The organism is uncultured Sphingomonas sp. (assembly GCF_964244265.1).
In the GTDB taxonomy this organism is placed as follows: Bacteria; Pseudomonadota; Alphaproteobacteria; order Sphingomonadales; family Sphingomonadaceae; genus Sphingomonas.
On the sequence record NZ_CAXTHV010000013.1, the window covers coordinates 1 to 55,489 of the forward strand.

General features: G+C 66.8%; 56 protein-coding genes, 1 tRNA gene and 1 pseudogene (1 of these 58 cut by a window edge). 30 read left to right on the plus strand and 28 right to left on the minus strand.

The window, feature by feature from the left end:
• Positions 1 to 419 (minus strand): annotated as a pseudogene (locus tag ACFE7K_RS07050) (hypothetical protein); the annotation flags it as partial.
• Between the two features lie 234 nt (positions 420 to 653).
• Here ACFE7K_RS07050 and ACFE7K_RS07055 point away from each other — a divergent pair.
• From ACFE7K_RS07055 to ACFE7K_RS07065, 3 genes are all read left to right on the plus strand, one after another.
• The gene (locus ACFE7K_RS07055) at positions 654 to 1,478 is read left to right on the plus strand and encodes an SDR family NAD(P)-dependent oxidoreductase (protein WP_375397474.1); all 825 of its coding nucleotides are present in this window, start codon (positions 654 to 656) and stop codon (positions 1,476 to 1,478) included.
• Between the two features lie 32 nt (positions 1,479 to 1,510).
• On the plus strand, positions 1,511 to 2,380 hold the full coding sequence (locus ACFE7K_RS07060; RefSeq protein ID WP_375397475.1) for an SDR family NAD(P)-dependent oxidoreductase: 870 nt from the start codon (positions 1,511 to 1,513) through the stop codon (positions 2,378 to 2,380).
• A 184-nt stretch (positions 2,381 to 2,564) separates the two neighbouring features.
• Complete coding sequence (locus ACFE7K_RS07065) at positions 2,565 to 4,547, plus strand: flavin-containing monooxygenase (protein ID WP_375397476.1); 1,983 nt, start codon at positions 2,565 to 2,567, stop codon at positions 4,545 to 4,547.
• 4 nt (positions 4,548 to 4,551) lie between these two features.
• Here ACFE7K_RS07065 and ACFE7K_RS07070 read toward each other — a convergent pair whose 3' ends face one another.
• Both ACFE7K_RS07070 and ACFE7K_RS07075 read right to left on the minus strand, forming a co-directional pair.
• Positions 4,552 to 5,043 (minus strand): cupin domain-containing protein, encoded by a 492-nt coding sequence (locus tag ACFE7K_RS07070; RefSeq protein ID WP_375397477.1) that lies wholly within the window; start codon positions 5,041 to 5,043, stop codon positions 4,552 to 4,554.
• A gap of 121 nt (positions 5,044 to 5,164) precedes the next feature.
• Positions 5,165 to 5,605 (minus strand): ester cyclase, encoded by a 441-nt coding sequence (locus tag ACFE7K_RS07075; RefSeq protein WP_375397478.1) that lies wholly within the window; start codon positions 5,603 to 5,605, stop codon positions 5,165 to 5,167.
• Between the two features lie 98 nt (positions 5,606 to 5,703).
• Between ACFE7K_RS07075 and ACFE7K_RS07080 the strand changes: the two genes are divergently transcribed.
• Together ACFE7K_RS07080 and ACFE7K_RS07085 are read left to right on the plus strand one after the other, a co-directional pair.
• On the plus strand, positions 5,704 to 6,804 hold the full coding sequence (locus ACFE7K_RS07080) for an epoxide hydrolase family protein (protein WP_375397479.1): 1,101 nt from the start codon (positions 5,704 to 5,706) through the stop codon (positions 6,802 to 6,804).
• 167 nt (positions 6,805 to 6,971) lie between these two features.
• On the plus strand, positions 6,972 to 8,225 hold the full coding sequence (locus tag ACFE7K_RS07085; RefSeq protein WP_375397550.1) for an acetyl-CoA C-acetyltransferase: 1,254 nt from the start codon (positions 6,972 to 6,974) through the stop codon (positions 8,223 to 8,225).
• Positions 8,226 to 8,279: 54 nt separating this feature from the next.
• Here ACFE7K_RS07085 and ACFE7K_RS07090 read toward each other — a convergent pair whose 3' ends face one another.
• From ACFE7K_RS07090 to ACFE7K_RS07100, 3 genes are read right to left on the minus strand one after another with little or no spacing between them, the layout of a single operon-like run.
• Positions 8,280 to 9,041, minus strand: coding sequence for an SDR family NAD(P)-dependent oxidoreductase (locus ACFE7K_RS07090; protein WP_375397480.1), 762 nt, complete (start codon positions 9,039 to 9,041; stop codon positions 8,280 to 8,282).
• Positions 9,038 to 9,574, minus strand: a complete 537-nt coding sequence (locus tag ACFE7K_RS07095) for an SRPBCC domain-containing protein (protein ID WP_375397481.1) — start codon at positions 9,572 to 9,574, stop codon at positions 9,038 to 9,040. Before ACFE7K_RS07095 ends, ACFE7K_RS07090 begins: the two co-directional genes overlap by 4 nt.
• Positions 9,571 to 10,332, minus strand: coding sequence for an SDR family NAD(P)-dependent oxidoreductase (locus ACFE7K_RS07100; protein WP_375397482.1), 762 nt, complete (start codon positions 10,330 to 10,332; stop codon positions 9,571 to 9,573). The genes ACFE7K_RS07095 and ACFE7K_RS07100 overlap by 4 nt, the downstream gene beginning before the upstream one ends.
• 88 nt (positions 10,333 to 10,420) lie before the next feature.
• Here ACFE7K_RS07100 and ACFE7K_RS07105 point away from each other — a divergent pair, with 88 nt between their 5' ends.
• From ACFE7K_RS07105 to ACFE7K_RS07125, 5 genes are all read left to right on the plus strand, one after another.
• Entirely contained in the window at positions 10,421 to 11,719 is a 1,299-nt protein-coding gene (locus ACFE7K_RS07105) for a DUF418 domain-containing protein (RefSeq protein WP_375397483.1), read from the plus strand.
• Positions 11,720 to 11,871: 152 nt separating this feature from the next.
• Positions 11,872 to 12,417, plus strand: a complete 546-nt coding sequence (locus ACFE7K_RS07110) for a response regulator transcription factor (RefSeq protein ID WP_375397484.1) — start codon at positions 11,872 to 11,874, stop codon at positions 12,415 to 12,417.
• Between the two features lie 62 nt (positions 12,418 to 12,479).
• Positions 12,480 to 12,830, plus strand: coding sequence for a hypothetical protein (locus ACFE7K_RS07115; RefSeq protein ID WP_375397485.1), 351 nt, complete (start codon positions 12,480 to 12,482; stop codon positions 12,828 to 12,830).
• 43 nt (positions 12,831 to 12,873) lie between these two features.
• A complete protein-coding gene (locus ACFE7K_RS07120; RefSeq protein WP_375397486.1) occupies positions 12,874 to 13,326 on the plus strand; it encodes a hypothetical protein in 453 nt (150 codons plus the stop codon).
• Positions 13,215 to 13,880, plus strand: coding sequence for a RadC family protein (locus ACFE7K_RS07125; protein ID WP_375397487.1), 666 nt, complete (start codon positions 13,215 to 13,217; stop codon positions 13,878 to 13,880). Before ACFE7K_RS07120 ends, ACFE7K_RS07125 begins: the two co-directional genes overlap by 112 nt.
• A 66-nt stretch (positions 13,881 to 13,946) precedes the next feature.
• Here the strand turns inward: ACFE7K_RS07125 and ACFE7K_RS07130 are convergent, their stop codons facing one another.
• Positions 13,947 to 14,801: a winged helix DNA-binding protein gene (locus ACFE7K_RS07130; protein ID WP_375397488.1), complete on the minus strand. Its 855-nt coding sequence runs from the start codon at positions 14,799 to 14,801 to the stop codon at positions 13,947 to 13,949.
• Between the two features lie 290 nt (positions 14,802 to 15,091).
• Between ACFE7K_RS07130 and ACFE7K_RS07135 the strand changes: the two genes are divergently transcribed.
• Entirely contained in the window at positions 15,092 to 15,934 is an 843-nt protein-coding gene (locus ACFE7K_RS07135; protein WP_375397489.1) for an NAD(P)-binding domain-containing protein, read from the plus strand.
• 12 nt (positions 15,935 to 15,946) lie between these two features.
• Here ACFE7K_RS07135 and ACFE7K_RS07140 read toward each other — a convergent pair whose 3' ends face one another.
• Complete coding sequence (locus ACFE7K_RS07140) at positions 15,947 to 16,417, minus strand: hypothetical protein (protein ID WP_375397490.1); 471 nt, start codon at positions 16,415 to 16,417, stop codon at positions 15,947 to 15,949.
• An 18-nt stretch (positions 16,418 to 16,435) separates the two neighbouring features.
• On the opposite strand from ACFE7K_RS07140, the gene ACFE7K_RS07145 reads away from it, so the two are divergent.
• Both ACFE7K_RS07145 and ACFE7K_RS07150 read left to right on the plus strand, forming a co-directional pair.
• Positions 16,436 to 16,747 carry a hypothetical protein gene (locus ACFE7K_RS07145; RefSeq protein WP_375397491.1) on the plus strand — a complete coding sequence of 104 codons (312 nt, stop codon included), beginning with the start codon at positions 16,436 to 16,438 and terminating at the stop codon, positions 16,745 to 16,747.
• Positions 16,748 to 17,052: 305 nt separating this feature from the next.
• A complete protein-coding gene (locus tag ACFE7K_RS07150; RefSeq protein ID WP_375397492.1) occupies positions 17,053 to 17,601 on the plus strand; it encodes a hypothetical protein in 549 nt (182 codons plus the stop codon).
• 278 nt (positions 17,602 to 17,879) lie between these two features.
• Here the strand turns inward: ACFE7K_RS07150 and ACFE7K_RS07155 are convergent.
• A tRNA-Ser gene (locus ACFE7K_RS07155) sits at positions 17,880 to 17,970 on the minus strand.
• A gap of 90 nt (positions 17,971 to 18,060) precedes the next feature.
• Here ACFE7K_RS07155 and ACFE7K_RS07160 point away from each other — a divergent pair.
• On the plus strand, positions 18,061 to 18,942 hold the full coding sequence (locus ACFE7K_RS07160) for a peptidylprolyl isomerase (protein ID WP_375397493.1): 882 nt from the start codon (positions 18,061 to 18,063) through the stop codon (positions 18,940 to 18,942).
• A gap of 15 nt (positions 18,943 to 18,957) precedes the next feature.
• Here ACFE7K_RS07160 and ACFE7K_RS07165 read toward each other — a convergent pair whose 3' ends face one another.
• From ACFE7K_RS07165 to ACFE7K_RS07195, 7 genes are all read right to left on the minus strand, one after another.
• Positions 18,958 to 19,593: an ABC-type transport auxiliary lipoprotein family protein gene (locus ACFE7K_RS07165; protein WP_375397494.1), complete on the minus strand. Its 636-nt coding sequence runs from the start codon at positions 19,591 to 19,593 to the stop codon at positions 18,958 to 18,960.
• Positions 19,594 to 19,604: 11 nt separating this feature from the next.
• On the minus strand, positions 19,605 to 20,558 hold the full coding sequence (locus tag ACFE7K_RS07170) for an MlaD family protein (RefSeq protein ID WP_375397495.1): 954 nt from the start codon (positions 20,556 to 20,558) through the stop codon (positions 19,605 to 19,607).
• The gene (locus ACFE7K_RS07175; protein ID WP_375397496.1) at positions 20,558 to 21,379 is read right to left on the minus strand and encodes an ABC transporter ATP-binding protein; all 822 of its coding nucleotides are present in this window, start codon (positions 21,377 to 21,379) and stop codon (positions 20,558 to 20,560) included. Before ACFE7K_RS07175 ends, ACFE7K_RS07170 begins: the two co-directional genes overlap by 1 nt.
• A complete protein-coding gene (locus tag ACFE7K_RS07180) occupies positions 21,379 to 22,488 on the minus strand; it encodes an MlaE family ABC transporter permease (protein WP_375397497.1) in 1,110 nt (369 codons plus the stop codon). The genes ACFE7K_RS07175 and ACFE7K_RS07180 overlap by 1 nt, the downstream gene beginning before the upstream one ends.
• 51 nt (positions 22,489 to 22,539) lie before the next feature.
• Positions 22,540 to 23,811 (minus strand): DUF445 domain-containing protein, encoded by a 1,272-nt coding sequence (locus tag ACFE7K_RS07185; RefSeq protein ID WP_375397498.1) that lies wholly within the window; start codon positions 23,809 to 23,811, stop codon positions 22,540 to 22,542.
• 79 nt (positions 23,812 to 23,890) lie between these two features.
• On the minus strand, positions 23,891 to 27,025 hold the full coding sequence (locus tag ACFE7K_RS07190) for an efflux RND transporter permease subunit (RefSeq protein ID WP_375397499.1): 3,135 nt from the start codon (positions 27,023 to 27,025) through the stop codon (positions 23,891 to 23,893).
• Positions 27,026 to 27,035: 10 nt separating this feature from the next.
• Positions 27,036 to 28,205, minus strand: coding sequence for an efflux RND transporter periplasmic adaptor subunit (locus tag ACFE7K_RS07195; protein WP_375397500.1), 1,170 nt, complete (start codon positions 28,203 to 28,205; stop codon positions 27,036 to 27,038).
• 253 nt (positions 28,206 to 28,458) lie between these two features.
• Between ACFE7K_RS07195 and ACFE7K_RS07200 the strand changes: the two genes are divergently transcribed.
• Positions 28,459 to 28,722: a GlsB/YeaQ/YmgE family stress response membrane protein gene (locus ACFE7K_RS07200; RefSeq protein ID WP_375397501.1), complete on the plus strand. Its 264-nt coding sequence runs from the start codon at positions 28,459 to 28,461 to the stop codon at positions 28,720 to 28,722.
• Between the two features lie 133 nt (positions 28,723 to 28,855).
• A complete protein-coding gene (locus tag ACFE7K_RS07205) occupies positions 28,856 to 29,575 on the plus strand; it encodes an SIMPL domain-containing protein (RefSeq protein ID WP_375397502.1) in 720 nt (239 codons plus the stop codon).
• 61 nt (positions 29,576 to 29,636) lie between these two features.
• On the opposite strand, the gene ACFE7K_RS07210 is transcribed toward ACFE7K_RS07205, so the two are convergent.
• Positions 29,637 to 29,936 (minus strand): DUF1153 domain-containing protein, encoded by a 300-nt coding sequence (locus tag ACFE7K_RS07210; RefSeq protein ID WP_375397503.1) that lies wholly within the window; start codon positions 29,934 to 29,936, stop codon positions 29,637 to 29,639.
• Between the two features lie 98 nt (positions 29,937 to 30,034).
• Positions 30,035 to 30,265 (minus strand): hypothetical protein, encoded by a 231-nt coding sequence (locus ACFE7K_RS07215; RefSeq protein ID WP_375397504.1) that lies wholly within the window; start codon positions 30,263 to 30,265, stop codon positions 30,035 to 30,037.
• Between the two features lie 125 nt (positions 30,266 to 30,390).
• On the opposite strand from ACFE7K_RS07215, the gene mnmA reads away from it, so the two are divergent.
• On the plus strand, positions 30,391 to 31,497 hold the full coding sequence (mnmA, locus tag ACFE7K_RS07220) for a tRNA 2-thiouridine(34) synthase MnmA (protein WP_375397551.1): 1,107 nt from the start codon (positions 30,391 to 30,393) through the stop codon (positions 31,495 to 31,497).
• A gap of 7 nt (positions 31,498 to 31,504) precedes the next feature.
• Here mnmA and ACFE7K_RS07225 read toward each other — a convergent pair whose 3' ends face one another.
• Genes ACFE7K_RS07225 through pdxH form a run of 3 tightly spaced genes read right to left on the minus strand, consistent with a single transcriptional unit; the run spans position 31,505 to position 33,803 of the window.
• Complete coding sequence (locus tag ACFE7K_RS07225) at positions 31,505 to 32,299, minus strand: PhzF family phenazine biosynthesis protein (protein WP_375397505.1); 795 nt, start codon at positions 32,297 to 32,299, stop codon at positions 31,505 to 31,507.
• Positions 32,296 to 33,225, minus strand: coding sequence for a cation diffusion facilitator family transporter (locus tag ACFE7K_RS07230; protein ID WP_375397506.1), 930 nt, complete (start codon positions 33,223 to 33,225; stop codon positions 32,296 to 32,298). The genes ACFE7K_RS07225 and ACFE7K_RS07230 overlap by 4 nt, the downstream gene beginning before the upstream one ends.
• The gene (gene pdxH / locus ACFE7K_RS07235; RefSeq protein WP_375397507.1) at positions 33,222 to 33,803 is read right to left on the minus strand and encodes a pyridoxamine 5'-phosphate oxidase; all 582 of its coding nucleotides are present in this window, start codon (positions 33,801 to 33,803) and stop codon (positions 33,222 to 33,224) included. The genes ACFE7K_RS07230 and pdxH overlap by 4 nt, the downstream gene beginning before the upstream one ends.
• A 132-nt stretch (positions 33,804 to 33,935) precedes the next feature.
• On the opposite strand from pdxH, the gene ACFE7K_RS07240 reads away from it, so the two are divergent.
• From ACFE7K_RS07240 to ACFE7K_RS07255, 4 genes are all read left to right on the plus strand, one after another.
• Positions 33,936 to 34,811 (plus strand): Ku protein, encoded by an 876-nt coding sequence (locus ACFE7K_RS07240; protein WP_375397508.1) that lies wholly within the window; start codon positions 33,936 to 33,938, stop codon positions 34,809 to 34,811.
• A gap of 135 nt (positions 34,812 to 34,946) precedes the next feature.
• Positions 34,947 to 37,406, plus strand: coding sequence for a DNA ligase D (ligD, locus tag ACFE7K_RS07245; protein WP_375397509.1), 2,460 nt, complete (start codon positions 34,947 to 34,949; stop codon positions 37,404 to 37,406).
• Between the two features lie 84 nt (positions 37,407 to 37,490).
• A complete protein-coding gene (locus tag ACFE7K_RS07250; protein WP_375397510.1) occupies positions 37,491 to 39,983 on the plus strand; it encodes a circularly permuted type 2 ATP-grasp protein in 2,493 nt (830 codons plus the stop codon).
• Entirely contained in the window at positions 39,980 to 40,888 is a 909-nt protein-coding gene (locus ACFE7K_RS07255) for a transglutaminase domain-containing protein (RefSeq protein WP_375397511.1), read from the plus strand. Before ACFE7K_RS07250 ends, ACFE7K_RS07255 begins: the two co-directional genes overlap by 4 nt.
• 12 nt (positions 40,889 to 40,900) lie before the next feature.
• On the opposite strand, the gene ACFE7K_RS07260 is transcribed toward ACFE7K_RS07255, so the two are convergent.
• Positions 40,901 to 41,548, minus strand: coding sequence for an SHOCT domain-containing protein (locus ACFE7K_RS07260; RefSeq protein ID WP_375397512.1), 648 nt, complete (start codon positions 41,546 to 41,548; stop codon positions 40,901 to 40,903).
• A gap of 118 nt (positions 41,549 to 41,666) precedes the next feature.
• Between ACFE7K_RS07260 and ACFE7K_RS07265 the strand changes: the two genes are divergently transcribed.
• From ACFE7K_RS07265 to aroC, 5 genes are read left to right on the plus strand one after another with little or no spacing between them, the layout of a single operon-like run.
• A complete protein-coding gene (locus tag ACFE7K_RS07265) occupies positions 41,667 to 42,596 on the plus strand; it encodes a DnaJ C-terminal domain-containing protein (RefSeq protein WP_375397513.1) in 930 nt (309 codons plus the stop codon).
• A 6-nt stretch (positions 42,597 to 42,602) separates the two neighbouring features.
• On the plus strand, positions 42,603 to 43,553 hold the full coding sequence (locus tag ACFE7K_RS07270; RefSeq protein WP_375397514.1) for a YihY/virulence factor BrkB family protein: 951 nt from the start codon (positions 42,603 to 42,605) through the stop codon (positions 43,551 to 43,553).
• Positions 43,554 to 43,561: 8 nt separating this feature from the next.
• The gene (gene fabI, locus ACFE7K_RS07275) at positions 43,562 to 44,353 is read left to right on the plus strand and encodes an enoyl-ACP reductase FabI (RefSeq protein WP_375397552.1); all 792 of its coding nucleotides are present in this window, start codon (positions 43,562 to 43,564) and stop codon (positions 44,351 to 44,353) included.
• A 25-nt stretch (positions 44,354 to 44,378) separates the two neighbouring features.
• A complete protein-coding gene (locus ACFE7K_RS07280; protein ID WP_375397515.1) occupies positions 44,379 to 44,717 on the plus strand; it encodes a hypothetical protein in 339 nt (112 codons plus the stop codon).
• Complete coding sequence (gene aroC, locus ACFE7K_RS07285) at positions 44,714 to 45,790, plus strand: chorismate synthase (RefSeq protein ID WP_375397516.1); 1,077 nt, start codon at positions 44,714 to 44,716, stop codon at positions 45,788 to 45,790. Before ACFE7K_RS07280 ends, aroC begins: the two co-directional genes overlap by 4 nt.
• 29 nt (positions 45,791 to 45,819) lie before the next feature.
• On the opposite strand, the gene ACFE7K_RS07290 is transcribed toward aroC, so the two are convergent.
• Positions 45,820 to 46,176 carry a hypothetical protein gene (locus ACFE7K_RS07290; RefSeq protein WP_375397517.1) on the minus strand — a complete coding sequence of 119 codons (357 nt, stop codon included), beginning with the start codon at positions 46,174 to 46,176 and terminating at the stop codon, positions 45,820 to 45,822.
• Between the two features lie 41 nt (positions 46,177 to 46,217).
• On the minus strand, positions 46,218 to 47,507 hold the full coding sequence (locus tag ACFE7K_RS07295) for an adenylosuccinate synthase (protein ID WP_375397518.1): 1,290 nt from the start codon (positions 47,505 to 47,507) through the stop codon (positions 46,218 to 46,220).
• 249 nt (positions 47,508 to 47,756) lie between these two features.
• Here ACFE7K_RS07295 and ACFE7K_RS07300 point away from each other — a divergent pair, with 249 nt between their 5' ends.
• On the plus strand, positions 47,757 to 48,128 hold the full coding sequence (locus tag ACFE7K_RS07300; protein ID WP_375397519.1) for a hypothetical protein: 372 nt from the start codon (positions 47,757 to 47,759) through the stop codon (positions 48,126 to 48,128).
• Positions 48,129 to 48,199: 71 nt separating this feature from the next.
• On the opposite strand, the gene ACFE7K_RS07305 is transcribed toward ACFE7K_RS07300, so the two are convergent.
• From ACFE7K_RS07305 to ACFE7K_RS07315, 3 genes are all read right to left on the minus strand, one after another.
• Positions 48,200 to 49,306, minus strand: a complete 1,107-nt coding sequence (locus tag ACFE7K_RS07305; protein ID WP_375397520.1) for an ATP phosphoribosyltransferase regulatory subunit — start codon at positions 49,304 to 49,306, stop codon at positions 48,200 to 48,202.
• Positions 49,307 to 49,330: 24 nt separating this feature from the next.
• Entirely contained in the window at positions 49,331 to 50,908 is a 1,578-nt protein-coding gene (serA, locus tag ACFE7K_RS07310) for a phosphoglycerate dehydrogenase (protein WP_375397521.1), read from the minus strand.
• 99 nt (positions 50,909 to 51,007) lie between these two features.
• The gene (locus ACFE7K_RS07315) at positions 51,008 to 52,162 is read right to left on the minus strand and encodes a phosphoserine transaminase (protein ID WP_375397522.1); all 1,155 of its coding nucleotides are present in this window, start codon (positions 52,160 to 52,162) and stop codon (positions 51,008 to 51,010) included.
• Positions 52,163 to 52,323: 161 nt separating this feature from the next.
• Here ACFE7K_RS07315 and ACFE7K_RS07320 point away from each other — a divergent pair, with 161 nt between their 5' ends.
• Together ACFE7K_RS07320 and ACFE7K_RS07325 are read left to right on the plus strand one after the other, a co-directional pair.
• Complete coding sequence (locus ACFE7K_RS07320; protein WP_375397523.1) at positions 52,324 to 52,995, plus strand: extensin family protein; 672 nt, start codon at positions 52,324 to 52,326, stop codon at positions 52,993 to 52,995.
• Between the two features lie 58 nt (positions 52,996 to 53,053).
• A complete protein-coding gene (locus ACFE7K_RS07325) occupies positions 53,054 to 53,938 on the plus strand; it encodes an LOG family protein (protein WP_375397524.1) in 885 nt (294 codons plus the stop codon).
• Between the two features lie 72 nt (positions 53,939 to 54,010).
• Here ACFE7K_RS07325 and ACFE7K_RS07330 read toward each other — a convergent pair whose 3' ends face one another.
• A complete protein-coding gene (locus ACFE7K_RS07330; RefSeq protein WP_375397525.1) occupies positions 54,011 to 54,730 on the minus strand; it encodes a c-type cytochrome in 720 nt (239 codons plus the stop codon).
• A gap of 105 nt (positions 54,731 to 54,835) precedes the next feature.
• Between ACFE7K_RS07330 and ACFE7K_RS07335 the strand changes: the two genes are divergently transcribed.
• Positions 54,836 to 55,489, plus strand: partial view of a prephenate dehydratase gene (locus ACFE7K_RS07335; protein WP_375397526.1) — the 5' portion only. The gene runs 264 nt beyond the window's last position; 654 of the gene's 918 nt are visible here — the first part of the coding sequence; its start codon is at positions 54,836 to 54,838; its stop codon lies off the right edge, out of view.

The following is a 55,489-nucleotide window of genomic DNA, read 5'->3' on the forward strand; positions in this document are numbered from 1 at the left end:
TCGTAGCGGCCGGCGACATAATTGCCGATCAGGATGCTGACGCCGGACAGCGGCTGGTCGCGCTGGAAATTGGCGCTGGCTTCCCAGTCGTCGGTGTAGATGCGGTACGTGAACAGCCGCTCGGAATCGCCGGCCGTCTCTATCAGCCCGGCGTCGCGCGCGTCGGCGAGCGTCGGCCCGAGCGCGGGAATATCGATCTCCGGCGTCTCGGTCGCAAAATCGTAGATGCTGCAGAACTTCCACGGCTGCGCGATATCGACCATGACCTGCTCGGGCGTGACCTGATAGCGGTCGGCAGTGCCGGTGAAGCCGCGCAGCCGGCCAACCGCTTCGCGATGCGGCCCATCGAACCAGGCGGCATAATCGGCCTCGCGCGCGTCGGGTACGTTGTGCAGATGGATCGTGACGTAAAGCGCCATGCGCATCCCTTCCCTGGCTGTCCGGCGGCACATACGACGCCGGCCCGTCCGGTGCGCGTATCGCTGGTCAATCTGCTATGAGCCGCTCGTCGCGGCAATGGCGCCGCGCCGCGCCTTCTTCCATATCGCCCCCATGCTACATCGCCAACGCCCTGGCGATATCCGTCGCGTGTCATTTACCGCCATGCCTCGGCCGGGCAGGTTATTGTCAAACTGACGGAGAGGACGGAAATCATGGACCTGGGCTTGAGGGACGCACATGTCGTCGTGGTCGGCGCATCGCGCGGGCTGGGACGCGGCATCGCCCGGGCCTTTGCGCGCGAGGGGGCCAGGCTCGCGCTGATCGCGCGCAGCCGCAAGGGGCTTGAAAAGACCGCGGCGCAATGCCGTGAGCTGGGCGCGCCGGAGGTTCTGCTGGCCGAGGCCGACATGTCGAGCCGCGAGGCGGTCGACGCGGCATTCGCCGAGATCGGCAAGAGCTGGTCGACGATCAACGTCCTCATCAACAACGCCGCCAACTCGATCGGCACCCACGGACCATCGGAGAAATTCGCCGACGAGACGATGTATGCCGATGCGTACAACGTCATCACGCTGGGTTACGTCCGTACGACGCGCGCGGCCTTACCGTTCATGAAGGCCGCCGACTGGGCGCGGATCGTGAATGTGTCCACCGCGTCGAGCGGAGGCTCTTCGCCCGTACTCCACATCTACAACATGTCGAAGACCGCGGTCGTCTCGCTCAGCAAGGCCCAGGCGCGAGAGTTCGCGCCCTACGGTATTTCGGTCAACATCTTTTCGCCCGCCGGCATCATGGTCGAAGGCGGCAATTGGGGCGAAGTAATGAACGGCTATTTCGAAAAGCACGGCCTTGATCCGACCAATCCGTACGACGCCGTCGAGCTCAGCGTGCGGCAGTTCGGCGGGACCAAGCCGTGGATGGACCGTTATGGCCTGATCGCGGAATATGCCGATGCGATCACGTTCCTGGGATCCAGGACCAACAGCTATATGACCGGCCACGACATGGTCGTCCATGGCGGCGGGAACGGCGATTGACGACCGCGGGCGGACAAACGGAAAGGACGGCAATGGTCGACGACGTCACCCGCACGGCGATGACCCGCGACGACATCCTGCTGACGGGCAAGGTCGCGCTGGTGACCGGCGGCGGCGGCGGGATCGGGCGCGGGATCGCGATCGGCATGGCGGAATTCGGCGCCGACGTCGCGGTCGCCGACATCGATCCGATCGCCGGCGAGACGGTCGCCGACCTGGTGCGCGCCAAGGGCCGGCGCGCGATCGCGATCCCGACCGACGTAATGGACCGCGACGCGATCCGCGCCGCCATCGCCCGCACCGGCGCGGAGCTCGGCGGGCTAGACATCCTCGTCAACAATGCCGGCGGCACGCGGCCGATCGACCTGGTCGACATGTCGGATCGGGCGGTGGACCGACAGATCGCGATCAACCTCCAGAACCTGGTCACCGCGACGCAGGCCGCCGCTCAGGCGATGATCGCAGCGGGCAAGGGCGGCGCCATCATCAACATCGCCAGTATCGAGGGCATGCGCGCCGCGCCGGCTTATTCGGTCTATGCCGCGTGCAAGGCGGGTATGATCAACTTCACCCGCTCGATCGCGCTGGAGCTCGGCCATCACGGCATCCGCGTCAACGGCATCGCGCCCGATCTCGTCACGACCGAATTCATGGTGAAGCACGTGCCCGCGATGCTCGACGCGCCCGCGCTGGAAACGCGCCGCCGCCACGTCCCGCTGCAGCGTGCGGGCAATTTCGACGATTGCGCGGGCGCCGCGGTCTTCCTCGCCTCCGCGATGGCCAGCTATATCACCGGCGTCACGATCAACGTCGATGGCGGAACCTGGGCTTCGAGCGGCTGGGCGCGTCACTCGGATGGCCGGTGGGAGCTGTTTCCAAGCGAACTCAGCGCGACCTTTTGAACGGGCCGCGACGGCCTCCTGCTCGCCGACCGACGCGCCATAGATGCCGGTAAGTTGACTGCTCGGGCAAGCGCACCGGTATCGCTATACGGATGCGTCGGCCGCCCCGAACTTTGTCGCGAGTCGTCAAGACGCCAATAGCTGGACTGCCATGTTCGGATCGTCGTTTCACAGGGAGCCCGTCATGATCGGCGCCAACCAGGCCACTCAACCGATCGTCGAGGACCGGGAGACGCTGACGCAGGTCGTGGGCGATATCGGCCTGGTCCAGCTGCTATGCTCGGTCGTGCACATGACCGGCAGCCTGGCCATCCTGGACGGCGTCGCGACCAGGCCGCCAATGTACAATGGCGACGGCAGCGGCCAGATCGCGCCCGAGCAGGCCGCCGCCCTGCGCGCGCGCGCCGTGAACGCGATCGTGGCATGGCGAGACGCCGGACAGCCCGAACCCTATCGCCCGAACGACGCCGAACTGAGCAGGATGCTGGACTTCCTCGTCGGCACCAAGATGGGCGATTCGTACGTCCCCGTCATCAAGGACGAGATGGGCTATGACGGCGACAGCCGGCGCTATGAATGGCCGAAACCCGTCAGCGAGGCGCAGAAGGCGGCGAACCCGGTGCTGATCATCGGGGCGGGCATGTCCGGCCTGCTGATGGCGTTCCGGCTGAAGCAGGCCGGCATTCCGGTCAGGGTGATCGAGAAGAACAGGGGCGTCGGCGGCACCTGGTACGAGAACCGTTATCCGGGGTGCCGGGTCGACGTCGCCAGCCACTCCTATTCCTTTTCGTTCATGCAGGATTATGAATGGCCGACGCTCTACTCACCGCAGCCCGAGATCGAGCGTTATTTCAACACGTTCGTCGACCGGTTCGACCTGCGCGGGCTGGTGAGCTTCGAGACCGAAGTGGCGCGCGCCGCCTATGACGAAACCGCCCGCGAATGGGCGGTCGTGCTGCGCGGCCCCGACGGCGCAGAGCGGACCGAACGCTCGCGCTCGCTGGTCAGCGCGGTCGGCCAGCTCAACCGCGGCAGAATTCCCGACCTGCCGGGGCTGGGGAGCTTTGCCGGCATCGCTTTCCATACCTCGCGGTGGCGGCAGGACGTCGACCTTGCCGGCAAGCGCGTGATCTTCGTCGGCGCCGCGGCGACGGGAACGCAGGCGATCCCGCAGGTCGCGGCGATCGCGGGACATACCAGCATCTTCATGCGCAGCTCGAACTGGATGGCGGTGCATCCCGAATATACCCGTTCGATCCGCGACAGCGAGCAATGGGCATTCACGCACCTGCCTTATTATGCCGGCTGGACGCGCACGCTCTATTTCAACTGGCCGTTCGACCTGACGCCGGTGCGGTTCAAGATCGACCCCGATTGGGACGGCGGATCGCGATCGACGAGCGCGGCCAACGAGGCGAGCCGGGTGCGGCTGACCGACGGGATCGAGAAGTTCCTCGCCGACACGCCGCATCTGATCCCGAAGGTGGTGCCGGACTACCCACCCTACATGAAGCGGCCGAACGTGATCGACGGCAGCTTCCTGCGCGCGCTCCAGCAGCCCAATGTCGACCTGGTGACCAGCGGTATCCGCGAGGTCGTGGCGGAAGGGATCGTCGATGGCGAGGGCATGCTGCACGAGGCCGACGTGATCGTCTTCGCGACCGGCTTCCACACTCAGAAGTTCCTGCACCCGATGGAGATACTCGGCCGCGGCGGCATGTCGCTCAACGGCTTCTGGGATGACGAGCCGGGCGGGCTGTACGGCATCACCGTGCCGCATTTCCCCAATTTCTACATGATGTACGGCCCGAACACGAACCTCGGCTTCAACGGCACGCTGATCTTCAATTCGGAATGCCAGGCGCGGTACATCATCGGCAATATCGGGCGCGGCATCGCCGACGGCCAGGACGAGATCGAGGTCCGCGAAGACGTCTATCGCGCTTATAACGACAAGGTGCAGCACGAGCTCAAGGACTTCGTCTGGACGCTCGAGCACACCAACAATTGGTTCAAGAACGCCAAGGGGCGCGTGACCACCAACTCGCCCTGGTCCTGCTCGCAATATTGGCGCTGGACCCGCAATCCCGACCCGGCCGACTATCTCGGCCCCCGCGAGCGGCAGCCAAGCGTCCGGCTTGCCGCAGCCGCCAGCGCAGCGGCCTGACCTTTCAAACAGCCTCCGGGGACACCTCCGGCTGCGTCCCGTCGCGATCGGCCTGTCCCGCCAGCAACCGCCGCGCGGCCTCCGACGGCGGCTGGTTGCGCCAGGCGTCCGCATTGGCCTTCGTCGCGGCGATCACCTCCTGCCAGAATGACGGCGTATTGCCGCCGAACTTGAAGTGGAATTCGGTGCGCGTGCGAAATTCCATCACCTCGACCCCCGCCGGGCCGGCGCGGTAGCTGTAGAAATGCCCGGCGGGCACGACGAACGCGTCCCCCGCCTTCAGCACGGCGTTGCCCAGATGCGCCTCGCCCGCGATGACGTAATAGGCGCAATGCGCATCGTGGCTGTGCCGCGGCAACAGGAAGCCTGCCTTGAACGCGGCATAGGTGAGGCTCATGCCGGTCGCCTCGTCGGCCATCACCAGCCGCGATGTGGCGCCCGTCGCCAGACCCGCCGCCATCGCCGCGGTCATCCCGGCAGCGTCGTCATCGGTCATGCCGACCACCGGCATGAGCTCCTCATTGACCTCCCGCGACTCCTGTGCCCGATAGACACGAAAACGCGGCTTGGGCGCGCTCATGCCCTGTCAACTCGATCGCTGCTGACCTTCGTACGTCTCATGGCCGTTCTCCGGGAGTGATGGTCACCGTTGCGCCCATCTGTTCCACCCACTGCTTGATGCTGCCATATTCGCGCCAATGGAGCAGCTTGTCACCCTGAAAGCGCATCATCCAGACCGAGCGGATGTCGAGCGCCCGGCCACTTGCCGGGATGACGATGCCGCCGAAAAGAAGGTCACCAGTGTGCGTCGCAAGAGTGCGGACCTCAACTGCCATCGCGTCGTCCTCGACTATAACGTCGAGCAATTCGACCGCCTCGTCGGGGGTCGCCGCCCAGATGATTCGCGCCATCGCGAACAATGCCTCGATCGAATCGGCCTGTACCGTCGCCGCCTGGTAACGGAAGCCCGGCGCCAGCAACGCGCCGACCCCGGCCAGATCGCGTGCATGCCAGGCGGCGATGAAGCGCTTCAGCCAGGCACGCCGATCGCCGCTCATGAGCGGCGCCCGCTGTCGGCATTGGCGATGGTCATGACCGTCTCTCCCGCCATGCGCGCCGGCGCCCGGCTGGGCGGGGTCTATCGAAAGGAATCAGCATGATCGCGACGCGCTTTACCATCGCCGTGCCCGATGAGAAACTGGCGAAGATCCGCGCCAGGCTGGAACTCGCCGAAATCGGCCCCGCGCCCGCCGACGACGCCGACTGGCGATACGGCACCGACGCCCGCTATCTCGCCGAGTTCCGCGATTACTGGCTGTCGTCCTATGACTGGCGCCGGGCGGAGGCCGAGCTCAATGCCCTTCCGCAGTTCAAGGCGGCGGTCGACGGGATCGAGATCCATTTCTATCATGTGACGGGGGACGGGTCCGATCCCTTTCCGCTGATCCTCACCCATGGCTGGCCGGGTTCGGTGGTCGAGTTTCTCGCCGCCATGCCGCTGCTGGCGGCGCGCGGCTACAGCGTGGTCGTGCCCTCGCTCCCCGGCTATGGTTTTTCCGGGCGACCGCCGGTGCCGGTCGGCCCGCGCCGCACGGCCGCCTTGTGGCGCATGCTGATGGTCGATGTTCTCGGCTATCGCCGGTTCGGCGCGCAGGGCGGCGATTGGGGGTCGATGGTGACGCGGGCGCTGGGGCGCGACCATGGCGACGTCGTCGCGGCAATCCACCTCAACATGCTGCATCATGTCCCCGGGGGCACGCCATCGCCCGCGGTCGCGGACTATCTCGCCCGGGTCGGCGAACTGATGCGGCGCGAGGGCAGCTACGCCGCCGAGCATGCGACCAAGCCGCAGACGATCGGGCTGGCGCTGGCCGACACGCCGATCGGCTTCGCTGCCTGGGTAATCGAGAAGAACCGGAGCTGGACCGATTGCCATGGCGATCTCGAAAGCGTGCTGTCGAAGGACCAGCTGATCACCAACATCATGACCTATCTGGTCAACGACGCGGTGGGCACGGCAATCTGGATGTACCGCGGCGTCGCCGGCGAGGACAATGTCTGGCCGCGCATCGCGGTGCCGACCGGTTTTGCCGAATTTCCCGCCGAATTCCTGCCGCCGCCGCCCCGTGCCGCAGTCGAACAGGACTTCAACCTGGTCCATTGGCGGCGCATGGCCAAGGGCGGTCACTTTGCCGCCTGGGAACAGCCGGCCGCCTTTGCCGAAGAGGTTGCCGGATTCTTCGATCGCTGGCGGTGACGGCTTCTCTACGACCGATGCCGCAGCGGAATGATCGCCTAGGCGATAAATAGCTCACGCCGGCCATGCACGGGGTGCCGGCAGCCACGCCATCCCATATCAACGTCCGTGAAACGCCGCACGCCAAGCGCGCCGATCGCGCGCGCATCATCACGATGGAGATAGAGTTGGCCGAAGCATATATCATCGATGCGGTCCGCACGCCGCGCGGCACCGGCAAGGCGGGCAAGGGCGCGTTGTCCCACATGCACCCGCATCACCTGACCGCCGCCGTCATGCGCGCGCTGGTCGAGCGCAACGGCATCGACACCGCCGACATCGACGACGTGATCTGGTCGGTTTCGGCGCAAAAGGGCAAGCAGGGCGGCGGCCTGGGCCGAATGGCCGCGCTAGATGCCGGCTATGACCCGACGGTCAGCGGCACCACGCTCGACCGCTTCTGCGGTGGCGGGATCACCGCCGTCAGCCTTGCCGCCGGACAGATCATGGCCGGCCTGGAAGATCTGATCGTCGCCGGGGGTACGGAGATGATGTCCTATATCAACGCCTCGATCGCCGAGGACATAGCGATGGGCGTCAAGGGGTTCGGCATGGGATCGGGCAACGAGCGGCTGCACCGCGCCCATCCGCAATCGCACCAGGGCGTGTGCGGCGACGCGATCGCATCGCTGGAAGGCTTTACCCGGGAGGAGATGGACGCGTTCGGCCTGGAGAGCCAGAAGCGCGCCGCCCGCGCGATCGCCGAGGGGCGCTTCGACAAGAGCCTCATTCCCGTGGTCGACGAGACCGGCACGACGGTGCTGGAGCGGGACGAGCATCCTCGTCCCGACACCACGGCCGAAAGCCTGAGCGCGCTGAAGCCCGCCTTTGCGCAGATCGCCGACTATCCGATGAACGACAAGGGCGAGACCTTCCGGTCGGTAATCACCGGCAAGTTCCCCGATCTGACCATCAACCCTGTCCATCACGCCGGCAACAGCTCGGGCGTGGTCGACGGCGCGGCGGGGCTGTTGCTGGCCTCCGGCGAGTATGCCGAGAAGCACGGCCTGAAGCCGCGCGCGCGGATCCTCGCGGCGGTCAATGTCGGCGATGACGCGACGCTGATGCTGAACGCGCCGGTCCCGGCCGCGCGCAAGGCGCTGGCAAAGGCCGGCCTGACGCCGGACGATATCGACCTGTGGGAGGTTAACGAGGCGTTCGCCGCCGTCGCGGAAAAGTTCATCCGCGATCTCGATCTCGACCGCGAAAAGGTCAACGTCAACGGCGGCGCGATCGCATTGGGCCATCCGATCGGGGCGACCGGCGCGATCCTGATCGGCACGATCCTCGATGAGCTTGAGCGCCGCGACCTCAAACGCGGGCTCGTCACGATGTGCGCGGCGGGCGGCATGGCACCAGCGATCATCATCGAGCGCGTTTGAAACAAGTCCGGGCCGGTCTCTCTTCAGGAGCGGCCGGCTGGCCGGCGCATTGCGTCACCCCGCGGTCCAGCCGCCATCGACCGGCAGGACGACCCCCACGCAGAAGCTCGCCGCGTCGGAGGCGAGGAAGAGGATGGCCTCGGCGATCTCCTCGGCCCGGGCGATCCGGCCGATCGGCATCAGCCGGGCATAGCGCGCGAAGATTTCTTCCGCATCCGGAGCGGCACGGACGTTGACCAGGAAATTGGTGTCCGTGACCCCCGGGCAGACGCAGTTCACACGCACCCCGCGAGCGGCGTAATGCAATGCCAGCGCGCGCGTCAGGTTGACCATGCCGGCCTTGGCGGCGGAATAGCCGAAAATGCCGGGTTCGCCGACGATGCCGGCCACCGACGCGACGTTGACGATCGCGCCCCGCCCGCGCTGGGCCATGCCCTCGATCACGCGGCCGATGAGGTGGAACGGGCCGCCTAGATTTACCTCCTGGATGCGGTTCCACAGCATCGGTTCGAACGATCCGAACGCGGCACGTCCGCCGCCATACCCCGCGCAATTGACCAGAATGTCGGGCGGCCCCAGCGCTTCGGCCGCGGCCACCAGCGCATCGGCGACGACGCTTTCGGTGAGATCGCCGACCACCGCCACGCCGGCGCCCGGCGGCAGCAACGCCACCGTCTCGTCCGCCCGCGCGCGATTGACGTCGCCGACGATGATGCGCCCACCGCCCTCGGCAAGGCCGATCGCGGTCGCGCGCCCGATCCCCGAGCCGGCACCGGTGACGATCGCGACACTGCCGGCGAACCGTCCCTCGCTCACGCGCCGATCTCCGTGACCAGCGCCGCGCGCCCGACCGCGACCGCCGCCCGGACCGAATCACGCCACGCCGCGTCGAGCGGCGCGCCGGTCACCTTGCGCACGAGGCCGTCGAGCGCATCTTTTTCCATCACCATCATATGCAATTTCGTGCCGAACGTTCCGAAGGTAGCCGCCGCGCGGTTGGCATTGGCGGTCACGCCATGATAGACATAGGCGGCGCGGCACCCGCCGGGCTCGGGCGTGATCCGCCACTCGGTCTCGCCGAGCAGGTCGCCCTCGGCATAGCGGAAGCGGATGCTGCGCGGGCGGTCGATGCGCAGGACCTCGGCGATCCAGCGGCTCACCCCGCCATCGAACACGACACGGCTGCCGGGCACCAGGGCGCCCGCCGCCTCCGGCTCGAACCGCATCATCACCCACCAATCATTCCATCCGTCAATATCCAGCAAGGCGTCGAACACCTGATCCGGTGACGCAGGAATATAGGTCGCATCCTCGCAATATTGCGGCGTCCAGTCCTGGCTCAGGCTCATGGTCCCCTGGCTCCGTCCATGTAGATACGCTCGCCGCTTGCGTAGCTGTTCTCGGGCGAGCACAGGAAGGCGACGACCGACGCCACCTCCTCGGACCGGCAGACACGGCCGAACGGCATCGTCTTGTCCAGTTCGGCCAGCGCCGCCGCGTCGGCGATCGCCTTGCCCATGTTCATGTCCGTCACCGTCAGGCCCGGGCCCACGACGTTGACGTGGATGCCCTGCCGGCACAATTCCTTGGCCATGATGATCGCCATCGTCTCGGCCGCCGCCTTGGCCATCGCGTAGGGGCCGGTCAGCGGGATCAGCTTCTTGGCCGCGGTGCTCGAGATATAGACCATGTCGCCCCGCGCCTGCTTCAGCAGGTGGGGCATTGCCGCTTTGGTCAACGCGAAGGCGCCGAGACAATGGACGCGGAATTGCTGCTCCACCTCCGCCACCTCGCTTTCGTGCAGCGCGAAACCTGCATTGACGATGCCGGCATTGTTGATGACGATGTCGATCCGACCGAACGCCGCCAGCGCGGCGTCGACCAGCGCCTGCGCGGTATCGGGGGCCTCGATCGCCCCTTGCGCGGTCACCGCCCTTCGGCCCGCCGCCTCGACCGCCGCCCGTGTCGCCTCCGCGGCGGCGCGATCATGCTGGTAATGGACGACCACGTCGCATCCCCTTGCCGCCAGGGCGCTGGCAATCGCGGCGCCGATGCCGCGACTGGCGCCCGTCACGATCGCCACCCGGTCGTTCATCGCTTCAGCCATGCTGCTTCCTCTTTCGGTCATGGCCGATGCCGTTCCTTGACTCCGCGTCCCGGGGAGGGGAACCCGTCGACCAGCACGGAGCCGCCGGATGGCCGATGACCTGATATCGAACGAGCCGGACGGCGCACCGCGAATAGTGACGCTCGACGTGCTGCGCGGCGTCGCGATTCTGGGCATCCTGTTCATGAACATCGACAGCATGGGGGCGTCGTTCAGCTATCCGGACATCCGGCATCTCGGCTGGAGCGCGGCCGACCGGATGGCGTGGTGGGCACGCCAGATACTCGCGGACGGCACGGCACGGTGCCTCCTCGAAATGCTGTTCGGGGCGGGCATGGTGATCCTGACCGACAGGATCGCGCAACGCGCCGGCCGGTGGATGGTGATGCGACGTTATTATCGGCGTAACCTGGTGCTGGCGGCGTTCGGGTTGATCCACATGGTCGTCCTGCTGTGGCCCGGCGACATCCTCCATACTTATGGCCTCGCGGCAATGATCGTTTTCCTGTTCCGGCGCCTGCCACCGCGCTGGCTGATCGCGATCGGCCTGATCGGCGCGACCGGCCAGGTGGTGGGCGTAAGCCAGGGCCTGTACAAATACCATCAGCTCAGCTCCGCCGCGGCGGCGGCGACCGCCAGACGCGACGCGGGGCAACAGCTCGGCCCGGCCGATCGCGAGGCGATTGAGTCGTTTCGGCAGCGCGTCGTCAAGCGCGCCAGGGCCAGGGCGGATACCGCGCGGGCGGTCGCCCTCGAGGACCAGGAACGCTCGTCCACGGTCGCTCGCTGGATGGTCGCGGCGTGGAAGAAGTCGATCGAGCGCCTGGGCATCGACGAGTTGTTCGCGATCTGGGAAGCGGCGGGCACGATGCTGATCGGCGCTGCCCTGTTCAGGCTCGGCATCCTGCAGGGCGAACGACGACCAGGTTTCTACGCGCGGATGGCGGCGATCGGCTATGCGCTGGCCGGCGGATACCGGGCGGCCGGCGCCTATGCGATGACGCGGTTCGACGATCAGCCGCAATGGCATTGGCTGGCCGACGAATTCGCCCGGATCGGGATGACGCTGGGCCATGTCGGCCTCCTCTGCCTGCTGCTCGGCACCAGGGCGGGCGGGCGCATCCTCAGGCCGTTCGCCGCGGCGGGGCGAACCGCCCTGACCATCTATGTCCTGCAGTCGATCATCTGCGTCTGGATGCTGTTTCCGCCCCAGGGGCTCGCCCTGTACGGCAAGCTCAGCTGGATGCCGCTGATGCTGACCGCGGTCGCGATCGACGCGATGCTGCTGGCGCTTGCGGCCTGGTATCTCCGCCGGTTCAGGATCGCTCCCGTGGAATGGGCCTGGCGCTCGATCGTCGACGGGCGGCGGCTCCCGCTCCGGCGGTAAACGCGGCATCTTGGCCGGGCGGGCAGTCTGGGCTTGATCTGGGCGAAGGCCGGTGATTAGCATCCGCCAATGGACGACCCTCATCGCCCTCGCCCGGCTGGCCCCGCGCCGGCCCCCGCCCCGCCGGTGCGATTACGACAGGTCATTGGCTCGTGACGGACGCCGAGGGACCCTCGGTAAAGCTGTCCGCCACTCACCTGGCCTGCCTGCGGCTGGTCGGGCGGGGTTACAGCTCCAAGAAGATCGCGCTTGAACTCGGCTTGGCGCCCAACACGATCGACACCTATTGCCGTCACGCAATCCGCGCATTCGGCGTGGTCGACAGGGTGGCCGCAGCGCGGGCGCTGGAACGCCTCGAACAATCTCAAGAGTTGAGACATCAATCGGACGCTGTTGCGCGATCGCCTTTGTCGGCCATGCTGGACCTGTCGCCGCTGCCAGTCGCAGCGCCGACGGACATCGACAACAGGAGGCTGAAAGAAGAGCGGGCACTGTTCGACACTGGTCATGAAATCCCGACCATTATTACGGTCCGGCGATTGCTTGAACAATGGTTGAAGGTGTTCACGGGTGACCTGACGCCGGGCGAACGTGCCGGGATCGTGTTCAGGATCACCTGTGCGATGACGGTCGCGGTGCTGGTCATCTCGGCGGTCGCGGAGTCGCTCACGCGAACAATCGAAGCATTCGTTCACTAATCCGCCAATCACGACATTCACCCATTTCATCCGCGACCATCCGTGCGCGGAAAGGAGAACTCATGCGCAAGAAGCTTTTGGAAACCGCGACTGCCCTGTCGGAATCGTTCATGCCCGCGGAAAAGGCCCAGACCGCCGCGGCGCAAGGGGCCGCGGACGCGCTGGCGATCGCCTTGCGCGCCGCCACCCTGCCGGGGTTCAAGCAGGCCGATACCGGCGCGGCCAAGGTCGCGCTGGCGCGCGGCGTGCTGCTGTCAGTCCAGGCCGACGAAGCGCTTCGCGAAGCCCATCGGGAATTCGCCAAATTCCTGCCCGGAACCCCGCTGATGGACAGCGGCTGGGGCTGCACGTCACCCGAATGCGGGCCGAGCGGCGTCCTGGCCGACGTCCATCCGCTCCGTTCCGTCGCCTGATTGCGGCTTGACGCGAAGCCTTTGTCGGTGGTCGTTCCGGCGCGTGCTCTTCTTCGCAACATTCGTGGCCTTGCTCGCAAGCAGCGTCGGACTCGCTGGGTGGAAGGGTGGCGCGCCGGAACGCGTCGTTGGCTTCATGTTCTTGACCGCCTGGTTGATCTCGGTTGCCCTGTTCAGAGATCTCAATCGCTACGTAAGCGCGGACTGGATCAGCTTCGGGATCAACTTGGCATTGGCGCTGGGGCTGTTCTGCGTGGCGCTGATCGCCAATCGCAGCTGGCCGATGCTGGTCTCGAGTTTGCAGTGGATGATCATCCTTGCCCAATTGGGTCGGCGCGTCGGTCCGAACTGGATGTGGCAGGTCAACATGGTAATGAACGCGGCATGGCCCTATTTCCAGGTGATGATCCTGCTGACGGGGACGATCTTTCACTGGCGGCGCGAAGCGAGGAGCGGCAAAGAGCCATCCTGGTCGCCTTATTGGAAAGCACTCTAGGCGCCCAGGGGGACGAGATAGCCGCGTCGCTGCTAGAGACGTACGGTTCTATCGGGGGAGTAGTCGGCGCGGGGCATCCCGCAATCCAGGCCGCGGCGGGCGTGCACATCGCCAACCGCTTGCAGGCGATCCGGCTGTGCCTCAGGGAAATGGTCACGCCCGAAAACAGGGCGCGGCCGTCACTTGCCGACATGCGCCAGCTGATCGATTATCTGATCGTGACCGCGTCCTACGCGCCGGTCGAACAGGTCCGCGTCCTGTTCCTCAACACAAAGCTTGACCTGATCCGCGACGAGCTCGTCGCCAGCGGCTGCGTGGATGAGGTGTCGATCTACGTGCGCCCGATCCTGAAGCGCGCATTGGAGCTGGGCGCCACGGCGGTGGTGCTCGTGCATAACCATCCATCGGGCGATCCGATGCCCAGCAAGGCGGATCGGCTGGTGACGCTCGCCCTGGCCAAGGGGCTGGATGCGATCGGCGTCCGTCTGATCGACCACATCGTGGTGGCCAAAGGCAATTGGCTGAGCTTTCGCGCGGAACAACTTCTGGCCTAAACGGCAGATTGCGACCGAACGTAGCCGACAATCTTATCCATTATGGATACGATTGCCTGATTCATGTTACACCAGCGGCAGACCGGCATCGCGTGTCGCGCTGAAATATGCCAGCATCACCTCCCGCCCTTTTTCGGAAAGCGCGACAAAGGTCATTCGTCGGTCGCGGGTGGAAGGAAACTTTACGACCAGTGCGGCTTCTTCCAATTGGGTGATCCACCGCAATGCCGTGGTCGTGGGTACATTCGCGGCAACGCACAGGCTGGAGATGCTGATGGTTTTCTGTTCAAGGTCATTGAGAAACAGATCAAGCAATATGTCCCATGCCGGATCGGCCAACAAATTGGGGACAAAACGATCTCTTAACCGTCGAGCTCGGATGGTGTTCCTGATCAACTCTGCCTGAGATCTACTCTGTTGATTCTGGTTCTGCACGCTGGCCAGCTTCTCAACCTCGGCAAGCCGTGCGGACAATGTCGATATTTTCAGGTGTACTTCTCTCAGGCGGTCGGTCTCTGCACCGCTACTCTCATGCACTCGATCGTGGCGGCCCAGCATTTCCTCCGCGAGGAGCTCCCATTCCGGAGGCGCGGGGTCGCAAGCGATGGCGACATCGGTCCGGCAGAAGCTCGACCATATATGGTCGAGTTGATCGAAGGTGGCGATGATCAGGGACGTACCGGAAAGCTGCAATACGCGCTCCAGTACAGGTTCCAAATCCCGCGAGTCATCAAGGTCGCGGCAGTCGACCACCATCGGCGCGATGGGCAGGTTTGGGTCGTCCGATATGTTGATATCGGCCGTATCCAGCCCCGACCGAGCCAAGGCCTTCAGTATTTCTCCGGATCGCGCGCGTGAAGCGAATACCGTGATCGTGCGCGGACCAAATGCTCGGCGGCCACTAGCCGCGGTATCCGTCATGCAAATTCCCTTTTTCGGATGATGACGGAGAACCGATGGAGTCGGCGACCGAAACTAATTCCGATATGGGCGCGGTTTGCCCGGTCGATGAAGGGCGTGACGCTCCGCATTCGCCTCGTGGGCGGCGTCGTTTTCGGCTCGACATGCCGGCGGGTCTCATGCCTATGGCGGAGGGGGTGGACACATGATCTGAGCCGCGGCGCGCGCGGTCTTGGGGAGAACGGCGCGAGCATGATCGACCCCTGCCCAGTTCCGAACCCTGCGCTTTGCGGGAAGAGGGCCGTCGCCCGATGAGTGTCGGCTTGCCCAGGGTCGGGATCGTTGGCGTCGGCACCATTGCCGAGGCGCTGGTCACCGGCATGTGCGCGGGCGGTGAGCGCCGCGCCGACTTCCTGCTGTCGCCGCGCAATACAGAGGTCGCGCACCGGCTGGCGGGACGCCATCGGTCCATTGCGATAGCCGCCGACAATCAGGGGGTGGTTGACGGCAGCGATATCGTTTTCCTCGCGATCCGGCCACAAGTGGCCCGACAAGTGCTCTCGCCGCTGATCTTTCGGGCCGAGCAACGCATCGTCAGTCTGGTCGCCACGTTCGACGTGGAACGGCTCAAGCCGCTGGTGGCACCCGCCACGACCATCGCTCGGGCGGTCCCGCTGCCCCCGGTAGCGGATCGCCTGGGGGCATTGACCCTGTACCCGCCGCTCCCTGAAATCGCCGCGCTCCTCGACGGACTGGGGCGACTGGTTTTGCTGGACCGGGAGGCGGATATCGATGCCTGCCTGGCGGTCACCGCGCTGATGGGCAGCTATTTCGGCCTGCTCGACAGCGTGTCCGACTGGCTGTCGAGCCGGGGGCTCGGCGACGACCGGGTCCGCCCTTATGTCGGTGCGATCTTCAACGCGCTGGGGGCAACGGCGCAAGCGCGGGCCGCGGATGGTTTCGACCGGCTCGCCATCGAGCATTCCACTCCCGGCGGATTGAACGAACAGGCGTGGCGCGAACTGAAATCAGCCGGTTGGACCGGCCTGGTACGGGAGACGCTCGACCTGATCCACGACCGGGTCCGCGGCCAGGCGACACTCGACGACACGTTGCCCAGCAACCGGAATCAGAATGGCGACCGACGGGGATGAGGCTGGCATACGTCACCGGGATAGCGAACAATCTTCCCTCAAGGCGCTGATCCGGGAGGCAAGCGGCGCCGTCCGGGAATCGGTGAAATCGCGGCGCCGGTCGACATGCCAGATGCTGCGCCCGATCCGTTCGGGCTGGAAATTATAGCACGCGCCGACCTGTAGCTGGTTCAGCATGGCGGGATCGAGCAGTTCGGAGGGAATGCTCCGCCCGCGCGCGATGAACGCGGCGCGGCGCAGCATCAGCGCCGCTTCGCGCGTCCGGGCCTCCAGCGTCCCCTGCCATTCGCGCAGCATCTTCAGGTCACGTCCGGCGAACGCGGCGGGGGAGACGATCCGCGTCGCCTCGATCCGCCAGGACAGCTCGAATTCTCCATCCCGCCTCAGTTCGGCGCTTACCTGGCCATCGGCCGGATCGCTCACGAACATTTCGAACAATGTCGGGGCCTTGTCGTGGACATGCGCCACGGCGATCAGGGCCAAGTCGAACTGGTGAGTACAATGGAGCAGAGGATTGTCGAAACCGGCGACTTGCTCAAGAGCCAGACCGGCCAGTCTTTCGGCGAGAAACCCGCCCGCCTCCGCGCAACTCGACCACGGCGTTCGCCCGGCATCGGTTCGCACATCAACTATCCGATCGTGCTCTACCGACAACTCGATGCCGAATTCGTGAAAATCGTCCTCGACATCGGCGCGAATGCCATCGCGGCTTGGCACGAGCAGGATGTTGCGGCGCAAACCGGCCTTTCCCGGATAAAGCGGCCGCGGTGCAGCATCCGTCATGCCCCGTCCCTTGATCTCACGGGCCATTAGAGCGGAGCGATCGGGGAGAAGTCAACCGACACCGGCTGGCCGGCTCTATTCGACTGGCGGCATCGCTGTCTCGACCTGGCGGGAAAGGGGGCTGCACCTTGGCGCATACCCCAGCAAGAAAGCCTCGGTTTTGTCATCCTTATCCCCGAAGATGATTTGTCCGATGCAGACGGCCTGGTCCCTGCGCAAGGGTGGGCGGGTGGACGCGCCACAAGCTTGCTCCTGGGTGGAGACTTTTGGTATTCACCGGACACTGATTGGCTAGCTTCCTTATCGGACTGACGACCAGGAATTGGAGATATGATATGGCTGAAGCGACCACAAACTTTGCCTACCAGAACTGGGTGATCGCGCCGTCTGGCACGGTCTTCAATACGCCACCGCCCAACAATTTTCGTGATCAACGTTGGATAATGACGCTAACCGGTATCATCGAACCAGATTTCAAGTCAAACACCTCGGGGGGCCAGTGGAACCGTCAGACCTTCTCTTTTGCTCCGAGTGTAACTGGTCCTATCGGACGGGCACTTCACATGACAAGCACATCTGTGCCGCCAGATTTGACATTCGGATTCGTTGTTGAGGACTTTGCGATCCTTGCTTCGCTCAATTCGATCTTTGATAAAAACCAGAGTGTCAACGCGGGTTTTGCAGTGGACAATTGCCGTCCCCATTTCGGGATTATAGAAGAAGCTCCGAATGGAAGGATCGTCCAGAACGTATTGGGCCCTGGCCCGGGGACGACCTCGAATGGCGAGTTCTGGGTCGATCTTGCGGTTTGCGATAGCGACGCGATAATCTATCGCGTGGGCTATAACATAACGTTATATGGCAGGATCGCGTTCGGGGAGTAATTCTGTGCAGCGATAGTCTCGGATCGTTGCTGTAGTTAAGCGGCCTCCATTGCACGTCTCGCCGAGACAGCGTATTTACGGGCCACTGCATGATCGGTTCGGTTATCCGGACTGGTTCGCGGCGTCCAATGCGGCTCTGCACACTATGCCTTGTCTTTGAGCGGAGTAGTGCGGCTATTATAGTTCAGGGCCGGTCGCAGAAAATTTGCCCTGATCGGGGATGAAACTCGAACAAGCAACTTTTTAACGCCAAATTACTCAATTAAAACAATAGACTGTGGCGGAGCGGGAGGGATTCGAACCCTCGATACGCTTTTGGCGTATACTCACTTTCCAGGCGAGCGCCTTCGACCACTCGGCCACCGCTCCGCTTCTCCTGGAGGCTAGGGGCCGTAGAGCCTGCATCCGTACCACGCAAGCGCTTGCCGGCGCGGCACGGTGATGGCATTTTGTGGGGACATGCCGATACTGTTGCCGCTCGCCTTCCTGTTCGACCAGGCCGTGCCCGCCGCCAAGCCGCCGCCCTCGCCGGCGGAAATCGCCGCCGGCGCGCCGGCGGCGGCGTGGCGGGCGATTGCCGACGAGGACATCCTGATCTTCACGCTGTTCAATCGGCGGCAGGTGATCGTCCAGCTCGCCGCCTCCTTCGCGCCGCGCCATGTCGAGCGGATGCGCCTGCTTGCCGGCAGCCGATGGTGGAACGGCGCCAGCGTCTATCGCGTGCAGGACAATTACGTCGCGCAATGGGGCGACGCGAGCGAGAAGAAGCCATTGCCCGCGGGCGTCGCCGATGGGGGCGCGGCGGAATATGAGCGTATCGGCGGCGCGCCCGTTTTGCGCATGACACGGCCCGACAGCTTCGCCGCGATCGCCGGATTTTCGGACGATGGCTGGCCGGTGGCGAGCGACGGCAAGTACAGCTGGCTGACCCATTGTTACGGCATGGTCGGCGTCGCGCGCGACCTGGCGCCGAGCGTCGGGTCGGGGGCCGAACTCTATGCGGTGATCGGCCATGCGCCGCGCGCGCTAGATCGCAACATCGCGCTGGTCGGTCGCGTCATCGAGGGGATCGACGCCTTGTCCTCGCTGCCGCGCGGGACCGGTAAGCTCGGCTTCTACGAGAAGGACCAGGTGCCGGCCGCGATCGTCTCCGCGCGGCTGGCCAGCGCCCTGCTCCCGGCCGAGCGGCCCAGATTCGAATATCTGATGCCCACCTCGCCAACTTTCGCGCGGTATCTGAAGGCGCGAGAGAATCGCGAGCCGCCATTCTTTACGGTGTCGGCGGGGGGCGCCGATTTGTGCAGCGTCGCCGTGCCGGTGCGGCGGCGATCGGCGGGGTGACAAGGCTGGTCGCGGTTACTTGCCGACCCAGTCCGCCACCTGGGCGGCAACCTTGTTGGCGGCGTCGTTGAGCGCGGGCCCCACCGTCGTCGCGTCCACGATGGCCACCGGGACGCGCGCCTCGAACCGGCGCTTCTCGAACTTGCCGGCCTCGCCGCGGGTCAGCGTGGCGTCGAAGGTGACCAGGGCGACGCCGGTGGCGCCGCCGCCGGTCGCGTCGATCCCGAAATTGCGCAATTCCCCCGACAGGCGTGCGCCGGGATCCTGGAACGATTGCGCCGAGGACAGCACGACGCGGCCGGTCCGCGCCGCGATCGTATCGGCCATCACCCGGGCGAACATCCGCTGCGGCGCCTCGACCCACACGGCGTCGGTCACATAGGCGATCGCGACGTCGCCGGCCTGCACCGGCACGCGCGCGGTGGCCAGCGACTGCGGCACGGCGGGCACCAGGATGGTAATCGTCGGCGAGGCGGCCGAGCTCTGAATGGTGCCGGCGGGGACGCTTTGGGCAGAGGTCAGCGTGAGCAGCGCCTTGGGCGGCTTAGCGCCCAGGCTGATACACCCGGCCAGCGGCAGCGCCAGCATCGCGGGGGCCAGGGCCAGCGCTCGGGCCACGGCCAAAGCGGGGATTGTGGTCTTGCCGATCATCGCGCATATCCTCACTTGCCGGGCTTGTAATCGGGCAGCTTGGGGCTGCCGATGATCGATCGGGCACCACCGCGATCGACCTTCTCGGCGACCGAGGACAGCGCCGCCGCCATTTCGCGCAGGTCATGGACCAGCTGACCGACCTCCGGAATGGTCTGTTTGGAGAATGCCTGCAGCCCCGGCCGGGCATCGCCGATCGCGGCGTCCAGCGTCTCCATCGATTTCTGCGCCGAAGCGACGGTGCGGTTGAGGTTGGCGATCGTCGGCTTGATGTCATTGGCCAGCAGGCCGTTGGTGGTCGCCGCCAGCTGGCCGATCTGTTCCGAGGCGATGCCTGCCTTCTGGATCGCGACGCGCGTCTCGGCCAGGGTCGCTGCAATCTCCGGCCCGCGATCCGACAGCGCCTTGGTCAGCTGGTCGGTATTGGCGAGGATGCCGGCGATCGACGCCTGGTTGCGATCGGACAGGAGCGAGGTCAGCTTTTCGGTCAACGTGGTCAGCCGGTCCAGCAATTGCGGCGCGTTGGACAGGAGCGCGCCCAGCCCGCCGGGCTTGGTCGGGATCAAGGGGACGCCCAGCGGGCAGGCCGAATTACTGCAGTCGATCCGCGGCTTGCCGGTCTGCGCGCCGTCGAGCTGCAGCGTGCTGGTGCCCGTAAAGCTGCCCTGGATGGTCGCGGTGGTGCCGAGCAGGATCGGCGTCTTGTCGTCGACCGTGACGCGGACGCGGACGAATTCGGGCTGTTGCGGGTTGAGCGCGATGTCCTTGACCTGGCCGATCGGCACGCCCGAAAAGTTGACCGACGATCCCTTGGCCAGGCCGTCGACGGACTGTTTGAACAGGATGTCATATTCCAGCTTTGATTCGCCGCCAAACCGCGCGATCCACACGATGAAGAGGGCGAGCACCGCAAACAGGATGAGCACGACGCCGCCGACAAGGACGTGATTCGAACGGGTTTCCATCAGTCAGCCCCTGCCTCTGTCGTGGCCGTCACTTGCGCTCGATCGCGTTCCATCGTCGTCTCTGCGGCGCGCCCGCGCGGTCCCTTGAAATATTCCTGGATCCACGGATGGTCCAACGCCAGCAATTCGTCGATCGTGCCCACCGCGATCACCTTTTTATCGGCCAGCACGGCGACCCGATCGCAAATCGCGTACAGCGAATCGAGATCGTGGGTGATCAGGAACACCGTCAGCCCCATCGTCCGCTGGAGCGACTTGGTCAGCTGATCAAAGGCGGCCGCGCCGATCGGGTCAAGACCGGCGGTCGGCTCGTCGAGAAACAGCAATTCGGGGTCGAGCGCCAAGGCGCGCGCGAGTCCGGCGCGCTTGCGCATGCCGCCCGACAGCTCGGCGGGGAATTTGGGGCCCGCGTCCGGCGGCAGGCCGGTCATGACGACCTTGTACGAGGCGATCTCGTCGAGCAGCGCCTGATCGAGTTCGGGATAGAATTCCTTGAGCGGCACCTCGACATTCTCGGCGACGGTCAGCGTCGAGAACAGCGCGCCACCCTGGAACAGCACGCCCCAGCGCTTGCGGATCGCCACCGCCTCGGTCTCGTCGCGGCCGATCGTCGGTTCGCCGAAGACGGTGATGTCGCCGGCCATCGGCGTCTGCAGCCCGATGATCGCGCGCATCAGCACCGACTTGCCCGTGCCCGATCCGCCGACCACGCCCAATATCTCGCCACGCCGTACGTCGAGGTCGAGGTCCTCGTGGACGATCTGCTCGCCAAAGCCGTTCTTCAGCCCGCTGACATGGATGACGAGGTCGGTGTCGGCCATCAGTTCCAGCCGATCCAGGTGAAGAACACCGCGAAAAAGGCATCGAGCACGATCACCAGGAAGATCGCCTGGACCACCGCGGCGGTGGTGCGCGTGCCGACCTGTTCGGCGTCGCCTTCGACCAGCATGCCCTGGAAACAGCCGGCGACCGCGATGATCGCGCCGAACACCGGCGCCTTGACCAGCCCGACATAGACATCGGTGATCGGCACGACTTCCCGGATGCGCTGGATATAGGTGACCGGCGGAATACCCAGATTGGCCCAGCATAACAGGCCGCCGCCGATGATCGCGATCAGCGACGCATAGAAGCCAAGCAACGGCATCATCGCGATCGCCGCGATGACGCGCGGCAGCACCAGCGCCTCCATCGGCGAGACGCCGATCGTGCGCATCGCGTCGATCTCCTCGGTCAGCTTCATCGTGCCGAGCTGCGCGGCGAAGGCCGATCCCGACCGTCCGGCGACCATGATCGCGGTCATCAGCACGCCCAGCTCGCGCAGGGTCAACCGCCCGATCAGGTTGATCGTATAGACCTCGGCACCGAACTGACGCAACTGCACTGCCCCCTGTTGCGCGATGACGATGCCGATCAGGAAGCTCATCAGGCCGATGATGCCCAGCGCCGACACGCCGACCACCTCGAACCGCTGGACGGTGGCGTTGAACCGGAACCGGCTGGGATGGCGCAGCACCGCCAGGAACGCCAGCGCCGTCGCGCCGAGAAAGCCGAGCAGCCCGATCATCGTGTGGGTGACGGCGACCGTCGCCTCGCCGATCTCGCCCAGCACACGGGTGAAGGCGGGGACGTGCTGCGGCCGCGTTCGTACCGGGTGATCGGCCGCCTCGACCTGTTCCATCAGGTGCTTGCCGTTGTCGTCCAGCCCTTCGATCCTGGCGCCGTGGTTCCTGGCGAAGCGATAGACCGTCCATGCGCCGATCGTGTCGAGGCGGTCGACCGCGCTCAGGTCGATCCGCTCGACCTTGCCGTCATAGGCCGACAGGCGTTCGGGCAGGTCGCCAAGATTGGGCAGCGACAAACTGCCGGCGAATCGCAACGTCGCCGCGTCGCCTTCCCGGTTGCCGTCGAAAGTGGCCTGGGCGCTCATCGCGCTCCTCAATGAGCGATCCCGGATGGAACGGCAACTACTTAGAGACCGTCACAACAGCCGGTCGACGGCGTGGATCGCGAGGCCGACGAGCCCGCCGACGACGGTGCCGTTGATGCGGATATATTGCAGATCGCGGCCGACGGCGTTTTCCAGGCGGCCGGTGATCGTCCGCGCATCCCAGCCGCGCACCGTCTCCGACACCAGCCGGACGATCGCGTCGCCATAATCCGCCGCCGCCCCCACCGCCGCGCGCCGGACGAAGCGATTGACCGTCGCGGCCAGCGCCGGATCGGCCTGCAAGGTCGTGCCGAACTGACGTAGAGCATCGCCGAACCCGCCGGCCATCATCGCATCGGGATCGCGGACCACGCGCAGCATCGCCGCCCGCAATTGCTCCCACACGCTTTGCCACCAATCGGCCAGCGCGGGATTGTCCAGCATCTGCGCCTTGAACCGCTCCACGCGCTCCCGCATCGCCGGATCGTGCTGGAGGTCGTGCGCCAGCGTCGCCAGTCCTTCCTCGGCCTTGGCGCGCAGCGGGTGATCGGACTGCTCGGCCATGTCGGCCAGCAGCGCGTCGAGCCCGGCGATGATCTTGTTGGCCAGCGTCTCGTCGAGACCGGTCCAGCGCAGCAGCGCGCCGGCGCGGTCATGGATCATCGTCCGGATCACCGGCTGGTTTGCCGACAGCACCCGCCCGGCCCAGCGCACGATGCCGTCGAGCAACGGGATATGCCGGTTCTCGGCAATCGCCGCAGTCAGCGCCTGACCGAGCAGCGGCGCTATCTCCAGCGCCCGCAGCCGTTGCCCCAGGGTCGCGCGCACCATGCCGCCCAGCCGTTCCTGGTCGAGCGATTCGAGCATGTTGCTGGCCAGTCGGGATGCCCCCTCACGCAGCCGGCCGCCACCGATGCCCGAGGGATTGGCCAGCCAGCGCCCCGCCGCCCGGGCCGGGTCAAGCCGGCTCATGCGCCGCGCGACCACATCGGGTACCAGGAAATTGTCGCGCAGGAAATGCGCCAGCGTGTCGCCGATGCGGTCCTTGTTGCGCGGAACGATCGCGGTATGCGGGATCGGCAGGCCGAGCGGGTGGCGGAACAGCGCGGTGACCGCGAACCAGTCGGCCAGCCCGCCGACCATCGCGGCTTCGGCAAAGGCGCGGACGAACCCCCAGAACGGGGCGACATGCTGCTGCGTTCGCGCGGCGAGGAACAGCATTGCCATCGCCAGCAGCAGCGCGGTCGCGACCAGCCGCATGCGCACCAGCCCGGGCGGCGGCCCGGCGCTCGACGATCGTGACACGCGCGCCAGTGACCTCATGGCCCGAACAATTCCCCACGCTCGGGATTGTTCACGCAGCGGATGGCCGGCGGTCAGTCAGCAGTCAGTCGCGCGATCGTCACCCCGCCGCAGGACCGTCGATCGCGGGGCGATAGCCGATCGGCCGGGGCTGGTCGGGGCGGGTATCGATCACGCGCGATCCGTCGTCGCCGGGGCGATAGGTGAGCAACCGCCGCCCGAGCTTGGGGCCGAGCCATTTCTCGATCCCGACCGCCAGGCTGAAGCTGGCCGGGACGATCAGCAGGGTGAGCACCGTCGACAGGATCAACCCACCCATCACGACGGTGCCCATCGGCGCGCGCCACGATGCGTCGCCGGACAGCGACACGGCGGTCGGCACCATCCCGGCGACCATCGCCACGGTGGTCATGACGATCGGCTGCGCGCGCTTGTGCCCGGCATCCTCGATCGCCACCAGGCTGGGAACGCCCCTGGTCATCTCCTCCAGTGCGAAGTCGATCAGCAGGATCGAGTTCTTGGCGACGATCCCGAACAGCATCAGCAACCCGATCAGCACGGGCATCGAGATCGGCTGGCCCGCGATCTTGATCGCGATCAGGCCGCCCAGCGGGGCAAGCAGCAACGACCCCATGTTGACGAACGGCGGCAGCACGCGGCGGTACAGCAGCACCAGCACGGCGAATACCAGCAGGATACCGGCAATCACCGCGACCATGAAGTTGTTGAACATCTCGGCCTGCCATTTGCTCTGGCCGAGCGTCACCCGGCGGATCCCGTTCGGCAGGTTCTTCATGACCGGCAGCTTGTCGATTTCCGCCATTGCCGTCCCGCTGACGACATTGGGGGCAAGATCGGCGCCCACCGTGATCTGACGCTGCAACTGGACACGCTGGAGCCTGGAGGGGCTGGCGCCGAAACCGATATCGGCGACGGTCGACAGTGTCACCGATCCGCCGGTCGACGTCGGCACCGGCAGATTGCGGATCGTCGCGATGCGCGACCGTTCGGGCTGGTCCAGCGCCACGGTGATCGGCACCTGGCGGTCGCTGAGCGAGAATTTCGCCTTGTTCTGCTCGATGTCACCCAACGTCGCCAGCCGGATCGCGCTGGACAATGCCTGGGTGGTGACGCCGAGGTCGGCGGCGAGATCGAAGCGCGGCTTGATCAGCAGTTCGGGCGACTGCAGGTCGCCCTGGACGCGCGGCGCGACCACGATCTTCAAACTGCCCATCTGCTGGACCAGCTTCTGCGCGGTCTTGGCGAGGAGGTCGGGGTCCTCGCCGCCGAGGACGAGCGTGAGATCGCGTCCGCTCGATCCCCAGCCCTGTTGCGAGCGGAAGGTGACGCGCGCGTCGGGGATCGCGGCCAGTGCCGGAGCAAGCTTGCGCTCGAACGCGACGCTCTTCAGGTCCTTGTCCTTCCTGAAGATCGCGGTGACCCGGCCGCTGCCGACGCCGGCGCGCGAATAGACCGTCTCGACCTGCGGCTGCTGCTTGAGGAAGGCCGCCACGCGCGTCACCACCGCCTGCGTCTCGGCCAGCGTCGTGCCGGGCACCATCTCGATCCCGGCGGTGGACGAATCCTGGTCGCGATTTGGCTGGAACGTGACCGGCAGGGTCGACGCGACCAGCGCGGTCAGCCCCAGCGCCACCGCGCCGCCGACGATCGACGACCAACGATGACGCAGCGTCCAGCGCAGCGCCCCCATATAGACGTTCATCAGGCGGCCTTCGCCGTGCTTGCTCGTGCCGTGCGACTTCAGGAAATAGGCGGCGATCATCGGCGTCACCAGCCGGGCGACGGCCAGGCTGACCAGCACCGAGGCGACCACGGTCAGGCCGAAATTCTTGAAGAACTGCCCCGACACGCCCGGCGCCAGCCCGACCGGCAGGAACACCGCGACGATCGCCATGGTCGTCGCCAGGACGGCCAGCCCGATCTCGTCGGCGGCGTCGATCGCGGCCTGATAGGCGGTCTTGCCCATCCGCATATGGCGGACGATATTCTCGATCTCGACGATCGCGTCATCGACCAGCACGCCCGCGACCAGGCTGAGCGCCAGCAGGGTCATCTGGTTGAGGGTGAAGCCCAGGAGGTCCATTATCCAGAAGGTCGGGATCGCCGACAACGGGATCGCCAGCGCCGAAATCACCGTCGCGCGCCAGTCGCGCAGGAACAGGAAGACGACCAGGACGGCAAGCGCGGCGCCTTCGTACATCGCCTCCATCGCGCTCTGATACTGTTTTTCGGCATATTCGGTTTCGTTGAAGATCAGCTTGAACCTGACCTTCGGATTGCGCTTTTCGAGCTCGGCGAGCTTCTTTTCGGCGCCGTGGAAGACGCTGACGTCGGATGCGCTCTTGGCGCGCTGGAAATCGAACGTGACGACCTGTCGCCCGTCGAGCTGCGATGCCGATCTCTGTTCGGCAAACTGATCGACGACCGTCGCGATATCCGAAAGCTTGATCGTCCGGCCGCCGCCGATCGCGATCTGCGTCTGGCTGAGCGCATAGGCGTCCTTGGCGTTGCCCAGCACGCGCACGGTCTGTTCGCCGCCGGCAATCTCGGCCCGGCCGCCGGCGGCGTTCAGATTGACCTGGCGCAGCTGCTGGTTGACCTGGCTGGCGGTGATGCCGAGCGACTGCAGCTTGGCCGAATCGAGCTTGACGCGAATCTCGCGGCTGACCCCGCCATTGCGGTTGACGGTCGCCATGCCGGGCACCGACTGCAATTCCTTGGAAACGGTGTTGTCGATGTACCAGCTGAGCTGTTCGACGGTCATGTCGCTGGCGATGGCCGCATAGCTTGCCAGGTCGTTGCCGGTCGTGGTGGCGCGCTCGACCTGCGGCTCGAGAATGCCGTCGGGCAGGCTGCCGCGGACCTGCTGGATCGCGCTGCGCACGTCCTCGACGGCGCGATCGATCGGCGTGCCGATGTCGAGCTGGACGACCGTCGTCGACTGGCCCTCGGTCACCGTCGAGTTGATCTCGTCGATCCCCGACAGGCTGCGCATCGCCGCCTCGATCTTTTGCGTGACCTGGTTTTCCAGTTCGGTCGGCGCGGCGCCGGGCTGGGAAATACTGACGATCACGACGGGAAAGTCGATGTCGGGATCGTTGTTGACCTTCATCGACTGGAACGACACCAGCCCAGCCAGGGTCAGCATCATGAACAGGACGATGCTGAACACCGGGTTGCGGATCGACCAGGCGGAGATGTTGCGGAAGTTCATGGCGCGACCTTCACAGCTTGCCGGGGATCGGCTTGATCTTCTGCCCCGGGTTCAGGAACGCCCCTGCCGACACCACGACCCGCTCGGTCCCCTCCAGCCCCTCGACGATGGCGACGCCACGGTCCGAGACCTCGCCGGTCCTGACCGATCGCCGCTGAACCTTGTCGTCGGGACCGACGATGTACACGAAATTGCCGGCGACGTCGGTCTGGATCGCCGAATTGGGCAATTGCGGCGCCCGGCTGGAGCCGCCATAGACCGATGCCGAGGCAAAACCGCCCGGGCGCAACGCCGGATCGTATTTGAGGGCGATGCGCACGATGCCGCGGCGCGTCACCGGATCGATCACCGGCGATACCTGCCAGATTTCGCCGGTAAAGCTGCGATCGCTGCCGACCGGGGTCACGTCGGCGCGGGTGCCGACGCGAATGTTCGCCAGGTCGCCCTCGCCCAGTTCGGCGCGCATCTCCAGTTCGCCGCCCCGGGCCATGCGGAACAGCACGCCCGAGCCCGAGCTGACGATCTGGCCGGGCTCGACATTGCGGGTCAGCACCAGCCCCGCCTCCGGCGCGCGGATGTCGAGCCGCCCGTTGCGCGCCTGCGCCTCGGCAAGCTGCGCCTGCGCGACCTTGACGCGGGCATTGGCGGCCCCCAGCGTGGCGCCCTTGCGCTCCAGGTCGGCCTTGGAGATGAAGCCGCGACCGACCAGCGTCTTGGACCGGTCATATTCCGATTGCGCGATCTGCGCGTCCGATCGCGCGACGTTTATCTGCGCGGCAAGGCTGGCCGCCGTCTGCGTCTGGACCGACCGGTCGACCGTCGCCAGCACCTGGCCGGCGGCCACCCACGTCCCCGGCTCGACCAGGACGCGCGTCACCCGGCCGCCCTCGCCGGCAACGCCGATCGGCATCTCGCGCCGCGCCGCCAGGCTGCCGGTGGCCGACAGCGTCCGCGCGACGACATCGCTGCCGGGCGAGGCGACCGTGACCGAGGGCAACTGAGCGGCGGCATCCGGGGCGACCGCGGCGGCCTGCTGCCCCCCGCGCATCATCATCCCGGCAGCGATCAGCACGAGGACCAGCAGCACGAGACCACCGATGATCCACCAGCGGCGGCGCGACGGAGCATCCTCGCCGGCAAGAGCAAATTGGCCGCTGACGTCACGCGTCTCGTAGTTCATGTCCGTCACGATCCCCGATGCCCTTACAGCGAAGGTCCAGCCCCCGGCGCCTTGCTGTATTATAGAAATAAGTCACCGGCCTCAAGGGCCCTGACGATATGGCGCGCGCTTTGCCATTTCGGCGAGGATATCGCAACAATCCTCCGCCAGGACAAAAGATCGTTGCGCCAACCAAATGGTTGCAAAGGAACCGGCGCGGCGCGAGTGTCCGACCGGCGCCCGGACGCGATTCCGGTTAGTGAGGGAAAGTCGGATGCACGAACGCTCGATACTCGGCTGGCTGCTCATCGGCCTCGTCGCCGGTATCCTGGGCAAGGTCGTGATGCCCGGCCGGGACCCCGGCGGGTTCATCGTCACCATCCTGATCGGCATCGCCGGCGCGTTGCTGGCCGGCTTCGTCGCGCAATCGCTGGGGTGGACGTTGACCGGCGGCTGGGCCAATTACGGCGCGGCGACGGCGGGCGCGGTCGTCCTCTTGATCCTCTATCGGCTGGTGGTGGCGCGCCGGGTACGGTGATCCGGCCTGTTCATGTCGGCCGGCCTGGTCATGTCGGCCGGCCTGTTCATGTCGGCCAGCCTGTTCATGTCGGGTTGCGTTCGGTCTGCTAGCGCTGCCGGACAGACCTATGATCCTCGGGAGACCTTGAACGATGCGTCCTGTCGCCGCTGCCCTGCTCGCCTTGTCGACCGTTGCCGCCGGCCCTGCCCTCGCGCAGGGCACGGCCCCGACCGTCGCCGACGGAGCTGTCCTGGAGGTCAGCGCCACCGGCAAGACCACCCGCGTCCCCGATATCGCGACGATCAGCGCCGGGGTCGTCACCCAGTCACAGACCGCAGCCCAGGCGTTGTCGGACAATGCCCGGAACATGGCAAGGGTGCTCGCCGCGCTGAAGGCGGCGGGGGTCCAGCCGCGCGATATCGCGACCGCCAACGTCTCGCTCCAGCCGCAATATCGCTATGAGAGCGGCCAGGCACCGGTGATTACCGGCTATCAGGCCGGCAACAGCATCTCGATCCGGTTCCGCGATATCGCCAAGGCCGGCAGGATTCTCGACATACTGGTCGCGCAAGGAGCTAACCAGATCAACGGCCCTAATCTTTCGATCGACCAGCCCGATGCCGCGCTGGACGAGGCCCGCGCCGATGCGGTCAAGCGGGCTCGCGGGCGCGCCGATCTGTATGCGCGCGCCGCCGGGCTGTCCGTCGCGCGCATCCTGTCGATCAGCGAGGGCGGCGAAAGCAATGTTCCGCCGCCGATGATGTACCGCGTGGCGGCCGCGCCGATGGCCGGGGCCGCCGCCGATACGTCGATCGCCGCCGGCGAGACCGACGTCACGGCGACGGTAGTGGTGCGTTTCCTGCTGAAATGACGATCCGTCCGGCGTGTTGGGTTGATTTCGGAAAAAACGTCGCCGCCCGAAAATCCGGCGCTCAATATTTCTGCTGGCGCTCGTAGAGTGACTTATAGTGCTGGATGCGGGTCACCCGCAGCCCGGGCATGCCCGACCGATCGATCGCGCGCTGCCAGCCGGCAAACTCCTCGACCGTGAGATTGTAGCGCGCGCAGACCTCGTCGACGCTCAGCAGCCCGCCATTGACCGCAGCGACAACCTCGGCCTTGCGCCGCACCACCCAGCGCGTGGTGTCCGCGGGGGGCAGCGTGTCGAGAGTCAGGGGTTCTCCGAGCGGACCGATCACCCTTGCCGGACGGATCTTCTGGTGTTCGATCATTCGCTACCTCGACTGGGGCCAGGCCCCGTACCCTAACTACAACGACCGTTAGCGGCCGGACTTGAACATCGGTTGAAGCGGCTCGGTAAATGCGGTCTTCATTCTTGGCGCCATCGTCTGAGCCGCGCCGCCACGCGCTGGTCGAACGCACCGTGCAGCGGTGCAAAGCGATGCTCGGCATGCGGACGGCGCGGCTGGGCGCGCTGGTGCCGCAAGGCGGTCGGGCTGATCGACTGACGCGCGACCACGCTCGCCAGCAGCACCGCCAGGTCGGCGGGCAGCATCGCGATCGTCGGATCGTGCTCGAATCGATACTTGCCGAGGTCCACGCGCAGTCGTCCACTCCATCAGGAGCAGGTGGCCTAGCAAAAGCTTCTAAAGGGCAGGTAAAGCCTCCCCGTCCCGCCGTGCGGCTGGCCAAGCCGGCGGGTCGCGCCTATCTGGCGTGGCGATGATGGCCGATGGCGACTTTCAGCTGGGACCGGACCTGGCGGGCAGACGGATCGTCGTCGCAATGTCCGGCGGAGTCGATTCGTCGGTCGTCGCGGCGCTCGCCGCGGGGACCGGCGCGGAGACGATCGGCATTACCCTCCAGCTCTACGACCATGGCGAGGCGGTCGGACGCGCCGGCAGCTGCTGCGCGGGGCGCGACATACGCGACGCGCGCGCCGTGTGCGATCGGCTGGGCATCGCGCATTACGTATTCGATCACGAAAGCGCGTTTCGTGCCGCCGTCATCGATCAGTTCGCCGACGATTATGCGGCCGGGCGCACGCCGATCCCCTGCATCCGCTGCAACATGGGGCCCAAGTTCACCGACCTGCTGGCGGCGGCGCGCGATCTCGGCGCGGATTGTCTCGCGACCGGGCACTATGTCCGCCGGGTCGAGCGGACAGGCGCCGCCGAGCTGCACCGCGCCGCCGATCCGGCGCGCGACCAGAGTTATTTCCTGTTCGCGACGACGCAGCGCCAGCTCGACTATTTACGCTTTCCCCTGGGCGGCCTGCCTAAGCGGCGCGTCCGCGAACTCGCGGCGGAGCTGGGCTTGGGCGTCGCGGCCAAGCCCGACAGCCAGGACATCTGCTTCGTGCCCGACGGCGACTATGCGTCGCTGGTGAAGAAGCTGCGGCCCGAAGCCGATACCGGCGGCGAGATCGTCGACGAGCATGGCCGCGCGCTCGGGCGGCACCGCGGCCTCATCCACTTCACCGTCGGGCAGCGGCGCGGGCTCGAGATCGGCGGGACACCCGAGCCGCTCTACGTCGTCCGGCTGGAGACGGAGAGCCGCCGGGTCGTGGTCGGGCCGCGCGCGGCGGCGGCCATCGCGGCGGCGCGGCTGAGCGGGATCAATTGGCTCGGCGGCAGCTTCGCCGGGTCGCTGACCGCGAAGGTGCGTTCGCTCGCCAGGCCGGTGCCGGCGCGGCTGATCGGCGACCGCGTGGTGTTCGACGCGCCCGAATACGGCGTCGCGCCGGGGCAGGCGGCGGTACTGTATGACGGCGACCGCGTGCTCGGCGGCGGATGGATCGAGGAGACCGAGCGCGTGGCGGTCGCCGCCTGACCGGCGCCTAGGGCAGGAAGAAAATCCCCTCCATCACCGTCACGCATCCGCCGCCCAGCATCACCTGGTCGCCTTCCAGCCGGCAGGTCAGGTGTCCGCCGCGCGCGCTCGCCTGATATGCGGTGAAGCGGTCGCGGCCGAGGCGCTTGGCCCAATAGGGCACGATCACCGCATGCGCCGACCCCGTCACCGGGTCCTCGTCGATCCCGGCACCGGGGGCGAACATGCGGCTCACCACATCGGTGGCGTCACCCGGCGCGGTGACGATGGTCTGGCGGTCGCCGCCTTCCGCCAGCGCGCGGAGGTCGGGGATGATCGCGCGCACCGTCGCCTCGTCCGCGACGACCACGACCCGGTAGCCGCCCGCCCGGTACAGCGTCTCGACCGCGGCCACGCCCAGGGCGGCGACGATCTCCGGCAACGGCCGGGGGCTGGGGGCCCAGGCGGGCAGGGCGAGCTCGTAGCCGTCTCCGGCGCGCGTGACCGTCAAGATGCCCGCCTTGCGCGTGCGGAAGCCGACGGCATCGCGCTTGGGGTCGCTCGACAGCACGAAATGCCCGCTCGCCAGCGTCGCATGGCCGCACAGCGCCACCTCGCTGACCGGGGTGAACCAGCGCAGCGCGAAATCCGCCGCGCCGGTGTCGTCGGGCAGGATGAAGGCGGTCTCGCTCAGATTGTTCTCGGCGGCGATCGCCTGGAGCACAGGGTCGTCGAGCCATGCCGGGAGCGGCATCACCGCCGCCGGATTGCCGGTGAACGGCGCCGTGGCAAAGGCATCGATCTGGGCGATGGGGATTCTCATGGAACGTCCTTCAGCAACGCCAGCTGGTCGGCCTCGACCAGCGGGTTGTCGGTATCGATCCGGCCGATCGGGTCGAGATGGATCAGTACCTCCGTGCCCGGGAACTCGGCCTCGATCATATCCTCCAGCCGTTCGATCACGTCATGCGCGGCGGCGATCGTCATGTCGCCGGCGACCCAGATGTGGAACTGCGCGAAATCGCGCGCCCCGCTGGAGCGGGTGCGCAGGTCATGGAGATTGATGAACCCCGGACAGGCGCTGGCGACCTCGACCAGCCGGAGCCGCCTCGCCTCGGGCCATTCCTTGTCCATCAGCTGGTCGATCGCCGATCGCCCGGACCGCCAGGCGCCGCGCAGCAGCCACAGCGCGATGCCGATGCCGAACACCGCGTCGGCCCCGCCCCAGTTGAAATGGCGCTGGATCATCAACGCCACGATCACCGCCAGGTTGAGAAACAGGTCCGATTGGTAATGAACGTAATCGGTTCGGATCGCGAGGCTGTTGGTAACGGCGATCACCCGGCGCTGATAGACCAGCAGGCAGGCCGTGATCGCCATCGCGACGGCCGACGCGCCGATGCCCAGCTCGGCGGCCTGGGCGGCGCGCGATACGCTCAGCCGGCTGGTCGCCTCGATCAGGATCGCGATCGACGATCCGGCGATGACGATCCCCTGGAACAAGGCGACGATCGCCTCCGCCTTGCCGTGACCGAAGCGATGGTCGTGATCCGCGGGCAAGGCGGCCACCCGCACCCCGAACAACGTGACCAGGCTGGCGACCAGGTCGAGCGCGGTGTCGGCCAGGCTGCCCAGCATCGCCATCGATTCCGTGGTCCAGGCGGCATAGCCCTTCAGCACCATCAGCCCGCAGGCGACGGAGACGCTGGCGATCGCGGCGCGCGCGGTCAGCTTGCCGTGCTCGCTCACGGGTAGAGCAGGCCTTCGCACCACCGGTCATCATCGGCGCGAACGAACACGCGGCGTTCGTGGAGGCGGTGCGCGCCGTCCTGCCAGAACTCGATATGGCCCGGCATCAGGCGATAGCCGCCCCAATGCGGCGGGCGCGGCACGTCATCGCCGGCAAAGCGCGCGTCCATGGCGGCGAACCGCGCTTCGAACGTCGCGCGATCGGGCAGCGGGCGCGACTGGTCGGATGCCCAGGCGCCCAGCCGTGAATCGCGGCTGCGGCTGGCGAAATACGCGTCGGATTCGGCATCGCCGGCCAGCGTCAGCGGCCCCTCGATACGGATCTGGCGGCGGAGCGACTTCCAGTGGAACAGCAACGCTGCGTAGGGGTTGGCCGCGATCTCGCCGGCCTTGCGGCTGTCGCGGTTGGTGTAGAACACGAAGCCGTCCGGCCCGTGCCCCTTGAGCAGCACCATTCGCACCGACGGGCGGCCGGCGGCATCCGCCGTCGCCAGCGCCATGGCGTTCGGGTCGTTCGGCTCCGCTGCCCGGGCCTCGGCGAACCACGTATCGAACAGGGCGAAGGGATCGGCGAGCATCGGTCCGCGCTTAGAACAAAACGCATCGTGCGCCAACGTGCGCCTCTTGTACCCGATCGAGACGCGGACCGGTGCGGAACGACTCCACCGCATGACGGTTGAATCGCCTTCGCAACGGTTTGGGGACAAAGCATGGCCGCGCGCGCCTATTGGCAGGGACAGATCAGGCTGGCTTTGGTGTCGATCCCGGTGGAAATCTATTCGGCCACCAAGTCGGGAACCCAGATCGCGTTCCACCAGATCCACGAACCCTCGGGCAAGCGGATCAAGTACGAAAAGACCGTCCCCGGCATCGGCGCGATCGATGCCGATGAGATCGTCAAGGGCTATGAGCTCGACAAGGGCGACTATGTCCTGCTCGACCAGGAAGAGATCGACGCGGTCAAGCTCGAATCGAAGAAGACCCTGGAACTGACCCGGTTCGTCGACGCCAGCGAGATCGACGTGCTCTATTACGAGCGGCCCTATTTCGTCGTGCCCGCGGACGATCTGGCCGAGGAAGCGTTCATCGTGCTGCGCGAGGCGCTCAGGCGGTCGAAGAAGGTCGGGCTGGGCCAGCTGGCGATGCGCGGCCGCGAATATGTCGTCAGCCTGAAGCCGTGCGGCCGCGGCATGGTGCTGGAAACGCTGCGCTATGCCGACGAGGTCAACAAGGCGCAGGGCTATTTCCGCGATATCCCCGACGACGAGCCCGATGCCGACCTGCTCGACCTGGCGACGACGCTGATCGACAAGAAGACCGCCGCCTTCGATCCCGGCCACTATCACGATCGCTATGTCGATGCGCTGAAGAACCTGATCGATCGCAAGGCCAGGCAGAAGTCCAACCGCAAGATCATCGAGGACAAGGAGGACGGCGGCGGCCGGTCGGGATCGAACGTCGTCGACCTGATGGCGGCGCTGAAGAAGAGCCTGGAAAAGCCCGACGCGGCGGCCAAGAGTGCCGCGCCGGCAAAGGCGCCGGCCAAGGCGGTGGCAAAGAAACCGGCGGCGAAGAAACGTGCTTGATCGTCGCACCGGCTCAAGCCGGGGGGGCGGGCCGGCACCGCTCGAAACTCGCTCTTTCGCGAGTTTCCAAACGGATTCCGAACGATCGCCTGACCATGAAGCGGCTCTCGCCCGCGCCTGGGCGACGAGATGACGATGGCTGACCTCGATCCACTCGCGCGGTACAATGCCAAGCGCGACTTCACCAGGACCGCGGAGCCCGCCGGCACCCTGGTGCCCGGCCATGGCAATCGCTTCATGGTGCAAAAGCATGACGCCACCCGGCTGCACTGGGATTTGCGGCTGGAAGTCGATGGCGTGATGAAGAGCTGGGCGGTGACGCGCGGCCCCAGCGCCAATCCCGACGACAAGAGGCTGGCGGTCCGGACCGAGGACCATCCCTTGTCCTATGCCGATTTCGAGGGCACGATTCCCGCCGGCGAATATGGTGGCGGCACGGTGATGCTGTGGGACGACGGCACCTGGGCGCCGGTCGCGGGCAAGTCCGCCAGGGACATCGACAAGGGCCACCTTCACTTCGTCGTCGACGGCGAACGGATGAAGGGCGAATGGCTGCTGATCCGGCTCAAGCCGCGGGGCAGGGAAAAGGCGGAGAACTGGCTGTTGCGCAAGGTCGACGATGCCCATGCCGGCGGATCGGACGATCTGGTCGGCGGCGCGCTGACCAGCGTCAGGACCGGACGGACGATGCAGCAGATCGCCGACGGCATGAAGGCCAGGGACCTGGCGGCGTGGAAGAAGCTGCGCAAATCCTCGCCGGCACAAGGCGGCGGACCATCACCCCCTTTGTCCCGGGAAGGAATGCCCGTCTTCCGCGAACCGCAACTCTGCACCCTGGTCGACAGCGTGCCCGCCGGATCGGGCTGGATCCATGAGGTCAAATATGACGGCTATCGCGCGCAGATCGCGATCGCCGGGGGAACGGCCAAGGTCTTTACCCGTACCGGCCTCGACTGGACCGATAAATTCGCCGCGATCGCGCGCGCCGCCGCCGCCTTGCCCGTCGGCTCGGCGCTGATCGACGGCGAGATCGTCGCGTTCAAGGACGGACGGCCCGATTTCTCGACGCTGAAGGACGCCATTTCCACAGGCGGGGACATGACGCTGTTCGCGTTCGACCTGCTAGAAGTCGACGGCGAGGATCTAACCGGGCTACCGACCGTCCAGCGCAAGGAGCGGCTGCGCCCGCTGATCCCCGGGGGCGAGCGGCTGCAATTCGCCGAACATGTCGCCGGCCAGGGCGAGCAATTGTTCGCCACGATGTGCCGCGAGCATTATGAGGGCGTCGTCAGCAAGCGCGCCGACGCGCCCTATCGCGGCGGCCGGACGCAGGCCTGGCTGAAGGTCAAGTGCACGCACCGCCAGGAATTCGTGATCGTCGGCTGGACGCCCAGCGACAAGGGCCGTGGGTTCCGGTCGCTGCTGCTGGGGGTGCATGACGGGGCCTCGCTGCGCTATGCGGGCAAGGTCGGCACCGGCTTTTCGGGCGCGGCGATCGACGACCTGCTCGCTAGGCTCTCGCCCCTGACACGCAAGGCACCGACCGTCGAGGCGCCGCGCGCGGCGATACGCGGCGCACATTGGGTGACGCCCACGCTGGTCGCCGAGATCGCCTTTGCCGAAACCACGCCAGACGGCGTGCTGCGCCATGCCAGCTTCCTGGGGCTGCGCGGCGACAAGCCGGCGGCACAGGTCGTGGTCGAAACGCCCGCGCCCGCCCCGATGGCGCCCGCGACGTCGGTCAAGGTCACTCATCCCGAACGCCAGGTGTTTCCCGATTCACCGGTGACCAAGGGCGAGCTGGCGCAATTCTATGCCGATGTCGCGCCGATTGCGCTGCCCTTCCTGGCCAACCGACCGATCAGCCTGGTCCGATGCCCCCAGGGCCGGAGCAAGGCCTGCTTCTTCCAGAAGCACGACGCCGGCGTGTTCGGCGACCACGTCAAGCAGGTCGACATAAGCGAGAAGGACGGATCGACCGAGCAATACCTCTATATTGACGACGTCGACGGGCTGGTCACCTGCGTCCAGATGGGGACGATCGAATTTCACGGCTGGGGATCGTCGATCGGCGCGATCGAACGGCCCGACCGGCTGGTGTTCGATCTCGATCCCGACGAAGGCCTCGGTTTTGCCGAGGTGCGTCGGGCCGCGGTCGACCTGAAGGGCCATCTCGGCGAGATCGGATTGACCAGCTTCGCCATGCTGTCGGGCGGCAAGGGCATCCATGTCGTCGTGCCGCTGACGCCCGAAGCCGAATGGCCCCTGGTCAAGGATTTCGCCGATCGCTTCTGCCGCGCGCTGGCGCAGGCCGAGCCCGACCGCTTCGTCGCGACGATGAGCAAGGCCAAGCGCAAGGGCCGGATATTCCTCGACTGGCTCCGCAACCAGCGCGGGTCGACCGCGGTGATGCCCTATGTCGCCCGTGCCCGCGCCGGCGCGCCGGTGTCGGCGCCGGTGACGTGGAGCGAGCTCGACGGGATCGAGACCGCCGCGCGCTGGCATGTCGGCGACCAGGCCGAACTGCTCGAACGCGCCGCGTCGCGATCGCTCGCCGGCTGGGGGGTGGCACGGCAGGTTCTGCCCGACGTCTGAACGCCGATCGCCTGGCGGCCACTATCCGCATTGCCTCGGCGGGTCGATTGTGGTCGAGTAACGACAGGGGGATACGCGTCGTCCATGGCCAGCCGCGCCGCCACCAAGCCGTTCGACATCACTGCCCGGGCCACCCGATGGATGGCCGATTATCGCGCGCGCGCCGCCGCCAGCGACATGCTGGTCGGGGGCGATACCGCCGCCTGGACCGCCGCGTTCGAGGAACTGGCAGGGGCCGCGGGCGACGACCTGAACCATGCCCGCGAACGGATGCAGCGTCGGGCGGCGGATATCGGCACGGGGTTTCGCCTGGGCGGCGAGAGCGAGGAACGGCCATGGCCGGTCTCACCCGTCCCGCTGTTGATCGCCAAGGCCCAATGGGACCGGATCGCCGCCGGCGTCGCGCAGCGCGCGCGGTTGATGGAGGCGATCCTCGGCGACCTCTACGATGCGGGGCACTTGATATCGAGCGGCGCGTTGCCCGCCGCGCTGGTCAACGGCAGCGAATTGTTCCTGCGGCCGATGGTCGGCCTGACGCCGCCGGGTGGGTATCATCTTCAATTCGTCGCGTTCGACCTGGGCCGGGGGCCGACCGGCGAATGGCGCGTGCTGGCCGACCATCTGCGCGCGCCGGCGGGCGCCGGTTATGCGCTGGAGAACCGGCTGGCGACCGCGCAGACGCTTAGCGGGTTGCAGGGGCGGCTCAATATCGAGCGGCACGCGCCGTTCTTCGCGGCGTTCCGCGAAGGGCTGGCGGCGCTGTGCCGGCGCGCCGAACCGCGCATCGGGCTGCTCACTCCCGGCCGATGGAATGCCAGCTATGCCGAACAGGCGCATCTGGCGCGCTATCTCGGCTTCCTTCTGGTCGAGGGCGCCGACCTCGCGGTGGTCGAGGATCGCTGCTATGTCCGCACCATCGCCGGGCTGAAGCGGATCGACGCGCTGTGGCGGCGGACCGATCCGCGCCTGCTCGATCCGCTGGCGCTCGATGCGCATTCGCGGATCGGCGTGCCCGGCCTGATCGATGCGTTCGCGGCGCACAACGTCCTGATCAGCAACGCGCCCGGCGCCGGCGTGCTGGAGGCGCCGGCGTTCCAGGCGTTCCTGCCCCGGCTGGCGACGCGGCTGTCGGGCGAGAGCCTGTTGCTGCCGTCGATCGCGACCTGGTGGTGCGGGCAGGACGGCGCACGCATCGAGGTTGCCGAGGCGATCGAATCGATGATGATCGGGCCGGCGTTCGGTGCGGCGCCGATCGGCCTGCCCGATGGCCGGGTGGTTGCCGGCGCCGAGCTGACGCCCGGGCAGCGCGACGTGCTGGTCGCCGATCTGCATCGGCGGCCGATGGATTATGTCGGTCAGGAGATCGTCCGCCTGTCGACCATGCCGGTCGTGCTCGAGGATGAACTGGCGGCACGGCCGTTCACGCTGCGGGTGTTCGCCGCGCGCGGCCCGGACGGCGACTGGACGGTGATGCCCGGCGGGTTTGCGCGGATCGGCGAGCATCCCGATCCGCGCGCGGCGGTGATGGGGGAGGGCATCTGGTCGTCCGATGTCGTCATCCACGGCCCGGATGCGGTGCCTTCGGTGTCGTTGCTGCACGCGACCGAGAGCCCGCAGATCCGCCGCAATCCGGGCACCCTGCCCAGCCGTGTCGCCGACAATTTCTATTGGCTGGGCCGCTATCTCGAGCGCGGCGAGGCGCAGCTGGCGCTGATCCGGGTGATGCTGGGCAACACGATCGACGCCGATGCCGGCGCCGCCTTGGGCGAAGCGACGATCAAGCGGCTGGTCGCCCTGGTCGTCGCCGGCGATGCGGCGCCCGCGCCCAAGCATCTGCGCCGCGCCGACCTGGTCGAGCTGGCCCGCACCGCGCTGGAGGCCGATCCGGCCGAGCCGGGCAATTGGTACAGCGTGCGCGCGATCAACCGCGCGGCGCGCACCATCGCCGGCGTCTCGCGCGACCGGCTGTCGGCGGACATGGTGCGCTTGCTCGACGCGCCGTTTCCGACCGAGGGCAGCCTGCTGGAGCGCGCCGGGTCGCTGCAGCGCCGCTATGCCGCGCTGACCGGGCTGTCGGCTGAGCATATGGGCCGCACCGCCGCCTGGCGGTTCCACGATCTGGGCCGGCGGGTCGAGCGCGCGGTCGCGACCGCGCGGCTCGTCCGGACGTTCGGGCTGGCGGGTGCCGGCGCCGACGATATGTCGACATTGCTCGACCTGGCCGACAGCCAGATCAGCTATCGCCAGCGCTATCTGACCGGGCTGGCGCGCGGGCCCGTGGTCGACCTGGTCGCGCTCGACCCCGGCAATCCGCGCGGCATCGCTTTCCAGGTCGCCCGGATCGATGCCCATCTGCAGCATCTGCCGGTACTCGACGACGACGGCCTGCCCGAGGCGCAACAGGTGCAGGCAGCCGCGCTGCGCGCGAAACTCGACACGACCGGTGCGGAGCAGATCGACGGCGCCCTCCTGAACGGCGTCGAAAGCCTGCTCGGCGGCCTGTCGGATGCGATCGCGCGCCGGTATTTCCTCCAGGGCGCCGAGCCGCTGCGCGCCAGCGGGATGACGCTGGCATGATCTATGACATCCGGCACGTCACGCGCTTCGACTATGGCCGGCCGGTCGCCTTTGCCCGCTGCAACCTCCGGCTGAAGCCGATCGACTGGCCGGGGCAGCGGACCGAACTTTACACGCTGACGGTGACCCCGTCCGGGCGGACCTTTCCCGCCCGGGCCGAGGCGGGGCTGGCCAACATAGTCCGGCTGGTCGTGACCGAGCCGGCGCGCACGCTGACGATCGACAGCGCGTCGCGGGTGGTCGTCGACCGCCCGGTGCCCGTCCCGCGCGCCGACGACCCCGTGCTGGGCCGGATCGCGGGGCTGGCGCGGGACAGTCGCGATGCGTCGCCGGCGGGGCCTTCGGCCTATATCTACCCCTCGCACCTGATCGCCCTCGATCGCGACATCGCCGACTGGTGTCGCGCCGATCTCGACCCCGACCGGCCGGTGCTGGAAGCGGGGATGGCGCTGGCGCGCAGGATCCAGCGCGAGTTCACCTTCGACGCCAAGGCCACGCTGGTCGATACGTCCCCGCGCGAGGCATTCCTGAAGCGGCGCGGCGTTTGCCAGGATTTGACCCAGATAATGATCACCGGGCTGCGCGCCGCGGGCATTCCAGCCGCTTACGCCTCGGGATATATCCGAACGCTCCCCCCCAAAAACAAACCCCGCCTGGTTGGCGCCGATGCGACCCATGCCTGGGTGCTGATGTGGTGCGGGCCGGAGCTCGGCTGGATCGGGCTCGATCCCACCAACGGCATCTGGATGGCCAATGATCACATCGTCATGGCGGTCGGCCGCGACTATGCGGAGATCGCGCCGATCGACGGCATCGTCCTGGGATCGGGTGCGCAGAAACTGGACGTCAGCGTGGATGTCGCGCCGCTTGCCTCCGGCCCGGCAACGCTGAATCGGAATGCCTGACCAGGCCCCGGATCACTGCACCACGCAGCGCTCGAAGGTAAGCGTCGCATCGCTGCCCTGAAGGCCATAAGCGCTCTGCGCGCAGCGGGCGATCACGGTGCGGCCGGTGATCGACTGGTCGAACCGGTCCTGTGCATCCATTACCGCGAATACCGGCATGTCGCCGACGTCGATCCGCGCGGTCGTGCCGCTGTCGCTGACCTTGTTGACCAGGGCCGAGATCAAGACCGAGCGGCCATAACGTGCCGTGGCACCGGCCTGGTCTGCCTTGTACGCCGCCAGAATCACGGGAACCGACACCGCCCCGCCGCCCGATGCGGCCAGGCTGCGGGTCGTGCCGTTGCCGCCCGCCGCGATCATACCGGGCTTGAGGGACGACAGGATGCGGCTGGTCGAGAAATCCATTCGCGCGAAATAATAAACGACGATGAACAGCACCACGAATACCGGGATCGCATAATTCCAGATCGTCGACTTGCGCGCCGCCGCGATCGGTGCCCCGGCCGGCGGCACTGGAGATGCCGCCGCGCTCATCGCCGCGACCGCGCCGCCCTCGCGCTGGAGCAGCAATGCCTTCTCCTTGTCGAATTCGGCCGGGGTGAGGATGCCCTGGTCCCGGAGGCCCGCCAGCCTGGTCAGCTCGTCCACGATGTCCGCCATGCCGCCCCTCCCCTCGCCGCGCGAGACTGGCACCCGCGGCGCGCCGGCGCAAGCTCGGGATTTGCGCTTCGCCGGCCGATCCCCCAAATAGCGCGCGAACAGGCAAGCCGGGACGAAGATGGCCGATCCGTATCAGACGTTGGGGGTGGCACGCGGCGCCGGCGAGGCGGACGTCAAGAAGGCATACCGCAAGCTCGCCAAGGAGCTTCATCCCGATCGCAACAAGGACAATCCCAATGCATCCGAGCGGTTCAGCCAGGTCACCCAGGCCTATGACCTGCTCAACGACAAGGACAAGCGCGCGCGGTTCGACCGCGGCGAGATCGACGCCGACGGCAACCCCGTCGCGCCGTTCGGCTTCGGCCCCGGCGCCGGGCCGCAGGGGGGCTTCCGTCCCGGCGGCGCGCAATTCGAGTCCGGCGAAGGCGGCGGCAATTTCGAGGACATCTTCTCGGGCCTGTTCGGCGGGCGGGGGGGCGGCAGCGGCGGCTTTGCCGGGAGTTTCGGCCGCCGGCCCGCGGCCAGGGGGGCGAACGTCGCCTATCGCCTGGCGGTCGATTTCGGCGATGCGGCGGTGCTTGCCGTACAACGCATCACGCTGGCCGACGGCAAGACGATCGACCTGAAACTGCCCGCCGGCGTGGAGACCGGCACGCAGATGCGGCTATCGGGCAAGGGCGAGCCGGGGCCGGGCGGCGCGGGCGATGCGATCGTCACGATCGAGGTCCAGCCGCACCGCTTCTTCACCCGCGACGGCGACGATGTCCGCATCGACCTGCCGGTCACGCTGGCCGAGGCGGTGCTGGGCGCCGGCGTCCGGGTGCCGACGGTCGAGGGCGCGGTGATGCTGACCATTCCGCGCGGCTCGACCTCGGGCAAGGTGCTGCGCCTTAAGGGTCGCGGCTTTCACCGCAAGAGCGGCGGGCGCGGCGACCAGCTGGTGACGTTGATGGTCGACATTCCCGGCGACGACGCGGCCCTGGTCGCCTTTGTCGAGGGTTGGAAAGACACCGAGCAGAGGAACCCGCGCGCCAACCTGGGCGTCTGATCCTCCGTGCCGGACATTTCGCCCCTTTCCCCCGAATCGCGTGGCGAACGCGGTATTCGCGAGCGCCACGGCAAACCCTGGTGGCAACGCTGGTGGATCGTCACCAAGCGCGTCGGCATCGGTGTCATGACCAACGGCTTCATGTATGCCGGCAACCTGGCCTATCTGGCGTTGCTGACGGTCTTCCCGTTCTTCATCCTGGCGGCGGCGATTGCGGCGATCTTCGGACAAAGCGGCGAGACGATCCGCGCGGTCGACTCCTTCCTGGTCACGCTGCCCCCCAATGTCGGCGATATCCTGCGCAAGCCGATCACCGACGTGCTGGCCGCGCGGACCGGCGGCACGCTGCTGTGGCTGGGCGCGCTGGTCGCCTTGTGGTCGGTGGCGAGTTTCGTAGAGACGATCCGCGACATCTTCCGCCGTGCCTATGGCGTCACCTTTACCAAGCCGTTCTGGCATTACCGGCTATGGTCGATGCTGGTGATCGTGGGATCGGTTATCGTCGCCTTGCTGTCGTTCCTGGTTCAGGGTCTGATGACCGCGATCGAGCAGTTCATCTATCGCCTGTTGCCGTTTGCGCAGGATGCCGCGGGATGGGTCGGCCTGTCGCGGCTGGTGCCCGGGCTGGTCATGTATGGCGCGCTGTACGTCCTGTTCCTGTCGGTGACACCCGCCAAATATCGCGTGAAAGGATGTCCGCGCTGGCCGGGCGCGGCATTCACGACGATCTGGTGGGTCGGCGCGACCGCCCTGTTGCCGTTGTTCCTGTCCAGCCTGGGATCGTACGACCTGACCTATGGCAGTCTGGCGGGGGTCATCGTGACCCTGCTGTTCTTCTACATCATCGGTCTTGGCATATCGATCGGCGCGCATTTGAACGCGGCACTAGCCGAACCCCAGGCGGACGACGTAAGGGACGGACGGCCGGAGGACGGACAGGAGGCGGTGGCGGCGTGAACGGATTGATGGCGGGCAAGCGGGGACTGATCATGGGCTTGGCCAACGACCGCTCGCTGGCTTGGGGGATCGCCAAGAAACTGAGCGAGGCGGGCGCCGAACTGGCCTTCAGCTATCAAGGCGAGGCGATCGAGAAAAGGGTCCGGCCATTGGCCGAGCAACTGGGCGTCGCGCGATTGTTCGAGTGCGACGTGGCGGACATGGCGGCGCTCGACGCCACCTTCGCCGCGCTGGCTGGCGAATGGCCGACGATCGACTTTGTCGTCCACGCCATCGGCTTTTCCGACAAGAGCCAGTTGCGCGGCCATTATTACGACACCACGCTCGATAATTTCCTGTTGACCATGAACATTTCGGCCTACAGCCTGGTCGCGGTCGCACAGCGCGCGCGGCGGCTGATGCCCGATGGCGGCGCGATCTTGACGTTGACCTATTACGGCGCGGAAAAGGTGATCCCGCACTATAACGTGATGGGCGTTGCCAAGGCTGCGCTGGAGACCAGCGTCAAATATCTGGCGGTCGACCTGGGGCCGGAGAACATCCGCATCAACGGCATCTCCGCCGGGCCGATCCAGACCCTGGCCGCGCGCGGCATCGGCGACTTCAATTACATCCTGAAATGGAACGAGCTGAATTCACCGCTGCGACGGACGGTGACGATCGAGGATGTCGGCGGCGCCGGCCTGTACCTGCTCAGCGACCTGGCGAGCGGGGTGACAGGCGAGATCCACCATGTCGATGCCGGCTATAACGTGATCGGCATGAAGGCGGAGGATGCGCCGGATATCGCGCTGGCGTAATCACAGAGCTTCGGGGGGAGGACAGATGAGTTGGACGGCGATCTACATCACGTTAGGCGTCGGGGTTTATGTCGCCGGATATCTGGCGGTCATCGCGATCCGCAATGGCGCAAACTGGCGGGAGGTGCTGGCGCCCACCGCGATGATCGCGCTGGCGCTGGCGATCGCCGTGATCATCCTTCAGGTCGAACAGGCATTGGTGCCGCAGATGCCCGGCTTTCTGGGTGACTGGCAGACCACGATCACGGTCGGGATCGCCGTTTTCGTCGCGATCGCCATTTGCCTGGGCATCGCGACGGTGTGGGGCAAGCTGACCGGCGCGCTGGAAGCGCGCCCGCCGACTACCGAGGTCCGTAGCGAATGAGCTGGAACAGCTTCGGCCACGTCCTGCGCTTCACCACCTGGGGCGAGTCGCACGGGCCGGCAATCGGGGCGGTGGTCGATGGCTGCCCGCCGGGTATCACGCTGTCCGAGGCCGATATCCAGCCGTTCCTCGACGCTCGCCGTCCCGGCCGGTCGCGCTTCACCACGCAACGGCAGGAGCCAGACGAGGTCCGCATCCTGTCCGGCATATTAGAGGGGCGGACAACCGGCACGCCGATCAGCCTGATCATCGACAATGTCGACCAGCGGTCAAAGGATTATTCGGAGGTCGCCGGCGCGTATCGCCCAGGCCATGCCGATTACGCCTATGATGCCAAATATGGCTTTCGCGACCATCGCGGCGGCGGGCGATCCTCCGCACGCGAGACGGCGGCGCGCGTCGCAGCGGGGGCGGTGGCGCGGTTGGTAATCCCCGAAGTGACGATCACCGCCTGGGTAGCGGCGATCGGCCGCGATGCGATCGATCCGGCGAAGTTCGACCTCGACGAGATCGGGCGCAACCCGTTCTTCTGCCCCGACGCCGATGCGGCGGTGCGCTGGGAAAAGCTGGTCGACGAGGCGCGCAAGGCGGGGTCTTCGCTGGGCGCGGTGGTCGCATGCGCGGCGACCGGGGTACCCGCCGGCTGGGGCGCGCCGATCTATGCCAAGCTCGACGCCGATCTAGCCGGCGCCGGGATGGGGATCAACGCAGTCAAGGGGGTCGAGATCGGCGACGGTTTCGCCGCCGCCGCGCTGACCGGCGAGCAGAATGCCGATGCCATGCGCCCGGGCGACCGCGATGGCGACGGCCCGTATTTCCTGGCCAACCATGCCGGCGGGATCGCCGGGGGCATCTCGACCGGGCAGCCGGTGACCCTGCGCGTCGCGTTCAAGCCGACCAGTTCGATCCTTACTCCGGTGCCGACGATCACCCGCGAGGGCAAAGCCGCCGATATCCGCACCAAGGGCCGCCACGACCCCTGCGTCGGCATTCGCGGTGTGCCGGTGGTCGCGGCCATGACCGCCTTGGTGCTGGCCGACCACAAGCTGCTCCATCGCGCCCAAATCGGTTGATCGACGACGAAGCGGTTGTTTTTACGGTCCTATTGCGGATATTTAACGCTGCTCAAGCCTTCCTTCCTCGTCCCTTCGGACAGGAGAGTTTTCATGAAGTTCGCCATTATCGCCGCTGCCTTGGCAGTCGGCACGTCGAGTGCTGTTATGGCGCAGACCACGCCCTCGACATCCACGCCGTCCACCAAGACACCTTCCACCGGCACACCGACGACCACCGATCCGTCGACCGCCACCGCGCCGGTCACGACGACTGATCCGAGCACTTCGACAACCACCGATACGACGACGACGGATACGTCGGCGACGCCGCCCATGACCCCCGATCCGTCCGCCACCACGTCAAGCACGACGTCGACCGATGGCACGACGGTCGATACGAGCACGACCGGCAAGACCAAGAAGAAGCGGAAGTAAGCGGGATCGGTCAGTCCGCGAACGGGTCGCGCACCAGGATGGTGTCGGCGCGTTCCGGGCTGGTCGACACCAGCGCCACCGGGCAACGGATCAGTTCCTCGATCCGGCGGATGTATTTGATGGCCTGCGCCGGCAATTCGGCCCAGCTGCGCGCGCCCGCCGTTGATTCCTGCCAGCCACGCATGCTTTCGTAGATCGGCTCGACTGCCGCCTGGTCCGCGGCATGCGAGGGGAAATAGTCGAGGCTCCTGTTGCCCAGCCGATAGCCGGTGCAGATCTTTACCTCGGCGAACCCGTCGAGCACGTCGATCTTGGTGAGCGCGATGCCGGTGATGCCGCCGACCGCCGCCGATTGCCGCAACAACACCGCATCGAACCAGCCGCACCGCCGCTTGCGCCCCGTTACGGTGCCGAACTCGTGACCGCGCTGTCCCAGCAATTGGCCGGTCGCATCTTCCAATTCGGTCGGGAACGGGCCTGACCCGACCCGCGTGGTATAGGCCTTGGCGATACCCAGAACGAAGCCGACCGCGCCCGGCCCGAGCCCCGAGCCCCCCGCCGCCGTGCCAGCGATCGTGTTCGACGAGGTGACAAACGGATAGGTGCCATGATCGACGTCGAGCAGCACGCCCTGCGCGCCCTCGAACAGGATGCGCCGCCCGCGTTCACGCGCCGCGTTGAGATCACGCCATACCGGCCTGGCGAACGGCAGCACGAAGCCCGCAATGCCGCGCAGTCCGGCAAGCAGCGCGTCGCGATCGATCAGGGCTTCGCCGAACCCGGCACGCAGCGCATCGTGATGCGCGGTCAGTCGGTCGAGCTGCGGCCCGAGATCGTCGAGATGCGCGAGATCGCAGACGCGGATCGCCCGCCTGCCCACCTTGTCCTCATAGGCTGGGCCGATGCCGCGCCGCGTCGTCCCGATCTTGCCCGCGCCGCTCGCATCCTCGCGCATGCCGTCGAGATCGCGGTGCACCGGCAGGATCAGCGCACAAGTGTCCGCGACCATCAGCGTGTCGGGGGTGATGACGATGCCCTGACCCGAAAGCTTTTCGACCTCCGCCTTCAGCGCCCAGGGATCGAGCACCACGCCGTTGCCGATGACCGACGGCGTGCCGCGCACGATGCCCGACGGCAGCAGCGACAGCTTGTAGGTGGTGCCGTCGACCACCAGGGTATGCCCGGCATTGTGCCCGCCCTGGAACCGCACGACGACATCGGCGCGTTCGGCGAGCCAGTCGACGATCTTGCCCTTGCCCTCATCGCCCCATTGCGCACCGATAACCGTTACGTTGGTCAAACCATATCCACCTTTGTGTATCGGCGTGCAGCCCTACCGAGGGAGCCGACGGGGATCCATGCCTATCCTTGCGTCCGGGCGGCGGGCCGCATTTTGGCGGCTTGCGTCCAGAAGCGGACCTTCACAACGTCGAGATGCGACAGCGAAAGCCGGGGGACATCCTTCTTCACTGTTTCCTCACCTCCTGCTCATGCCACCTGCATGGTCTTGTGCGAAGAGCGGGTCGAGGCTCTCATGGAAGGCGGGCAAATGACTGGATTGGGCGAACGGACGAACGGAGGCCGCGCCTACGGCTTGGGAGTTGCCGTCGCACTCACGACCTCGTTCCTGATCGTATGGACAACGATCGTTCGCGACGATGGCAACGGCATCGGATTTTTCATGCTGATCATGGCAGCGGCGGTAGGGGGGTTCTCCGCTTGGTTTCGGCCTGCCGGAATGGCGCGAACAATGCTGGGCATAGCGATCATGCAGGCATTGCTCGGCGTCGCCATGGCCACCGCGCCGTCGATCGCGAGCACGCCGCACGGCGCGGTCAAAATCCTGCTTTGTAGCGGCCTTTTCATGGCGCTGTGGCTGGTTTCGGCGGTCTGTTTTCGCGCTGCCGCGAAAGCCGATTAATCTAGACGCACTCTGGCGAACGTCCGCTAAACGCCAAGAAGCGAGCCGCCGGCCCGCGAAAGCATGACGCCCTAAATCGCCCGCGCCTCGCCCTCCACCAGCAGATGCGTGCACAATTGCGCCTCGGGCGTGTCGCCCGCCTCGAGCGCGGCGACGGTGACCCAGCCTTCGCCGCGCAACCGCGCCGCCAGCCCCGGATCGGTGCCGAGCGGCACGAAGAGGCGGCGTCGATCCTCGGGCACAAGGCCCGCGGCAAGGATCGCATCGATGTAGAGCGAGAAGCCTGTCGCCGCTTCCTCGGCGCCATTTTCGTGTACGACCATATAGGTGCCGCCGCGCCCGATCTCGCCGCGTACGCCCTGCGCGAACAGCGAAAAGCCGAGCCAGCTCTGGAACTCGAAGCCATGCCGCTCGGTCGGATCGAGCGTCAGTCCGACGCGTCCCTTGACCGCCTCGGCCACCGCCCACAGACCGTCGAGCCGGCTGGTCAGCGCGCCGCCGACGTCGAACCGGGACAGCCGGTCATGCGCTGCGGCGAACGGCCCGGCCGCCTCGATCAGCGGCAGGTAAGCGGGCGCGAGCGCCGCGACCCCGCCGGCATCCTTGGCATCCAGTCGCGCGGCCAGCGTTTCCAGGTCCGTGCCGGCAAGCGGCAACGGCCCGGCGGCGAGCGTCGCGACCAGGTCCGGCAGCGTGAAATCGATCGACACGCTGCCGATTCCCGCCGCCTCCAGCACCTCCACCGCGACCGTCACCACCTCGCGCGCGGCGGCGATCGTATCCAGCCCGATCAGCTCGCATCCGGCCTGACGCCGTTCGCGCCGGGGATCCAGGTCGGACGCGCGCAGCCGCAGCACCGGCCCGGCATAGCTCAGCCGTACCGGACGCGGATGGTGGCCCATCCGCGTCGCCGCGATCCGGCCGACCTGCGCGGTGATGTCGGGGCGGATTGCCAGCGTACGCTGCGACACCGGATCGACGAAGCGCACCGCATCTATCCGGCGCGCGGCCTTCAGTCGGCCGGCCAGAGCGTCCTCGAATTCGGCCAGCGGGGGATCGACGCGTTCATAGCCGTGCAGCCGCGCGGCATCGAGCACGGCACGCTCCAGCTGTGCTGCCGCGTCCGCCACCGGCGGCAGGCGATCACGAAAGCCGGCGGGGAGCAAAGCATGGGTCACGGATATCGCCTTACCCGTTCACCGTCAGAACGACAGCCCCGTCGCGGTCTTCACGCCGGCCAGCCCGCGCACCCTGGCGATCAGCGTCGGCGTCACCGCGTCATCGACCGACAGCAACAACACCGCCTCGCCCCCGGCGCTGCGCCGGCCAAGGTGGAAGGTCCCGATATTGACACCCTGTTCGCCCAGCAGCGTGCCGAGCCGGCCGATGAATCCCGGCGCATCCTCGTTGACGACATAGAGCATGTGCCCTGCCAGGTCGGCCTCGACCTTGATCCCCAACAGCTCGACCAGCCGCGGCGCCTGATCGCCGAACAGCGTGCCCGCCACCGACCGGTCGCCGGCCGCGGTCTTCACCGTCACGCGGACCAGCGTGTGGTAATCGCCCTCGCGGTCGTGCCGCACCTCGCGCACGTCGATGCCGCGCTCCTTGGCGAGGAACGGCGCGTTGACCATGTTCACCGTGTCCGAATGGACCCGCATCATGCCCGACAGCACTGCCGAGGTGACCGGCTTCTGGTTGAGCAGCGCCGCGGCGCCCTCGACCTCGATGGCCACGCCGGAAAGCCCACCATGCGCGAGCTGGCCGACCAGGCTGCCGAGCTTTTCGGCGAGCGCCATGTACGGCTTCAGCTTGGGCGCCTCCTCGGCCGACAGCGACGGCACGTTGAGCGCGTTGGTGATGCCGCCGGATACCAGATAGTCGGCCATCTGTTCGGCAACCTGGATCGCGACGTTGACCTGTGCCTCGTTGGTCGAGGCGCCGAGATGCGGGGTCGAGATGAAGTTGGGCGTGCCGAACAGCGGCGATTCCCTGGCCGGCTCGGTCACGAACACGTCGAGCGCGGCGCCGCCGATATGCCCCGCCTCCAGCCCGGCCTTCAACGCGGTTTCGTCGATCAGCCCGCCGCGGGCGCAATTGACGATGCGCACCCCCTTCTTGGTCTTGGCGAGGTTCTCCGCCGACAGGATGTTGCGCGTCTGGTCGGTCAGCGGGGTGTGCAGCGTGATGAAATCGGCGCGCGCGAGAAGGTCGTCCAGGTCGACCTTCTCGACCCCCATCTCGATCGCGCGGTCGGGCGACAGGAACGGATCATAGGCGATCACCTTCATCCGCAGGCCCAGCGCCCGGTCGGCGACGATCGAGCCGATATTGCCTGCGCCGATCAGCCCGAGCGTCTTCGACGTCACCTCCACACCCATGAAACGATTCTTCTCCCACTTGCCGGCCTGGGTCGACTTGTCCGCTTCGGGCAGGTCGCGGGCGAGCGCGAAGATCAGCGCGATGGCGTGTTCGGCGGTGGTGATCGAATTGCCGAACGGCGTGTTCATGACGACCACGCCCTTGGCGCTCGCGGCGGGGATGTCGATATTGTCGACGCCGATCCCGGCACGGCCAATGACCTTTAGGTTGGCGGCGCGGTCGAGAATCGCCTTGGTCACCTTGGTCGAACTGCGGATCGCTAGACCGTCATAGTCGCCGATGATCGCCATCAACTCTTCGGGCGTCTTGCCGGTGATCTCGTCGACCTCGACCCCGCGCTCGCGAAAGATCTGCGTGGCCTTGGGGTCCATCTTGTCGCTGATGAGAACTTTGGGCATTTTGAGCCTTTCGTCGCCCCGGCGAATGTCGGGGCCGCTATGTTGGATGGGTGCGCTCCGTTACAGAGCGGTCCCCGGCCTACGCCGGGACAACGTGATTCAGGCGATTTTGGCCATCGCATAGGCCCAGTCGAGCCAGGGCCCGAGCGCTTCGATGTCGGCGGTGTCTACCGTCGCGCCGCACCAGATGCGCAGACCCGGCGGCGCGTCGCGATAGCCGGCGATGTCATAGGCTGCTTCCTCGGCTTCGAGCAGCGACGCCATCTTCTTGATCAGCGCCTCGTCGGCGCCGACAACGGTCAGGCAGACGCTGGTCTTCGATCGCGATGCCGGATCGGCGGCGAGATGCCCCAGCCAGTGACGCTCGGCGACGATCCGGTCGAGCGCTGCGGCATTGGCGTCCGACCGCGCGATCAGCCCGCCTGCCCCCAGCGCGCGGGCCCATTCCAGGCTGAAAATCGCATCCTCGACCGCCAGCATCGACGGCGTGTTGATCGTTTCGCCCTTGAAAATGCCCTCGGCCAGCTTGCCCTTCGCGGTCAGACGGAAGACCTTGGGCAATGGCCAGGCGGGCGTGTAGCTTTCCAGCCGCTCGACCGCGCGCGGGCCGAGGATCAGCACGCCGTGCGCGCCCTCGCCGCCCAGCACCTTCTGCCACGAAAAGGTCGCGACATCGATCCGATCCCAGGGCAGGTCATAGGCAAACACGCCTGACGTGGCGTCGGCGAAGCTCAGCCCCTCGCGGTCGTCGGGAATCCAGTGGCCATCGGGCACGCGCACGCCGCTGGTCGTGCCGTTCCAGGTAAACAATACGTCGGTCGACCAGTCGACTCGCGCCAGGTCGGGCAACCGTCCGTAATCGGCGCGGATCACGACGGGGTCGATCTTCAGTTGCTTGACCGCGTCGGTCACCCAGCCTTCGCCGAAGCTTTCCCACGCCAGTGTCGTAACGGGTCGCGCGCCCAGCATCGTCCACATCGCCATCTCGAACGCGCCGGTGTCCGAACCGGGAACGATGCCGATGCGGTGCGTATCGGGCAGATCGAGCAGATCACGCATCAGGTCGAGGCAATATTGCAGGCGCTGCTTGCCGAGTTTCGAGCGATGCGACCGGCCGAGGCTGGCGGTGGCGAGCCTGTCGGGTGTCCAGCCGGGCGGCTTGGCGCACGGACCACTGGAAAAATAGGGGCGAGCCGGTCGGGTGGCGGGCTTGACGGGCGCACCCATGGCGGGCGCGGTCGCGAGATCAGTCATGTCAGTCTCTCCTTGCAGAGAGCGCGCGCGGCGTTGGGACCGCGTGGCCCGTTGGCGGCCCTAAATGTTTTCCGGGCTGCGTCAACCCGTCGGTGCGGGGACCGCCGGCCCGGCTACAGGGTAAACCGCCGTTAACCTTCGCCGGTCCATGATCGCTGGCGATGCGCCCGCCCGTCCATCCGTCGATCGTCCTGCCGCTGCTGCTCGCCGGCTGCGTCTTCGGCGGCGAGCGCGATACCAGGCCGCCACCGGTGCGACCGATGGGATCGCGGCCGATCACCCTCAACTTGCCGACCAGCCGCGAAACGCAAACATGCTATGCCGACCTCGCGCGCGAAGACGTCCGATACTCGCCGCTGCCCGATCGCGATTTCGGCGGCGGCTGCATGGTGATCGGCGCGGTCCAGCTGATCGACATCGGCGTGCCGGTCACCAACCTGACGGCGATGCGCTGCGGGCTGGCGCGTGCGTTCGTCGGCTGGACGCGCAACGCGGTCGCGCCCGCCGCCTTCCAGATCCTCGGCAGCCGGCTGGTCAAGATCGAGAGCATGGGCACCTATGCGTGCCGCGCCGTGGCCGGCTCGCCGACCGGAAGACTGTCGGGCCACGCGCTGGCCAATGCCGTCGACATATCGGGATTCGTGCTGGAGGACGGCCGCCGCATCACGATCGCCGGCGGCTGGAATTCGGCCGACGACGGCATCCGGCGGTTCCTGCGCATCATCCATGATTCGGCCTGCAAAAGGTTCGGCACCGTTCTCAGCCCCGAATACAATGCGGCGCACCACGATCATTTGCACCTGGAGGACGACGGCAAGAATTTCTGTCGCTAGCCGATGGCGGGCGACGTCACCCTAGGCCCACCCTCCGCTTTGGACTACAGCGCGCGAAATGACCGATACCAAAGTACCGTCGCGGGTCTTCGCGCGCGCCAGCCAGGACGCCGCGAGCGCCAAGGCCGGCATCAACACCCCGCAAACCGAAAACCCCGCCTATCGCCTGGCGTTCCAGGACCTGGATTTCCTGTTGCGCGAGGATCTGCGCCCGATCCGCTTCCAGCTCGAATTGCTGAAGCCGCAACTGATCCTGAGCGAAGCAGGCATCGCCTCCACCTTCGTGATGTACGGGTCGGCGCGCATCCCCGAACCGGCCAAGGCGCAGGCGTTGCTCGATCTGGCCACCGACGAAACCGGGCGCCGGGTCGCCGAGCGGCTGGTCGCCAAGTCGAAATATTATGATATCGCGCGCCGGTTGGCAGGGCTGGCCGCCGCCTTCCCGCGCGACGCCGCGGGCAAGCGTCATTTCGTCGTCTGTTCGGGCGGTGGACCCTCGATCATGGAGGCGGCCAATCGCGGGGCGGCGGAGGCAGGAGCGGACACGATCGGGCTCAACATCGTCCTGCCCCACGAACAGGCGCCCAATCCTTATGTCACGCCCTCATTGAGCCTGCAGTTTCACTATTTCGCGCTGCGCAAGATGCATTTCCTGCTTCACGCACGCGCCCTGGCGGCGTTTCCGGGCGGTTTCGGCACGTTCGACGAATTCTTTGAGCTCCTGACGCTGATCCAGACCGGCAAGATCGCGCCGATCCCGGTGCTGCTTTATGGCCGCGAATTCTGGGAACGAGTGGTCGATTTCCAGGCGTTGTGCGACGAGGGCGTGGTCAGCCCCAAGGACCTCGATATCTTCACCTATTGCGAGACCGCCGAGGAAGGCTGGGCACACGTCCAGGATTTCTACCGCGACCGCGAAGTTGCCGTCCCCTCCACCGACTAAAAGGCTGCGCAGGGCGGCACCGCACGAAACTCGCTCTATCGCGAGTTTCCGAACGGAGCCCAAGAGCGCCGGTCACTTGGTCGCGGCGGGAGCCTTGGCGCCCTCGATAGCGGCCTGCGGGTCCTTTGACGGCGCGCCGATCGCCGGCGATCCGACGGTGGCCGCGCCCTTGTCCGGCGCGATGGGCGCGGTGCCGTCGCCGCCAGTCTTGCCGGCGGGTCCGGCCGGGCCACCGGTGCCGGGCTTGGCCCCGGCGGCGGCGGCGGCGGGGGGCGGGGGCAGCGGGATGTTCGACCCCTGGCTGTTGAGATAGACGATCACGTTCGCGCGATCCTGCGCGCTGGACAGCCCGGCAAAGGTCATCTTGGTGCCCGGCGCGTATTTGCGAGGGCTGGTCAGCCAGGCGCTGAGTGAATCAAAATCCCACTTGCCGCTTTTTGCCTTCAGCGCATCCGAGAAGGCGAATCCGGCCTTGCCCTGGGCAATCGCCTCGCCCACCGTCCCGTAGAGGTTGGGGCCGATGCCATTGGCGCCTCCCTGGTCGACCGTGTGGCAGGCGGCGCATTTCTTGAACACATCCGCGCCCTTGGCCGGGTCGGCGGCGCCGAGCAACGTGGCGATCGGCACTTCGGCGGCAGCGGTATCGCCGCCCTCCTCGGCGGCTTCGACCGGATACCCCTCCTTTGCGGGCTTCTCGCCGTCATAGATCATGCCGCCGACGATCGTGAGCCCGAGCGCGGCACCGCATCCGGCCAGCACCCATCCCGCGATCGTATTGGTGCGATTTTCCATCTTTCGGCAATGTCCCTGGTGGCTTGATGATCCCATAGTAAGCGCAAACGCAGGGCACAAGCGCGGTTGATCGCCGTAGCCACCCCCTCTAAGCGGCGCGTTCCGATGGAGAACTTCGCCGCTCCCGCCCGCCCGATCGTCGCGGCGATGGTCACCGCCGCCGCCGCCGAACCCGAACGCGCCGTCGCGTTCCAGGGCGCGCCCGGCGCCAACAGCCATATCGCCGTGGTGGAGGCCTTTCCCCATGGACTGCCAATGCCGTGCTTCAGCTTCGAAGACGCGATCGACGCGGTGAAGGACGGACGCGCCGATTGCGCGGTCATCCCGATCGAGAATTCTCTCCACGGGCGCGTCGCCGACATGCATTTCCTGCTGCCCGAATCAGGGCTGGCGATCACCGGCGAGCATTTCCTGCACATCCGCTATGCGCTGATGGGGCTGGCCCGGGTCGACACGATCCGCCAGGCGATGAGCCATCCCCAGGCGCTGGGCCAGTGCCGCCACTGGCTGCGCGCGCACGGGATTGCGCCGGTCACCTATCCGGACACCGCCGGCGCGGCGGCGGTCGTCGCCGAACGGCGCGACCCCGCGGTCGCCGCGCTGGCCCCGCCCGCGGCGGCGGCGATCTATGGCCTCGACATCGTCGCCGCCGACATCGCCGATGCCGACCACAATACGACCCGGTTCGTGACGCTGGCGCGCGGCGGTCGCCCGCTGGTCGGTGACGGCCCCTTCATGACGACGCTGATCTTCGAAGTC

Excerpts from the sequence above, each read along its gene's own strand:
- ACFE7K_RS07055 (WP_375397474.1), top strand. The coding sequence starts at position 654 with ATGGACCTGGGCTTGAGGGACGCACATGTCGTCGTGGTCGGCGCATCG.
- ACFE7K_RS07060 (WP_375397475.1), top strand. The coding sequence starts at position 1,511 with ATGGTCGACGACGTCACCCGCACGGCGATGACCCGCGACGACATCCTG.
- ACFE7K_RS07065 (WP_375397476.1), top strand. The coding sequence starts at position 2,565 with ATGATCGGCGCCAACCAGGCCACTCAACCGATCGTCGAGGACCGGGAG.
- ACFE7K_RS07070 (WP_375397477.1), bottom strand. The coding sequence starts at position 5,043 with ATGACCGATGACGACGCTGCCGGGATGACCGCGGCGATGGCGGCGGGT.
- ACFE7K_RS07075 (WP_375397478.1), bottom strand. The coding sequence starts at position 5,605 with ATGAGCGGCGATCGGCGTGCCTGGCTGAAGCGCTTCATCGCCGCCTGG.
- ACFE7K_RS07080 (WP_375397479.1), top strand. The coding sequence starts at position 5,704 with ATGATCGCGACGCGCTTTACCATCGCCGTGCCCGATGAGAAACTGGCG.
- ACFE7K_RS07095 (WP_375397481.1), bottom strand. The coding sequence starts at position 9,574 with ATGAGCCTGAGCCAGGACTGGACGCCGCAATATTGCGAGGATGCGACC.
- ACFE7K_RS07100 (WP_375397482.1), bottom strand. The coding sequence starts at position 10,332 with ATGGCTGAAGCGATGAACGACCGGGTGGCGATCGTGACGGGCGCCAGT.
- ACFE7K_RS07105 (WP_375397483.1), top strand. The coding sequence starts at position 10,421 with ATGGCCGATGACCTGATATCGAACGAGCCGGACGGCGCACCGCGAATA.
- ACFE7K_RS07115 (WP_375397485.1), top strand. The coding sequence starts at position 12,480 with ATGCGCAAGAAGCTTTTGGAAACCGCGACTGCCCTGTCGGAATCGTTC.
- ACFE7K_RS07125 (WP_375397487.1), top strand. The coding sequence starts at position 13,215 with ATGGCCCTATTTCCAGGTGATGATCCTGCTGACGGGGACGATCTTTCA.
- ACFE7K_RS07130 (WP_375397488.1), bottom strand. The coding sequence starts at position 14,801 with ATGACGGATACCGCGGCTAGTGGCCGCCGAGCATTTGGTCCGCGCACG.
- ACFE7K_RS07135 (WP_375397489.1), top strand. The coding sequence starts at position 15,092 with ATGAGTGTCGGCTTGCCCAGGGTCGGGATCGTTGGCGTCGGCACCATT.
- ACFE7K_RS07145 (WP_375397491.1), top strand. The coding sequence starts at position 16,436 with ATGGAGCAGAGGATTGTCGAAACCGGCGACTTGCTCAAGAGCCAGACC.
- ACFE7K_RS07150 (WP_375397492.1), top strand. The coding sequence starts at position 17,053 with ATGGCTGAAGCGACCACAAACTTTGCCTACCAGAACTGGGTGATCGCG.
- ACFE7K_RS07160 (WP_375397493.1), top strand. The coding sequence starts at position 18,061 with ATGCCGATACTGTTGCCGCTCGCCTTCCTGTTCGACCAGGCCGTGCCC.
- ACFE7K_RS07165 (WP_375397494.1), bottom strand. The coding sequence starts at position 19,593 with ATGATCGGCAAGACCACAATCCCCGCTTTGGCCGTGGCCCGAGCGCTG.
- ACFE7K_RS07170 (WP_375397495.1), bottom strand. The coding sequence starts at position 20,558 with ATGGAAACCCGTTCGAATCACGTCCTTGTCGGCGGCGTCGTGCTCATC.
- ACFE7K_RS07175 (WP_375397496.1), bottom strand. The coding sequence starts at position 21,379 with ATGGCCGACACCGACCTCGTCATCCATGTCAGCGGGCTGAAGAACGGC.
- ACFE7K_RS07180 (WP_375397497.1), bottom strand. The coding sequence starts at position 22,488 with ATGAGCGCCCAGGCCACTTTCGACGGCAACCGGGAAGGCGACGCGGCG.
- ACFE7K_RS07185 (WP_375397498.1), bottom strand. The coding sequence starts at position 23,811 with ATGAGGTCACTGGCGCGCGTGTCACGATCGTCGAGCGCCGGGCCGCCG.
- ACFE7K_RS07190 (WP_375397499.1), bottom strand. The coding sequence starts at position 27,025 with ATGAACTTCCGCAACATCTCCGCCTGGTCGATCCGCAACCCGGTGTTC.
- ACFE7K_RS07195 (WP_375397500.1), bottom strand. The coding sequence starts at position 28,205 with ATGAACTACGAGACGCGTGACGTCAGCGGCCAATTTGCTCTTGCCGGC.
- ACFE7K_RS07200 (WP_375397501.1), top strand. The coding sequence starts at position 28,459 with ATGCACGAACGCTCGATACTCGGCTGGCTGCTCATCGGCCTCGTCGCC.
- ACFE7K_RS07205 (WP_375397502.1), top strand. The coding sequence starts at position 28,856 with ATGCGTCCTGTCGCCGCTGCCCTGCTCGCCTTGTCGACCGTTGCCGCC.
- ACFE7K_RS07210 (WP_375397503.1), bottom strand. The coding sequence starts at position 29,936 with ATGATCGAACACCAGAAGATCCGTCCGGCAAGGGTGATCGGTCCGCTC.
- mnmA (WP_375397551.1), top strand. The coding sequence starts at position 30,391 with ATGGCCGATGGCGACTTTCAGCTGGGACCGGACCTGGCGGGCAGACGG.
- ACFE7K_RS07225 (WP_375397505.1), bottom strand. The coding sequence starts at position 32,299 with ATGAGAATCCCCATCGCCCAGATCGATGCCTTTGCCACGGCGCCGTTC.
- pdxH (WP_375397507.1), bottom strand. The coding sequence starts at position 33,803 with ATGCTCGCCGATCCCTTCGCCCTGTTCGATACGTGGTTCGCCGAGGCC.
- ACFE7K_RS07240 (WP_375397508.1), top strand. The coding sequence starts at position 33,936 with ATGGCCGCGCGCGCCTATTGGCAGGGACAGATCAGGCTGGCTTTGGTG.
- ligD (WP_375397509.1), top strand. The coding sequence starts at position 34,947 with ATGGCTGACCTCGATCCACTCGCGCGGTACAATGCCAAGCGCGACTTC.
- ACFE7K_RS07250 (WP_375397510.1), top strand. The coding sequence starts at position 37,491 with ATGGCCAGCCGCGCCGCCACCAAGCCGTTCGACATCACTGCCCGGGCC.
- ACFE7K_RS07255 (WP_375397511.1), top strand. The coding sequence starts at position 39,980 with ATGATCTATGACATCCGGCACGTCACGCGCTTCGACTATGGCCGGCCG.
- ACFE7K_RS07260 (WP_375397512.1), bottom strand. The coding sequence starts at position 41,548 with ATGGCGGACATCGTGGACGAGCTGACCAGGCTGGCGGGCCTCCGGGAC.
- ACFE7K_RS07265 (WP_375397513.1), top strand. The coding sequence starts at position 41,667 with ATGGCCGATCCGTATCAGACGTTGGGGGTGGCACGCGGCGCCGGCGAG.
- fabI (WP_375397552.1), top strand. The coding sequence starts at position 43,562 with ATGGCGGGCAAGCGGGGACTGATCATGGGCTTGGCCAACGACCGCTCG.
- ACFE7K_RS07280 (WP_375397515.1), top strand. The coding sequence starts at position 44,379 with ATGAGTTGGACGGCGATCTACATCACGTTAGGCGTCGGGGTTTATGTC.
- aroC (WP_375397516.1), top strand. The coding sequence starts at position 44,714 with ATGAGCTGGAACAGCTTCGGCCACGTCCTGCGCTTCACCACCTGGGGC.
- ACFE7K_RS07300 (WP_375397519.1), top strand. The coding sequence starts at position 47,757 with ATGACTGGATTGGGCGAACGGACGAACGGAGGCCGCGCCTACGGCTTG.
- serA (WP_375397521.1), bottom strand. The coding sequence starts at position 50,908 with ATGCCCAAAGTTCTCATCAGCGACAAGATGGACCCCAAGGCCACGCAG.
- ACFE7K_RS07315 (WP_375397522.1), bottom strand. The coding sequence starts at position 52,162 with ATGACTGATCTCGCGACCGCGCCCGCCATGGGTGCGCCCGTCAAGCCC.
- ACFE7K_RS07320 (WP_375397523.1), top strand. The coding sequence starts at position 52,324 with ATGCGCCCGCCCGTCCATCCGTCGATCGTCCTGCCGCTGCTGCTCGCC.
- ACFE7K_RS07325 (WP_375397524.1), top strand. The coding sequence starts at position 53,054 with ATGACCGATACCAAAGTACCGTCGCGGGTCTTCGCGCGCGCCAGCCAG.
- ACFE7K_RS07330 (WP_375397525.1), bottom strand. The coding sequence starts at position 54,730 with ATGGAAAATCGCACCAATACGATCGCGGGATGGGTGCTGGCCGGATGC.